Consider the following 53,694-nt stretch of genomic DNA (forward strand, 5'->3'; position numbering starts at 1 on the left):
CGGATGCAGCGGATACCGGCGGAGAACCGAACCGGCGACGCGAAACGGCGATACGCACGGGGGCTCGACGGCCTGCGGGCGCTCGCGGTCCTGATGGTGCTGGTCTACCACGGCAACGAGGAGTGGTTGCCGGGCGGATTCCTCGGCGTGGACGTGTTCTTCGTCATCAGCGGGTATCTGATCACGGATCAGCTGTGCGCCCAGTGGCAGCAGACGGGTGGTCTGGATCTGACGACGTTCTGGGTACGGCGGGTCCGCCGGCTCGTTCCGGCGGTGCTGGTGGTCCTAGCAGTCGCCACGGCGGCAGCAACGATTCTGAAACCCAGTCTGCTGTCCGGTATCGGCGGCGAGTTGCTGGCGGCGGTGACGTTCACCAGCAACTGGTGGGGCGTCGTCAGCGGGGCGTCGTACTTCTCCCAGTTCTCGGACCAGTCGCTGCTCCTGCACCTGTGGTCGCTCGCCGTGGAGGAACAGTTCTACCTGGTCTGGCCGCTGGTTCTGCTCGTGGTGCTGCGCCTGGTGCGCCGTCGGAGTGCGCGCGCCTGCATCGCGTTCGCCATGGCCTGTGCTTCCGCCATCGCGATGATCGTGCTGCACGATCCGGGAGCTGACGCGTCGCGCGTTTACTACGGGACCGACACGCATGCGTTCGGTCTTTTGCTGGGAGCCACGTTGGCGATCGCGATGCCGTCGCAGTGGTTGGCCGGGCTGAAACGACCCGGCGCCAGCGTGCTCAGCGTGCTCGGCTTGGCCGGAGCAGTGGCGCTGGCCTTCATGGCTGTACTGTTGAGCGGGTCGAGCGAGTTCCTGTATTCCGGCGGTTTCGGATTGGTCGCCGTCGTCGCCGGTGCGGTGGTGGCAGCGGCGATCCCGACGGCTGGTTGGCTCGGTCGCCTGCTCAGCTGGCAACCTCTCCGGTGGATCGGTTTGCGCTCCTACGGGATCTACCTCTGGCACATGCCCGCGGTCGTGCTGTTCTCGGCCAGCGGTCTCGCTGTTTCCGATGTCCTGGTCGTGGGTCTGGTCACGGCTGTTTCCCTCGCGGCTGCGGCGGTTTCCTACCGTTGGGTTGAGCAACCCTTCCGCCGCAACGGTATCCGCGCGACGATCCGTCGACTGGCCGCTCCATCGCGCACGGGCGATACCAGGACAGGGCCAGCCGTCCTCACCGGTAGCGTGGTGGTGCTGCTCCTGCTCGCAGTCACGGGCGTGGTGCTCGCGCCGCCGAAGAACGACCTCCAGTCCCAGATCGCTGCGGGCGAGGATGCGGCCGAGACCACTCCGCTGAACCCGTCACCCCCACCCCTGGTCGCTCCGTCGACGGAGGTGCCCGCCATCCAAGGAACTCAGGTACCCGCCATCGAAGAACGTCGTGTGCCGGGTACCGGGGTGACCGCTTTCGGCGACTCCGTCATGGCGGCAGCCGGCACCGCACTGCGGGAAAGGCTGCCGGGCGCGAACTTGGACGTGAAGATCGGCCGCCAGATGTGGGACCTTCCGGAGTTGATCGCGTCCGAACGCGACAGCGGCAGGTTGGGCTCGGTGGTCGTCGTCGGCTTGGGCACCAACGGAGACTTCAACACGAGCACCCTGGAACGGGTGATCTGGGAAGTCGGACCGCAGCGCGAGGTGGTGTTGATCAACATCAGCGTCCCCAAGGACTGGCAGGACCGGGTCAACGCGAAATTGGCGGACGCCGAGGCCAGGTGGCCGAACGTCACCGTGGTCGACTGGCGCACCGCGGCGCAGAACCACCCGGGTGTCTTCTGGGACGATGACACGCACCCGCGAAACCCGAACGGCACCGGCCTCTACGTTGACCTGGTAGTCGAGGCGCTCCCGCCCCAGGTCAAATGACCGCGTCACCGATTTGTCACGAATTGTGCACGGACTTGTGGGGCGGCCTAACTGTGCGATGAGGGGTGGTCGGCGTGTTCGAACCAAAAGGCGAAGCCGATACTGTGCGAGTGTCGCATGTGTTGTTGATCGAGGACGATCCCGCGGTGCGGGAGGGTCTGCAGCTGGGTCTGAGCCAACAGGCGCATGTGGTGCGGACCGCATCGACGGGGGAGGAGGGGCTCGCCGCTTTCCGGTCGCAGCCGCCGGACATCGTGGTGCTCGATCTGATGCTGCCGGGGATGGACGGCTTCGAGGTGTGCCGCCGAATCCGGGGCTCCGGTGAGGTTCCGATCATCATGCTGACCGCGCGAAGTGACGATCTGGACGTCGTCAGCGGTCTGGAGGCGGGCGCCGACGACTACGTGGTCAAGCCCGTCCGGCCCCGAGTTCTCGATGCTCGGATCAGGGCTGTGCTGCGTCGTGGTGCATCACCGCAGCTATCGGCCCAGACCCATGGGGACCTGGTGATCGACCGAGGCTCGTTGGTGGTGACCAAGGCGGGCATCCGGGTGGCGCTGGCGCCGACGGAGCTGCGGCTGCTACTCACCTTGTCCGCGACACCCGGCCAGGTGTTCAGCCGGCAGCAGCTGCTGCAGGCGGTGTGGGAACACGAGTACCTTGGGGACTCCCGGCTCGTCGACGCCTGCGTGCAGCGGTTGCGCTCCAAGATCGAGGACAGCCCGGCGAGCCCGGCCTACGTGCAAACCGTGTGGGGCTTCGGCTACCGCTTCGGACCGGTTTGATCAGCGAAAGAGGTCCGGTGAGGTCTCCCCGATTCCTGAGGGGGCTGCGGGTTCGGCTGATATTCGGTTTCCTGCTGGTGTCGATGGCGGGCGTGGCCGCGGCCACCGTAGCCGGTTATGCGACGGCACGTTCGTCCCTGCTGGCTGCGGACCAGAACTCGGCAGTCGCCGAGGTGCGCCAGCGCGTGACCGCGCTCGCTCCGGACCTGACGTACCCCCCGGACCAGCCATCGCTGGACGCGCTCGCAGCGCAGCTCCCCGTCGGCGCCACCGTCGTCTACCACGATCTGCGTTCTCCGGAAACGCCGCTGGACCCGGTGATCTCGCCTGAGCTGCAGGCAGCTGTGCGTACCCGTTCGCGGGTCGAGGCGCAGCAAGTCGGCACCTCCAAAGGGCCCGCGCTGGTAATCGGGATGCCTGTGCTGACCAGGCAGCTGAGCGGCACGAGTGTGCCTTCAGGTTTGGAGGTGTACGTCGTTCACGACCTGTCGGCCATCCAGCAGCAGATCAACGCGCAGGCCCGCATGGCGTGGCTGACGGGCGTGCTCGCGGTGCCGCTGGCCGTGCTGGTCGCGCTGTTGTCCGCCCGGGGAGTGCTGCGACCGGTGCGCGAGCTCCGCCGAGCAACGGTCCGGCTTTCCGACGGGGACCTCACCGCGCGGCTCCAGGTCCGCGGTAACGATGAGCTGGCCGAGCTCGCGAGCACCTTCAACAACAGCGCTGCGGAGCTGGAACGCATCGTTGCCGAACTCCGGCGCATGGAAGCCGACTCCCGCCGATTCGTCGCCGACGTCTCCCACGAACTGCGCACTCCGCTGAGCGCGATGATCGCGGTGACCGACATCCTCGAAGGGGAGGCTTCTCGCATGCCGGACAACGCGGCCAGGTCGGCCCGGCTCCTCGTGGGGGAAACTCGCCGGCTGACCCGACTGGTCGAAGACCTGATCGAGGTTTCGCGGTTCGACGCGGGATCGGCCCAGCTGGTGCAGGAGGACGTCGATGTCGGCGAAGCGGTGAGGGCAACACTCGACGCCCGGCGATGGACCGAGGCCGTGCAACTGGAGCTGCCGGACGGGCTGTTCGCCAGGCTGGACCGGCGCCGACTGGACATCATCGTCGCGAACCTGGTGGGCAACGCCCTGCGCCACGGCCGACCGCCGGTTTCTGCGGTGCTCCGGGACACCGAGAACTGGATCGAGCTGGAGGTCACCGACCACGGGCCTGGGCTGCGTCCCGAAGTGCTGCCGCACGTGTTCGACCGGTTCTACAAGGCGGACGCGGTGCGGACCCGCTCGGAGAGCAGCGGCCTCGGGCTCGCGATCGCCCAGGCCAACGCCCGACTGCACGGCGGCGACATCCAAGCCGGAAACCGGCCGGAAGGAGGGGCCAGGTTCGTGCTTCGCTTGCCTCGCCACAACGACACAAGCGGACCAATCGAGCTTTGATGCGCAGCCGCGCGGTGCGGCATTCCGTGAGCAGTGGATTCAGCTCATCGCTGGACAGGTGCGGTCGGCGATCCGATCACCTGTGATTCCTTTGTGCAGCAGGATGTCGACGGTCTTTTCCCGCATCGTTCCGCCGCGCGCTGCATCGACCGCGAGGGCCGTGCACACGACCTGGTCAACGGCCAGCGGTGACAGGTCGTAGGACGGGAGAACTACGGTGATCAAATGATCGGTCACGATGACGTTCACGTCCACCAGTGCCGCGCCGAGCTTGGGCACCTCGGTACGAAGCCCCTTGGTCTCCTCGAAACCACTGAGTCCTGCCCCGAGCATCAGGTACTGCACCGCCCCCCGCACGTCACCGAGCTTGCCGTAGGGCACGCCATCAACATCCCCGCCCGTTCGCACGATCACGGGTCGCAGGGCGTCGCCTTCCAGGTAATACAGCGTCGGGCCAATGGCGATGCCGCTTGGAGGATCCCCGGCATCGCTTACCTCGTTCGTCGCCGCGCCACCACATCCGGCGACCAGTGAGATTCCCGCCAGCACCGTCGCGAGTCGCCACCACAACGAGGCAGATCTTGGGCTCGAACGATGCACGCCACGATTGTCGCATGCTCTCCGTGACCGGCGAAGGCGGTTGCCAAGCATCATCGGGAATGGTTCGAGGGGTTCATTCCCGTCGAGAGCGAGAAGCATGCCCCGGCCCGGCGGCAGGCGCCGACCACACCGGCGGTGTAGAACTTCGAGTCCGCACGCACGATCCGCATCCCGGTGCAGCCGGCTTCGCTTGCCCTGGCGAGGGATTCAGCGACGAACCGAGGGGCGCTGTGCGAACGACCGCGGAAAGGTGCCCACAGTGGACGGACCCCAGTCGGTGATCCCATCCGTGCAGGTCGAGCGCCGCTGGGAGTGGATCAGGTGCCGCTGGTGGCGAAAGGGCGGGGGTATCTATCGGCTGACGGTCAGCGTGGTGCTCTGCGTCGGGCGAGGGAACTGACCGTGGCCGAGTTGTGGACGGTGAAGGAGACGGTTCCGGGGAGGAAGCGGTCCTCCGACCACAACAGGGGTGCGCCGGTGGGGTCGGTGGCCCGGCGGACTTCGCGGAGAAGACCGGTGCCCTCGGCGCAGCCCAGCAGGCGGGCGTCGGTCTCATCGGCAGCGACGATGTCGATGGTGTGCTCACTGTCTGCGAAGACGACGCCGGAGGCATCGAGGGCGCCGGTGTGCGAGGGCGAATCCGGCGCCAGGGTTTCGATGACCTCACCGACCCGTACCGGGTAGACGGTGCGTTCAAGCATGACCGGAACGCGTCCGAGGAACCTGAGGCGGAGCACTTCGGTGATGTCGTCCCCAGGATTGAGCTGCAGGCGCTCTCCTTCAGCCGCAGTCGCTGCGCGAACGCGAGCATGGATGGTCCGGGCGCCGGGTTCCTCGCCCAGGGAGCGTGCCCAGTTGGTGAAACTCAGCAGTTCATGGAAGCTCTGGGTACGCGCGGTCCCCAGGATCACCCGCCGGGTTCCCCTGCGGGAGGTGACCAGCCCATTAGCTCGAAGCAGCGCCAGGGCATTGCGAACGGTGCCGCGGGAGACCCCGTACTGTTCCGCGAGACTCTCCTCGCTGGGCAGGCGCCCGTCGTTGCCGAACCTTCCTGCCTCAATCGCGCGACGCATGTCGGCTGCCAACTTTTGATACCGAACGGCTCCTGCCCCGCTCCGCTTGCCGTTCCCTTCGGCTCTTTCGCTGACCATCCGCTCAAGATACCCCGTTGCGCCTCTTTGTCCTGCAGATGCACCTTTTTCCATCGACTGCCCGCCAACAGTTCCTCCTCTCGCGCCCATCCGTTCACCGGCATGACACCCGGCCCGGCGACAGTGATGGCCGCAAGTTGTATAGCCAACTTTAGGGGACTCGAATGAAAGCGACCCTCCGTCGCGTCAGCGCCATCGGTGCCGCGGCCCTGCTGCTGTCCGGGCTGGCCGCGTGTTCGTCCGGGAATGGTGCCTCCGACTCAACGGATGGCGCCACTGACTGGCGCACCGTGACCTCGGTCGAAGAAGGCGGCGGCATGGATGCCCTGATCGCCGCCGCGAAGAAGGAAGGGAAGCTGAACGCCATCGCGCTTCCGAAGGACTGGGCCAACTACGGCGAGGTCATCTCCACCTTCGAGAAGAAGTACGGCGTCAAGGTTGAGGTCGAGAACCCGGATGCCTCCAGCCAGGACGAGATCACCGCAGTGTCTTCCCGCAAGGGCCAGGAACGCTCGCCGGACGTCATCGACGTCGGGCACGATTTCGACGTCGCTGCCGCGAAACAAGGCCTGCTCGCCCCGTACAAGGTGACGTCCTTCGGCAAGATCCCGGACTCCCAGAAGGAGGCCACGGGGCTCTGGTACAACGACATGGGTGGCTATGTCTCCATCGGCTGCGACGCCGGTCGCGTGTCGAAGTGCCCCACCAAGTTCTCGGAGCTCCTGGACCCGCAGTACAAGGGCAAGGTCGCGCTCACGGGCAACCCGGTGGAGTCCGCTTCCGCTTTCGGTGCCGTGTTCGCCGCCGCTCTCGCGAACGGCGGGTCCTTCGACAACATCCAGCCCGGCATCGACTTCTTCGCGAAGCTGAAGCAGGCCGGCAACTTCAACCCCGTCGAGGCGACACCCGCGACGATGGAGAAGGGTGAGACGCCCATCGCCGTCGTCTGGGACTACCGCAACGCGGCTTACTCCGATGAGCTGAAGGCCAAGGGGATTGAGTGGAAGGTCACCATCCCCGAAGACGGAGTTTTCGCCCAGTACTACTCCCAGGCGATCGTCAAGTGGGCGCCGCACCCGGCCGCTGCTCGCCTGTGGCAGGAATTCCTCTACAGCACTGAAGGGCAGAATCTCTGGCTGAAGGGCTACGCCCGCCCCGTGCTGCTGCCCGTCATGGTCGCCGACGGCACGGTGGACAAGAGCTCGCTTGACCGCCTGCCTCAGGTCAATGAGGACAAGGTCGCCTTCCCGACGGAGGCTCAGGGCCAGGCGGCCAAGACCGCAGTATCCAATGACTGGGCGAAGGCCGTCTCCTGATGACGACTGCCACGCCCACCGTCATCGCCGATGCGCCCAGCGTGGCCCGGCGCCAGGAGCCCCAGGCGCCCCGGCGCCGGGGCCGCAGGTCTGCCACCGGCTGGCTCGGCGTCGCCCCTCTGATGGCCTTCGCCGTGATCGTGCTCGGCCTGCCCGTGATGGCCATGGCCGTCGGCTCGGTCACCATCACGACCGACACCGGCGCCACCGAGTTCACCGGGGCCAACTTCGCCGCCACCTTCGACGGTCCGTATCTGGAGAGCCTGCTGGGAAGCATAAAGCTCGCCGCGTTCTCCGCCTTCGTCGCGACCGTCGTCAGCCTGCCGATCGCCAATGCCATCGTCACCTCGCGTTTCCGCGGGTTGCGCGAGGCGGTGCTCTCGGCTTCCGGCGTGATCGCGAACTTCGGCGGCGTACCCCTCGCCTTCGCCTTCGTCGCCACCCTGGGCAATGCCGGCGTCCTCACCGGATTCTTCGGTCTCGCAGACAAAGGCTGGAGCCTGTACTCCTTCTGGGGGCTGGCGATCGTCTACCTGTACTTCCTCATCCCGCTCATGGTGCTCACCCTGACGCCGGCGCTGGACGGCCTCAAACCCCAATGGCGGGAGGCCGCGCAGAACAACCGCGCCACCGGCTTCCAGTACTGGCGGCATGTGGCCTTCCCCATCCTGTTCCCGACGCTGCTCAGCGGCTTCGTTCTGCTGTTCGGCAGCGCCTTCAGCGCCTACGCGACGGCTGCCGCCATGGTGGGGAGCTCCATCCCCCTGGTGACCGTGAAGATCGCCTCGGCATTGACGGGTGACGTCCTCGTGGACCAGGGCAATGTCGCCCTCGCACTCGGCATGAACATGATCATCGTGGCCGGGATCGTCATGGGCATCCAGCTCCTGCTGCAGCGAAGGAGTTCGAAATGGCTGTCCTGACCGGCTCTCGCCCGGCACCGACCAAGGAATCCCGACTCGGCTCCAACGTCGTACTCACCGCCGCTGCGGTCTACTTCCTGGTCCCCGTCCTCTGCGCACTGGCCTTCACCTTCGGGCTCGGTGACCCTCGCCAGACGCCCAGCCTGGACGCTTACACCGCGATCTTCACCACCGAAGGGCTCGCTGGAAGCCTCGGCCTGACACTGCTCCTGGCAGCCGCCACGATCCTGCTCGTCTTCGGCCTGCTGCTCCCGGCCCTGCTCGCCGTACGCCTTGCTGTCCGCCGCGCGAAAGCCGTGGTCGCAGTCGTCTGCATGCTCCCGCTCGTCGTCCCGGCGGTGGCTCTCGGTGCCGGAATCACCACGGTCCTGCGCTGGGGAACCGACTGGCTCTACGACACCCCGGGGTTCCCCGTGCTTGCCGCCCTCCAGCAGCCCGATTTCCCGCTGATCCTGGTGCTTGTCTACACGCTCATGGCCCTGCCCCTGGCCTATGCCACCCTGGAATCCGGCCTGAACGCGATCGACTTGAAGGTCCTGGTCGAGGCCGCGCGGTCCTGCCGGGCGTCCTGGCCCCGGGCCCTGTTCCTCGTGATCCTCCCGAACCTCCGGGAAGCCTTGCTGAACACCGCCTTCCTGACCATCGCCTTGGTCCTCGGGGAATACGCCGTCTCCGCACTGCTCGGCTTCCAGCCCTTCGCCGTCTGGACTGTTGCGATCAGCGGTGCCCACGCCCAGCTCTCCGTCGCCGTCTCCATGGTCGGCCTGATCGGCACCTGGCTCATCCTCCTTGCGGTCGCGAAGCTCGGCCGCTCCAAAGCGTCCAAGGGGACTTCATGACGCCCACCACCAGCTCCCGGCCCCCAGCTGCCACCTGCAGCGCGGGCCTGGAGTTCCGCGAACTGCGCCGGTCCTTCGGCGCCACCACGGCCCTCGACGGACTCAGCCTCACGATCAACCCCGGCGAGATGCTCGCCCTCCTCGGCCCGTCCGGCTGCGGGAAGACCACGGCGCTGCGCATGGTCGCCGGTTTCGAGCACCCTGACTCCGGCGAGGTCCTGGTGGACGGCAGCGACATCACGGGTCTTCCCGCACACCGCCGTGACGTCGGCATGGTGTTCCAGTCCTACAGCCTCTTCCCCCACCTCACCGTCGCCGACAACGTCGCTTTCGGAATGCGCATGCAAGGCGTCCCCAGTGCAAAGCGCCGGGCCCGGGCCCGCGAACTCCTCGAACTCGTCGGACTCCCCACCCAGGCCGGCCGCTACCCACGGCAACTCTCCGGCGGCCAGCAGCAACGAGTGGCCCTCGCCCGTGCCCTCGCCCTGGAGCCCCGGGTGCTGCTGCTGGACGAGCCACTCTCCGCCCTCGACGCGAAGGTTCGGCAGTCCCTGCGCGACGAGATTCGCCGCCTCCAGCTGGACTTGGGCATCACCACTCTGTTCGTCACCCACGACCAGGAAGAGGCACTGTCCATATCGGACCGCGTGGCCGTCATACGGGCAGGCAGCCTGGAACATTGCGCCACACCGGACGAGCTGTACAACGCACCTGCCACCCCCTTCGTCGCCGAGTTCGTCGGCACCATGAGCCGCCTGCCCGGCCGTCTCAACAGCGATGGCACCCAGGTGGACGTTCTGGGCCTCACCCGCCCTGTCCAGGCACACCTCCCCGCTCGCAGCGGCAGCGCGGCCACCGAGCACGACACCCGCGACATCGACGTCCTCGTCCGGCCCGAAGCCCTCGCTGTCAGCGCTGCACCGGAAAGCCGGTCACAAGTCGTGGCTGCGTCCTTCCTGGGAGCGACGACGCGCCTCACGGTGCGCCTGGACAGTGGCCAGGAAGCCCTCGCCGATGTCCCCACCGCCGTGGCGTCCACCGTTCCGGTCGGTTCACGTGTCCGGCTCAGCCTCCCGGAACGGCCCGTCCTGATCGACCAGGCCAGGGAGAGGGAGCCCGCCGCATGATGCCGCACCAGGACACCACCGCCCTGCCCGACGGCGCGCAGGCTCACACGGCACCGGAAAGCGCCGGAATGGCTCTGCCCGCAGCTGTGCTCTTCGACATGGACGGGACCCTCGTGGACACCGAACGGCTGTGGTGGGACGCCGTCGAAACGGTGGCCCGCAACCTAGGCAGGACGCTCGGGCCGGAGGACCGGCCTGATGTCGTGGGGCGCCCGTCCCAGCACACGGCCGCGTACCTTGCGTCCACGGCGGCCACCCCGTCTGCCAGCGCACTCGCCGCACGGCTCGACGAGACCTTCACAGCCCTCGTGGCCCAGGAGGTCGTGCCCCGGCGAGGAGCCCTGCAGCTCCTCCACCTCCTGGCGGGGCAGGGGATCCCAGCGGCCATCGTGTCGGCCTCGCCCCGCCGCGTGGTGCAGCTGGTCCGGGAACGGCTCGGCCGTGAGCTGTTCACGCTCATCGTGGCCTTCGAGGACACCGCCGTCTCGAAGCCTGCCCCTGATCCCTACCTGGAGGCCGCGCGACGGCTGGGAGCCCAGCCTGCCGAGTGCGTGGTGGTGGAGGACTCACCCGTTGGCCTCGCCGCAGCGGAGGCAGCCGGCTGCCCCGTCGTCGTCGTACCGTCCACCGTCCCGATCGACGCCGCCCCCGGCCGCACGATCATCACTTCCCTCGAAGAGGTCACGATCCCGCTCCTGGCACAGGCAAGAGGCTCCGAGCGATGACCACCCCGATCACGAAACCGGTGACGACAGTGAACACTCCCACCTGCCCGACGCCTCCTGCCGCCGGCCGGCCCCGGATCATCCTGCTGGGCATCGACGGGCTCCGCTGGGACCTCGCGGCGGATTCCCCGGCCGCCCCAGCATTGCGCGCCATGGCCGCCGAGGGCGAACTTCAGCCCATGGTGATGGAAGTGCCCACCATGTCCGGCCCGGGATGGTCCTCCATCCTCACGGGGACGACTCACGCCGAGCACGGGGTGAAGGACAATTCCTTCGTGGGGCACCGGCTCTTCAGCCATCCGGACCTGCTCTCCCGAGCCTTCTACCAGGACCTTTCGACCAGGACTTTCGCTGCCGCGGGCTGGCCGCCGCTCGTCTCCCCGGAAGGGCTGGGGCCGGTCATCCACCAGCGGCTCGAGCAGCAGAAGGCCGGGCTGCACACCGTCATCTGCCGCGACGGTGAAACCCACGGATTCGTCAGCATCGACGCCGAGATCACCGATTTCACCCTCGCGGCGCTCACGTCCCACCGCGTTCCCGATGTGGCCTTCGTGTACTTCTGCGATGTGGACGATGCCGGGCACGTCTACGGCGCCCGCAGCGAGCAGTACCAGGCGGCGCTGGCCCGGGTTGACCGGCACATCAGCCGCATCCGCCAGGCCGTGCAGGCCCGGGCGGATGAACACGCCGAGAACTGGCTCCTGGTGGTGGTGGCGGATCACGGGCATCTGGACGAGGGAGGGCACGGCGGGAGCACCCCCGAGGAACGGAACTCCTTCATCCTGCGCTGGCAGGCCGGCGGATCGCTCACCCCCTGGCCCAGGACGGTCTCGCCTCACGAACTGGTGGAACTCCTGCTGGACGAGAGCTCCCGGGAGCGGTAGCGCCCAGCATTGCACTCACGCACACGCGAAGACTCCCATCCAAGCCCATCCTGCTGGTTTCCTCGTCCTCGGCCAGGCCCCGGACCTGGCGGCGGTGCGCTACCAGACGCATTTCCATTTGACCAGGGTTGGTGGAGAAAGCTGCCCCTCGGTTACTTGGGCGCGGAACGGCGGTAGGAGCCGCTTGGGGTCCGTGCTCGCCGGATTCTTCAGTCCAACCAGGACGCTCATCCAGAACTTCGCGCCAGGCGGGCGCCGGTTCCACCCCCGCCCGGCAGGTCTGAGGCCGGAGGAAGCTGGAGCCACACCCGGTTGCCGCGATCAATGGCACAACTATCCGGGCCGATGTCAACGCTTTTCTCGCACTGGATGCAGGGCTTGTGGGCTGACCCGAGGGATGTCCGTGACTCATGGGTTCTGAGAGATGGATGTGGAATATGTAGACGAACCGAGGTGTATTCAAATCCAATTTTTCCTGCTTGCTTGGTGAGACTGCAGCGGCGCTGTGTGGAAGAATAAGTGTAAGCGCTTTCGTTCTTTCTGAGTGGCGGAGGGGTGGCATGGAGATCAGGCCTCAGGCGGTTGTCATTCCCAGGGAGACCGACAATTTGGAGCAGGGGAAGTATGGCCCCGTTTTTCCGAGGACTCCTGCGTGTTACGGGTTCACCATCATCGCGAACGTGAAGCCTGGCCGGGCCGAGGCGATCCGCGAGTACGGTTACACCTTGGCCAAGGCTTTGGAGGAGGATCCTTATCTTCTCGCTCCGTTGAAGTTGCACTACCTGCGCTGGGTTCTGTTCGACGACGACACGCGTTTCATGTACCAGGGGATCTTCGACACCGATTTCGACAAGTACACCGAAGATGCCATTGCGTTGTTCAGCAAGGCTGGGGTGAATACGGCTTTCGAGAATCTTGAGGGATTTCCGGAGGACTGGCGTACCAATCCGGAGGCGTTCGTCAGATTCGTGCGGGAACACCACTGCCCGAGTTTCATCGAGTACGGGGAGTATCCGTACGTCACGGCTGATGAGGTCAAAAAGGCTCTGCGGATCAAGGGCGCCTTGTCCGAAATGCTCGATCAGTTGCAGTGAGAACGGGATTCCGTCCGCCCGTCACGCTGCGGATCGGAGACGCCATGAGTGAGTCCACGACGGCCCGCACCTACAACCAGAACCATGTGTCCCGCCCCTACACCCAGGGTCGGAAACGGGTGAGCATCTACGTGGCGTGGAGCTATCCGGCCGAGGCCGGCCGGAACCCGGCTGAGCTGGACAACCGGTTCTCCACGATGACCGAGGTCCGGCGGGTGGCCTGGCCCGCTTACGAGGAACCGAGGTGGTCCGACCCGCTGCAGTTCCAGCAGGGCATCGCGGGTTCTCTGGAGTTGTTCTTCTGGGCCTGGGTGCCGTTCCAGTCGTTCGTGGAGGAGACCACTGGGCATGCTGTGCCGGTGTATCAACGCATCGATCAAGCCGGTTTCCGGACTTTGCTGGATGATCGGGTGCTGGCGGACACCGACACGTTGTTCGTCTTCGGCTTGGACCACATGATCACGGGGCAGGACGCCGAGCCAGAAGAGATCGATGCGTTGCGGGAATTCCTCCAGCGGGAGGGAACCTGCCTGGTCCTGGGGCCCCACCACGACGTGGGAGCCTCGGATGATCTGACCGTGCGGGAAATGGAGCACCACCATCACGGAGATCCGTTGGTTCCGCGCCAGCAGCGGTTCGCCAGGTACGTCCGGGGTCTGATGGACGGGCTGGGGGTGCCGGTGGAGAACCGCTACGGGTTGCGTCCTGCAGTGCGGGAACCGAACAAGATCGCCCCGTTGTCCGCGGCCAGGGATCTGGACACCAGAGGGTGGCTGGAGGGGGTGACCACCTTCAACTTCCACCAGCACTTGCCGCACTACGCCGTGACGACGGACGATCCGGATGGCATCCGTGTGCTGGCGCGGCAGCCGATCGACCGTTCCAGGCCGCACCCGTTCACCGAGGCCGGCAACACGGAGTTCAACAGTTTCCTGTGGATGCCCCCGACCGGTGATCGGGCCGGTGATGTGCTGCTGGCGGACTCCACGATCTTCAGCTCGTTGTTCGGCGGTGACGAAAGCCTGCGGAACTTCTGGAAGAACGTCGTCTCGAAGTAGTGTTGCAAGGAGACGGGACCATGAGCGGGCACGCGCCGGTCGCGCTGGAACTCGATGACATTCAGCGCGGGGTTCTCAGCCCCAGGCCGACCCCGTACGCGGCGACCTACCTCGTTTTCCGCATCGATGACCGGGCGCACGGGCGGGAGCTGATGCGGCGTGCGAGCGCCGTGGCCACCCCTGCTGCGGGCTCGCCCAGTCCCCTCGGAGAGACCTGGGTGAGCGTCGCGGTCACCTACCACGGCCTCAAGGCACTCGGTGTACCGCACGAATCGTTGGGCACCTTCGCCTGGGAGTTCCGGCAGGGGATGGCTGCCCGGGCCAAAGCGCTCGGCGACGTGGGTGAGAGCAGGCCCGAGAAATGGGAGGCGCCCCTGGGAACAGCCGACGTCCACGTGGCGTTCGCGGCTGTGGCACCGGATACCGAAAAGCTGGAGGCGGCCATCGATCGGGCCCGCACGGCGTACGACCGCCTGCCCGGCATCACCGCGATCTGGCGGCAGGACTGCTATGCGCTGCCTACCGAGACCGAGCATTTCGGCTACCGGGACGGCGTCAGCCACCCTGCTGTCGAGGGCAGTGGTATCGCCGGGTCGAACCTGCTGGAAATGCCGCTGAGAGCCGGTGAGTTCGTTCTCGGCTACCCCGACGAGTTAGGTGGCGTGCAGACCCCGCGGCCAGAGGTGTTGGGGCGAAACGGCAGTTACGCGGTCTTCCGCAAACTCCACCAACGGGTTGCCGCGTTCCGGCGCTACCTCAAGGACAACTCCACCAGCCGCGAGGACGAGGAACTGCTGGCAGCCAAGATCATGGGGCGCTGGCGCAGCGGCGCGCCGCTGGCGCTCAGCCCGCAGCACGATGACCCAGCCCTCGGCGCAGACCCGCATCGCCGCAACACCTTCCTCTACGCGCGCGACGACCCGGCGGGGTTCATCACCCCGGGAGGCTGCCACATCCGCCGCGCCAATCCCCGCGATTCGTCGGTGGCAGGGGAAGTGCGACTGCACCGCATGATCAGGCGCGGCGCCGTCTACGGTCCGCCGCTCGCCGACAGCGTGATGGAGGACGACGGTGTGGACCGCGGACTCATGTTCTCCTTCATCGGCGCCCACCTCGGGCGGCAGTTCGAGTTCGTCCAGTCCGAATGGCTGAACGACGGAGTCTTCTTCGGCTCAGGCAACACCAAGGACCCGGTAGCCGGAGCCCACGAGGGCCTCACCGATTTCATCATCCCCCGGCGGCCCGTGCGTCGGCGTCTGCCGCCGCTGCCGCGGTTCGTGGTCACACGCGGGGGCGAGTACTGCTTCCTGCCCGGACTGAGTGCCTTGCGCTGGCTGGGCGATCTCCAGGACTGACCCGCGATGGCGAGCACCGCGGCGCGCTTCAGCACGGGCGCCACCGGAGGTGGAATGGCCCATGGACACCTTGCATCTGCTGTTCAACGCCGTCACGGTGATCTTCATCGCCGCCACGATGTTCGCCGCCAGTCTGGGGACCACCATCTCGGCGTTGCAGGACATCTTCGCCGACCTTCCGCTGCTCCTGCTGGTGCTCCTTGGCAACCTGGTGGTCCTCCCGCTGCTGGGCTGGGGCATCGGTGCGCTGCTCGGCCTGCCCACTGCGGCGTTCATCGCGTTGATCCTGGTCGCCTCGTCACCCGGCGGGCCGTTCGGCGCGAAGCTGGCCATGGTGCAGAGCGGGGATGTGGTCGCGGGCGCGGCCATGCAGGTCCTGCTCGCCTCTGTCGGCAGCCTGACCTTCGGCCCGACCGCCAACGGCATCCTCACCATCGCCAAGGTCGGTCCAGGAGTGTCCTTCGACGTCGGCGCGTTGGTGCTGACCGTGGCGATCCTGCAGCTCATTCCGTTCGCCGTCGGCCTGCTGCTACGCCGATGCACGCCGGCAGTGGCGCGATCCTGGCACCCCGCCACAGCCAAGGTCTCGAACGTGACTTTCCTGATCGTGCTGGCAGGCATGCTGCTGGGCAACTGGCGCGACGTCGTCGCACTGCTCGGTTCGCTGACGCTCCTCGCCGGGTTCGCCCTCGCCACCGCGGCCTTCGTCGCCGGAACGCTGCTGGCAACAGGCCCGGCGGTGCGCCGCACCACGATGGGAAGCGTCGCAGCGGTGCGTAACGTGGGGCCTGCGCTAGCTGCCGTCGTTATCGCCTTCGGAGACGAGCCGGCGCTCCTCGGCGCGCTCGCCGCGGTACTGCTCGCCGGGTTGGCGGCAGCACTGCCAATCGCGGCGATCCTCGGCCTACGGCGCAGCAAAACCCGCAGCGACGGCAACCGCTGAACTGCTCGACACTGAGATCAAATGATCGGTCACGATGACCTTCACTCACCAGGGCAGGCCGACTCACCCGATCAAAGGTCCCCAACACGGCGTGCCGCTCGTAGGATTCGGGATGTGGCACCGTTGTCGCCCCGGATGCCGGAGATCGGCGCGCTCGAAGTTCTGCTCAGCGTTGCACGGCTGGGGAGCTTGAACCGTGCGGCCAGGGAACACGGCATCTCGCAGCCTGCCGTGAGTTCCCGGATCCGTTACATGGAGCGGCTGGTTGGTGTGCGGCTGCTGGAGCGTTCCACCTCCGGTTCGCGGTTGACTCCGGCCGGTGCGCTCGTCGCGGACTGGGCCCGCGACGTCGTGGAGTCCGCGGCGGTGCTGGATGCGGGGATCAGCGCGTTGCGGGAGAAACGTGCGCATGAACTGGGTGTCGCGGCGAGCATGACGGCGGCCGAGTACCTGGTGCCGGGCTGGCTGGTCGTGCTGCACGAACAGGCGCCGGAGTTGAAGGTGTCGTTGCGGCTGGCCAATTCGGCTGAGGTGGCCAGGTCGGTGCTCGGCGGTGAGGTGGAGCTCGGGTTCGTCGAGGGTCCGTCGGTGCCCGAGGGGCTGGACAGCCAGGACGTGGCTGCGGACCGGCTGGAGGTGGTGGTGGCGCCGAGCCACCCGTGGAGTCGTCGGCGCACTCCGATACCGGCGGCGGAGTTGGTGGCGACCCCGTTGATCCAGCGGGAACCGGGTTCCGGCACGCGGTACACGTTGGAGCGGGTGCTTGCCGCCTTCGGCCCGTTGGCCCCGCCGCTGCAGGAGGCTTCCTCGACGACTGCCGTGCGCTCTGCCGCCGTGGCGGGGGTGGCGCCGGCGGTGATCAGCTCGCTCGCGGTGGCCGGCGACCTGGTGGAGCGTCGGCTGGTCGCGGTCCCGGTTGAGGGGATCGACATGCGGCGGGTGATCCGCGCCGTGTGGCGGTCCGGTCATCAGCTGCTGGGACCGGTGCGGGACCTGGTCGGGGTGGCGACGCGGTCCCGGCACGCCACACGTCGCTCACACGACTGATAGTGGCAGCGGCACGCCCGCGAGGCCGCGCCGCACCACCGGCAGTTCCGCGGCGAGCTTCGCCATCGCCGTCGCGGACGGCGTATCGGGATCGCTCGCCACCACGGGAATCCCGGCGTCGCCCGCTTCGCGCATTGCGGTGTCCAGCGGAACCTGCGCGAGCAACGGCACGTCCAGTTCCACGGCGAGTCGTTGACCGCCGCCGGCGCCGAACAACGATGTGGCGGCACCGCACGACCCGCAAACCAGCGAGGACATGTTCTCCACGACCCCGGCGATCGGCATCCGCTGGTCGCGAGCCATTCGGCCGACGCGGGCGGCTACGTTCTGCGCTGCGGGCTGCGGTGTGGTCACCGCCAGCAGCGCGGCCTGCGGCACCAGTTCCAGCAGCGAAAGTGCCACGTCACCGGTGCCCGGGGGCAGGTCGAGCAGCAGCACGTCGAGATCGTCCCAGTGCACGTCCACCAGGAACTGCTCCAACGCCTTGTGCAGCATGGGGCCGCGCCACACCACGGGTTCGGCGTCGTCGACGAAGAATCCGACCGACATCAGCCGCACGCCGTGTGCTTCGACCGGCAACATGATCCCGTTCAACGCGATCGGGTTGCGCCGCACGCCGAAGAGGTGCGGGATCGAGTAGCCCCACACATCCGCGTCGAGCACACCGACACGTTGTCCGGACCGAGCCAGAGCAACCGCGAGGTTCGCCGTCACGCTGGACTTCCCGACGCCGCCCTTGCCACTGGCCACGGCGTAGACCCGGGTCCGCTCATCTAGCCCCCGCGGCCGCTCGTTTCGGATGTTGCTGGCCAGTTGCATGCGTTCCCGCTCCGACATGGTGCTGAAACCGACCTCGACCGAGGTGGCGCCGGCGTCGGTTGCGGCGGTGCTGATGGCTTCGCGGAGCGACTCGCGCAGCGGACACGCCGAGGTCGTCAGGGCGATCTCGATGCGCGCCCGACCCCGGCGGTCCACATTGACGTCGCGGAGCATGCCCAGCTCGGCGAGACCGCGGTGCAGCTCCGGGTCCTCCACGGCGCCGACAGCGGTGCGCACCAACCCGCTGTCGAGGCGGGGTCTTGTCCCGTGTTTCAACATCGGCATACCTCCGTGGGTCAGGCGCGGAAGGCGCGGCGCACCGGTGGCACCGGGCGCATCAGGAACTCCGGGCGTCGCTGGCCGTCGGGGCCGAGCGTGGCTCGGGTCTTGGCGAGCCATTCCCGGTACACCTCGCGGGAGCGCCGGGTGTCGACGTAGACGTCGCCGTAGCGGTCTTCCGAGTGGGCCGGGGCCAGACTGATCTTCTGCAGCCAGCAGTGCATGCCCGACCACGGGTCCGGATGCACCGCGAATGCGAGGTTCTGGTGCACGCCGGGGTCCTGCCAGTCGATGCGCGCGGAGTCCGGGTCATCGGAGTCGAACGGTGCGATTCCCGTCTTGTGCCGCAGCAGGAAGGTGTGCTGACCGTCCGGGTGGGACAGTTCGACCATGCCGGAGACCCACCTGCTGCCTTCGCCGGGGTGCAGTCGCCACCGTCCCATGTGGTGCGACAGTGCGCATACGCCCGGCCGGATCCCTTCGGTCACCCAGACGCGGCAGACGAAGTAGCCGATCTCGGTGCTGATGCGTACCAGGTCGCCGGTATCGACCCCGTGGTGCCTGGCGTCGGTGGAGTTCAACCACAGCGGGTGGGTGTTGCTGATCTCGTTCAGGTACTTGGCGTTCCCGGACCGGGTGTGGATCAGCGTCGGCAGCCGGAAGGTCGGCACCAGCACGAGTTCACCGGCGGCGGTGTCGATCTCGCTGTGGGCGACGTGCGACCGGATGTATCCCGGGGTGGCGTGCTCGGGCCAGCCCCAGTCGCGCATCGTCGTCGAGTACACCTCGAGCTTGCGCGACGGGGTGAGCCAGCCGGCGGTGATCGAACCGTCGTCGTGCCGCACGCCGACGGATCCGGCCTCGCCGACGACCGGTGGCGCGGACTCCAGCGTCACCGGCCGCCGGAACACCCCATCCGAATCTGCTTCCGCCCCCTCCAGCTCGGCCTCGGTGAGTTCCCGCTCGTCCTGGCGGTAGACGTCGTGGTCGATCTCCACGACGCCGTAGCGGCGCATGTACTCCAGCGGTGTCATTCCCTGCTCGGCCGCCTTCTCCGGCAGTCCCGGCACCTGGTTCTCGAACATCCAGCGGTAGTACTCGTCGACGGTGATCTTCTCGCCCGGGCGGTACGGCGACTCGAAGTGCTTGCGGATGCCCAGCGCGTTGTCCGGATCGATGCGCCAGGACAGCTCGAACCAGAACTCGTTCTCCTCCCACACCTCGCCGGGGTTGGTGTCGCGGGTGTCGGTGTAGTCGCGGCCGAGCCGGTCCATCGCGACTCGGCGCACCGGTTGGCGGAAGCCGAGCCACCGGCCCGCGTGGGTCTCGTAGGAGTGCGTGTCGTGACGTTCCGCGCCGTGGCCCATGGGCAGCACGTAGTCGGCGAATTCCGCGGTTTCCGACCAGGTGGGGGTCAGTGCGACGTGCAGGCCGACCTTTGCCGGGTCGGTGAGCTGCTGCATCCAGGTGAAGCCGTCCGGGTTGGTCCAGATCGGGTTGTAGACGCGGGAGAAGTAGATCTCCAGGCGGCCACGGCCCTCGGCCAGGAAGTGCGGCAGCAGGATGGACATCTCGTTGGTGGACAGCGGGTATTCCCGCGGCCAGGTCAGCTCGTTCCAGTGGTCGTGCGGCGCGGGCATCGCAGGCCCGTGCGGGATGAGCTTGTTCCAGCCGTTGGGGCTCGTGCCGCCCTTCGCGCCGATGCTGCCGGTCAGCGCGAGGACGAACCACAGCGCACGGGCGACCTGCCAGCCGCCGAGGTTGCCCGCGCACGCCGAACGCCAGACGTGTGAAGCCAGCCGGCCGCCGCACGCGGCCACGGTTTCGGCCACCTCGGCGATCTTGTTGGCCGGGACCCGTGCCTCCCGGGCGGCGAACTCGAAGGTGTACTCGGCGTAGTCGGATTCCAGGCGGTCGAGGAAGGTTCCGAAGTCCGACGGCGCGTCGGGGTGCAGTTCGCGCAGGTAGGTCTGCCAGTTGAACCAGCGCCGCAGGAAGGCCTCGTCGATCTGGCGGGTGCGCAGCAGGTGCGAGGCGATCGCCAGCAGGATGGCGGCCTCGCTGCCGGGCCAAGGCGCCAGCCAGGTGTCGGCGTGCGAGGCGGTGTTGGACATCCGCGGATCCAGCACGATCAGCTTCGCGCCGTCCTGCTTGCCCTCCATGATCCGCTGGGCGTGCGGGTTGAAGTAGTGCCCGGTTTCCAGGTGCGAAGACAGCAGCAGGATCACGTTGGCGTTGGCGTAGTCCGGCGATGGGCGGTCGTAGCCGGCCCACAACGTCATGCCGAACCGCGCGCCGGACGAGCAGATGTTGGTATGGCTGTTGTGCCCGTCGACGCCCCAGGCGTTCAGGAAGCGCTCAGCGAAACCGTCCTCGCCGGGGCGCCCGACGTGGTACATCACCTCTTCGTGGCGGTTCTCGACGATGGCCTGACGGATCCGGGCGGCGATGTCGTCAAGCGCCTCGTCCCAGCTGACCCGCTGCCACTGCCCGGCGCCGCGGTCGCCGGTGCGCTTGAGAGGGTGCAGGATCCGTTCCGGGTCGTTGAGCTGGTTGATCGTCGCCGGTCCCTTGGCGCAGTTGCGGCCCCGTGACCCCGGGTGCGCCGGGTTGCCCTCGAGCTTCTTGATGGACAGATCGTCCTTGTCGACGTAGGCGAGCAGTCCGCAGGCGCTCTCGCAGTTGAAGCAGGTGGTGGGCACCAGCGTGTACGAGCGGGGCACCTTCCGCGGATGCGCCTTGGCGTCGTACTCGACGTGGTCGTCCCAGGTGGACACGGGCGGGAAGTTGCGCAGGTGTTCGTGGTTCCGCGCGCCCGGCAGCGCCGGTTCGGGGCGTGGTTGCTCGTCGTGCATGGGCGTTTCCTCTCCCGATTCAGGACAGCGGAACGTCTTGGGCGGCGCGCACGAACACGCTCTCGTAGGCCAGCAGCGCGCCCTGGACGACGACCCCCGCCAGCACCGGGAGCACGACGGACGTGCCCTGCCACCCGGTTGCGGCCGCCACCGCGGCGACGCAGGCAGGCACGACGCCACCACCCCAGAACAGGCGCGCGTAACGGCCGTGGGTGACCATGTGCGCGGCGGCCTGGGAATTGCGGGTCGGGTGCCGGCCCAGGTACTCCAGGAGCAGCATCACCACGTGCAGGACGGTGCTGATCGCCAGACTGCGGGCGACGAGCGCGACCGCGTCGCCGGACGGGTCGGCGAACGCCGAAAGCGGCAGCATCGCACCGGCGCCGACCATCACGGCCTGCACCATGAGGTGCCAGAACAGCAGCGGGGACTGCCACAGGTCGCGGCCTTCGGCCTGGCCGAACAGGAATCCGGTGTACCCGGCGGTCAGCGCCGCTGCCGGCACCACCGCCCAGGCCAGCGCATCGAGAATCGCGTTGGCGGTGCTCGTGCCGACCACCCCTGCGGCGGCCAGCACTCCGGTGCACAGCCAGGCGGTCGCGATGGCGGCGAACACGCCCAACACCACCGCGCCCCAGACCAGCCACGACGTCGGGTTGGGCTTCAGCAGCAGATACAGGAAGCGCTTGGGCTGCTTCAAGTCCCAGACCAGCAGAACCCCGGTGGCAGCCACCCCGACGACACCGAGCGCCGGTGCGACGACCGTCCCCAGCGGACCGAGATCGACGCCCAGGAACCGCGCCAGCGCGGCGACCAGCAGTGCGCCGGCGCCGAACGCCTTCGTCCACAGGTAGGTCGTCACACGCCACCCCCACGGGCGCGGATGTGCCGTGTTCAGCGTGGTGCGCGCGCGGCTGACCGGGTCGACGGGAAGGTCCTTCGATGCCTCGCGGCGGTGCTCGTCGGGCTGCGCCCAGATGTAGGACTCGCCGGTCGGCGCCGCCAGCGGATCCAGGACGGCCCGGTCCGCGCCGAGGTAGAAGACGTTCGGCCCGGTGTTCTGCTCGGGTGCCCGCACCTGGACCGGATTCTCGTTGACCAGCTTGGCGATCCCGCTGCCGGGATCGTCGAGGTCTCCCACCCAGATCGAGTGGGTCGGGCACACCACAACGCACGCCGGCTCCAAGCCCTCGTCGACCCGGTGGGCGCAGAAGTTGCACTTGGCGGCAGTGCGGGTGTCGTCGTCGATGTAGATCGCGTCGTAGGGGCAGGCCTGCATGCAGCCCTTGCACCCGATGCACCGTTCCCGGTCGAAGTCGACGATGCCGTCGTCGCGCTTGAACAACGCCTTCGTCGGGCAGATCCGCACGCACGGCGCGTCCGTGCAGTGATTGCACCGCATCACGCCGAAATCCCTGGTAGCGGCGGGGAACTCACCCGATTCGACGTATTTGACCCAGGTCCGGAACTGGCCGACCGGCACCTCGTGCTCGGTCTTGCACGCAACGGTGCAGGCGTGGCAGCCGATGCAGGTCCGCTGGTCGATGGCGAAGCCGTAACGCACACCGTCCTCCTCGCCAATAGCAGGGGTGGAAGCCATTCGCGGTCGGGTCGAACGAGGTATGTTCGGCGCCCCATTTCCTCTGGGCGTCGAGGACCCGTCCGGATCAGACCGTAGATCGGTTCGCCTACATCGGCATCAAAGGCCGATGTAGAGGGGTATCAGGTGATCTTTGGCCTCCGGTGCGTTGGTGGGGAACGGCGAACGGAACCAATCAGCTGCCGGTCTGGTCGACCAGGTAGCGGGGGAGTTGCCGACACTGCGTGGTCATAGCCTTGCTGGTTGAACCGGTTGGAATCGGTCACCAGCAGGCGGCGTGGTCGACCAGGGCGGTACCGACCGGAACCACGGCTTCGCGCTGGGCGTGGGCGGGATCGGTACGGGCGGTGAGCTCGGCGCATGGGTTGCTTCGCCACGTCAATCCACGCGAGGGCCTCGATGCTGACCCCGATACCCAGCTTCTGGTTGAAGCATCGATGCAGCCGGAGGCTCTCGCGCTCCACAGCAGCGGCACGGCCCACATCTCCCTGTCGCAACAGAGCAATGCCGTGGTGGCTCAGAAGGTAAGACTTGTACCAGCGTTCACCGTGCGCATCGCAGAGCGAGAGGCATTCCTCGCGCGATGTTCGATCACGCGAACGCGCAGTCGCTGTGCGCCGGGTGTCACGATCGTAAGACCCGCGTCGAGAACGCCCAACGGCAACGAAAGCCGCGCGATGAACGCGGAGAAAGCCAAGCAGACCGCGTTTAGCGCGGTCTAGAGGTGCGGGAGAGGGCTCCCACCTTCCGGACTGGGCCGTCCTTTTCGCAGCCGGCGCACGAGCGTGGTCACTGCGAGGACTAGTAGCCACACGAACGCGATTCCGCAAAGCATTGCGCTGACGGGCGCTGCCCAGAGCAGGTAGCTATAACGATGATCCGCTGGGGTGGGCGTGGCCAGGCCGACGTCAGCGAATGCCGAGGTAGTCGGCACGGCCCTTGGGGTGGTCCAGGGCTTGTGGATTCCCACGGCCCGGCCCGTGATCGCGGTAACGGGGATGCTTCCCCGCCCTTGCTGGTCGCGATGAACTCGGGAGTCTGCGGAGTTTGCCCGCCAGTCACCGAGGACGAAGACCATGCCCTGGGGCACAGCTTCCGCAAACGGTAACCGCCCGACTTGGTCACCCCCAGGGTCGTCGTGGCGGACGTACTCTTCGGAGATCGACGTACCGTTCACCTGAATCCGGCCCTGCTGGTCGCAACAGGACACCGTGTCTCCGGCGATCGCGACGACCCTCTTGATGAACGGCTCGTCAAAGGACCAGGATGACCCGTCGAAAACGACGATGTCGCCTCGCTGCACGTCGTGATCATCGGCCACGGTGATGATCACATCGTCTCCGGGCTGCACGGTGTTGCTCATGTCGGGAGAAGAGACGGGGTAGATCTCGTAGTTGGCCCAGAACACGATCGATGCCCCGACGTAGACCAGCAGACCAACGGCCATGACCGTCGCAGCCAACGTCCACGAAACCCAGCGGGTGGTAGCGGACCTCATCGAGTGTCGATGGTCGTTTGGCTCGTCCGCCGCGGCCATGCTGACCCGCCTTCTCTCAAAGACGCCGCACTGGCCGGATCCTCGGCAACCCGACCGCCAGTCGTCGGAAGCACCACGAGAGTGCCCTGCCCTGGCGTGGATGACGAAGACGTGGTCTGCACCTGGCGTCTCTCGTGGCTGTGGAACGCCAGACTATCCAATGCCCTCTAGGCGCTTCCCTGCCACCGCACTGCCCCATAGGGGAGTTCAGATCACAGCGCTTCGCCGCCGTGGAGGGCGCCACCGGAGCCGCGCTTTCCGCGTCTCAAAATCCCGCGTCAAGGGGCGTGGCTGGTCTTGCCCGCCGCGGCTGCGCCTGCATTGGCGGCTCTAACTGTTCAGTGTCAGTCTTCGAGCTCACCGTAGATTGCCGTCGCCCAGTGCATACCGCGCGATAGGTGCGCGAGGTAGCGGGCGTCGCGCGCGGTAAGGGTGAACTCGACGTACGGGTAGCCGTCGAGGGTTTTGGGTGCCACGAAATCGTCGTCGTCGGCGTCCCAGAAGGGCGGCATGTTGTGCGGTTCGCCTACTTCAAAGGCGTTGATGATTCCGTAGGCGCGGTCGAGGAAGGCCTCGCCGTCGCGCTCGCCCTGGATGTACCACTCGCGGTTGCTCATCCGCCTCATGCGGAACTGCATCCCGTACTTCTCCGCGATGCGTAGACTCGCCTGCTCGTAGGCGTCCGCACCTTCGGCGTCAGCTGCTGAAAGCATCGCCCCGTCGCCCGGTTCGATGCGGACTTCCGCCCCTTCGTCAAGTGCCTGACACTCCTCGAACTCCTCCTTCATCTCATGCTCGGTCGCGATCGCGGCCGCCCGCTCGCGGGCATGGGCAGCCGGTCGTCTCCGAGGTGGTGGCCGGCGAAGAAGTACCCGTGCTTCATGCGGTGCCATGCGTCGATGATGATCCGCAGCGGGAAGTCGAGTTCTTCCGGGAAGAATCCCGCATCGGGATTGATCATGTGGATCCGGCCGCGCAGGGTGGCATCCGTCTTGTCGTCGATGGAGATCCGGTAGAGGTCGGTCACGCTGCTGGGCTCCGTCCTGATTGTTGGAAATCAACTCCTAGGACGCTGGGGATCCTGATCAGGTTTCGTCGATTCCGCGTCGATTTCGCCAGTCGCCTTGGCTGACCTCGAATCTTCCACGCGGATGCAGAAGCAGGGCTTCATCATTGACAACAAGGGGTACTGATGGGTAGACGGCGCAGCCCGCAGCGTTGAAGCTGCTCCACGGGCGCGGGAACGGCCGGGATTCGGGCGGCAGGAAGGTAGCCGCCGGCCCCGGTTTCCGCCGGATCTCCCCGGAGGCTCCCGAGTGGTTGTCGCCGGAGGCCGCCGCCGAGTGGGATCGGGTGGTGCCGGGCTTGCAGCGCCTTGACATCCTCAAGCCCGAGGATCGGGCGGTGCTGGCCGCGTTCTGCGAGACGTGGGCTCGGTTCGTTGAGTCGACCTGCGATGCGCAGGCCAACGGGCTGACGGTCGTGAACCGGTCGACTCGCAAGGACCACACCGAATCCGAGTGGATGACGACGAATCCGGCGGTGAGGATCGCGAAAGCGGCTGGGACGGAACTGTGGTCAAGCTTGCGGCTCCCGAAGAACCGTTGGTGTGCCGATTCAGCGCTGATGACTGCCGGATGGCGGTCACCGCCGAGGCGACCAGCGCACATCCGGTCGGGCCGAGCACCGCAACGTTGAGTTGGCGGGTGCTCACCGCGCTTGCGGACTCGGTGACCACCGAGGTTCTGCGGCCCGCACATCGCAGGCCGTTCGTGCGCATCGAGATGACCAAGGAGGTGGACACCGTAATACCAAGCCCGAAGCCGGCCGAGGTGAGTACGACGCGCTGTTCCCGCTATTCATCACACGCGCATCTGAGAGCTCGACGTCAGCCGAGGGAAGCTAGCGTCCTGGAGCTTTGACTGGGTGTTGCCTTCGATGTCCCCGCCGAGCTGCACCGAACTCGTCCTCGCAGCCCGCGTCCGCGAACTCCTCGACTCCGACCACACTGTTCTGTCCGCCGCCTGCCGTATCGCCGAAGTCGACAAACACGCCCCCAGCGCGCCGGTCCGCAAGAGATGTAACGAGGTGACCAGGGCCTCGTGCCACAGGTTGTACGCCCATAACCTCACCCGCGGCCTCGCCGAGTTCGCAACCATGTCTTTCGCCTCTGCAGCCGGCGCTCAAGACGATCGACGCTGTCGCGGCCTGCCCGCGTGGGTGGAAGGGCCACCAGCGGGCTGCTGCGGTTGGTTCGTCAGTCCACCGACATCGGACGACGCCCCGCCCCGCAGGCAGGCCCCGTGTGCGATCGCCGCGCGGTTTCTCCCGCTGCCACGGCCGGGTAGCCGAAAGCGAGTTCCTATACGTGTAGGGGAGGGATCGGTGATGGCGACCCGCCATGTGGATCCGCATCCGGACGGTGGCTGGTAGGTGACTGACCCGGCTGGGCGTGATTCGCCGGCGCGTACCACCACCCAAGACGAAGCGGTCTCGGCGGCGCACTCGCAATGTCCGCGACGGTGGCGGTGAACTGGTCATCCACGGTACCGACGGAACCATCCGCGACAAGCGCACCGTGCCGCCAGGTCACGACCCCTACCCGCCACCCGGCTGAGAACCCGATCCAGGGCAGTGATTCGGCGGTCCATCACACCGCGAAGGGTCTCCGGGGCCCGTCGGATGACGCGACTTCCTTCGGGCGATGGCACCGGTAGCTCGTTCGTACCAGGATGTGTCCGGCATATGCCGAGGGGGCACGCGTCATCCACCCGTCTTCAACGTTTCTGCCTCACCCACATCGGCGTGCGGCCTCAAGTAGGGGCGGCCTGTCTGCCGATGGGGACAGGTATGAGGCACGGCAGGCAACCACGCGGGACGGTGCCGGATCCGGAACTGCTGGCGCAGGTCCGCAACCTGGCGGAGGTGGCGGCCGGTCTCGCTCCGGCAGCGGCCGCGGCCGCGTTCGAGGTTCTGGTGAACGTTCATGGAAGGGCGGACGTCGAGGCGGCTGTGCGCCAGGTGGCCGGCCTCGAGCGCGCCGATCTGGCCCTGTCGCCTGGTGAGGTGGTGGAGGGCTGCGTCGTGGCCAGCACCGACATTTCCCGTGCCTCCGCTGCCCCTGGTCAGCAGCGTGTAGGCCGGTAAGCCCGGATGCGGAGCAGCGGCGGCATATCTCGACCCATCCTACTGCGCCGCCCAGGACCACTACGCCGAACTGCTGCACTGGTCTGGTTGGGTGCGGTCGTAGAACCGCTCGGTGGCAAACCGCTACTCGGGGACCTGGCGCTCCCCGAGTCGGTCCAGGGGCGGTGGTCCAGCCGTCCGGCGCACCGGTAATGTCCGCATGTCTACTGGCCTCTTCGGTCCTTTCCACGATGAGCCGTAGTGCCTCAGGCAGCGATTCCGTTGCTGTGATCGCGGCCCAGCGGGTGGTGCGGAACGGCGCGTCGTGGCGGCAGCTGTTCCTTCGGTGATACAACCCGTGTCATCGCAGGTTCGAGCCGTCGGCAGAGCAGTACGCAGGTGGGCCCCGGTGCTAGAAAGCGGAAAGCGATCTGGGTGTGATGGCAGCGCGGGCGTACAACTGTCCATAATGGACGGTACTGATCGGTGGGCTCGTTCCGGGGTGGCGTGCCAGCCTGGGTGTCATGGTGCGATTCGGATGCACGCTGTTGACCGAGCAGTCCGGTCCCCGGGAACTGGTAGCGCACTCCGCGGCAGCCGAGCGCGCGGGCTTCGACTTCGAGGTGATCAGCGACCACTACTTCCCCTGGCTGGACGAGCAGGGCCACTCGCCGTACGCCTGGAGCGTTCTCGGGGCGATCACGCAGGCCACCGAGCAGGTCGAGTTGATGACCTTCGTGACCGCGCCGATCATCCGCTACCACCCGGCGGTGGTCGCGCAGAAGAGCGCCACCGTCGGGTTGTTGTCCGACAACCGGTTCACGCTCGGCGTCGGCGCTGGGGAGAACCTCAACGAGCACATCGTCGGCCGCGGCTGGCCGCCGGCCAACGTGCGGCACGAGATGCTCGCCGAGGCGCTGCACATCATCGGCGCACTCTTCGACGGCGGTTACGTCAACCACGCCGGTGCGCATTACCGCGTCGATTCGGCCAAGTTGTGGGACCTACCGTCGCAGCGGGTTCCGGTGGCCACCGCGATCTCCGGATCGCAGTCGATCCAGCAGTTCGCGCCGCTGTCCGATGCGATGATCGCCGTCGAACCGAGCAGCCGGCTGTGCCAGGAGTGGGATTCCTCCGCGCCGGGCGGTGCCTCCCGCAAGATCGGGCAGATCCCGGTCGCGTGGGGGCCCGACCGCGATGCCGCCGTCACGCGCGCCTGGGAGCAGTTCCGCTGGTTCGCCGGCGGGTGGAAGGTCAACGCCGAGCTGCCCGGCCCGGCCGCGTTCGCCGCCGCCACCCAGTTCGTGCGCCCCGAGGACATCACGGCCAGCATCCCGTGCGGCCCAGAGGTCGACCCGATCGTCGAGTCCGCGGCGGCCTTCTGGGAGGCCGGTTTCACCGATATCGCGCTGGTCCAGATCGACATCGACGCGGACCCGTCCGGGTTCTTCGACTTCGCGCAGCGCCAACTCCTGCCCGCGCTGCGCGAAGCCGCGCCCTGAGCCCGGCGGCATCGACGGCCCAGTCCTCAGTGGATGTCCATCCTGTCGGGGTGAATGACGTCGTGCTTCCCGGGTACCCCGGTGCGGGCGACCCAGCCTGGCGCGCGCAGGCTAGGCCGGGCAGGGCAACACGTGCGAGGTGGGCGGCGTGAACGCGGCGTTCGAAGGTTTTGCATGGTGGGCGGTGCTGGGCGTTGTGTTCGCCATCGCCAGCGCGAGCGGCCGCGCAATCGCAGCCCTGGGGCGTTGATCGGGAAGTGTGCAGGCTTGCCCGAAAGCCGCGCAGAACGTCGGTTCGGAGATGAGGAGCTGAACGATGGAGCTGGTGACCTTGCGTCACGTGTACGAGTAGGAAGGGCCGGGCTATTCGCTGGGTGCCGCGCTGGTCACGGTGCCCACCGTCACGATGTCCCCGCAGGACCTCACGACCTGGGGGTGGCGGATCCCGTTCCTGGTGGCCGGTCCGCTCGGGATGATCGGGCTTTACCTGCGGTTCCGGCTGGAGGAGACGCCCGCGTACCGCAAGACCTCCGGCGATGAGCAGCCGCAGGCGGCGGCGACTTGGCGCAGCCTGCGCACCATCTTCGGTAGCCACTGGCGGTCGATGCTGAAGTGCATCGGGCTGGTGCTGGTGTTCAACGTGACCAACTACCTGCTCACCGCCTACATGCCGACGTACCTCTCGGCCGTGCTCGGCTTTCAGCACACCAGCTCCCTGGCCATGGTGCTGGTGGCGATGGTGCTGGTGATGGGCCTGATCGTGGCGCTGGGCCGGTTCTCCGACCGCATCGGCCGGCTGCCCATCGCCGGGTTCGGCAGCGTCGCGCTGATCGTGCTGTCGTTCCCGGCGTTCCTGCTGATCGGCCTGGGCAGCGTGGCGGCGGTGCTGGGCGGTCTGCTGATCATCGGCCTGACGCTGATCTGCTTCAGCAGCACGATGCCTTCGACGCTGCCGGCGCTGTTCCCGACCGAGATCCGCTACGGCGCCGTGTCGGTCGGGTTCAAATCTCGGTCGCGCTGTTCGGCGGCACCACGCCGCTGGTCGCCGAAGCGCTCGTAGCGGCGACCGGCATGAAGGTGGTTCCGGCGTTCCTGCTCGTCGCGGCCGGCGCGGTGGGCCTGGTCGCGGTGCTCTTCACGCGCGAACCCGCGGGTCGCACACTCCTCGGGGAACGGCCCGCCGCGACCGACCGCGCGGAGGCGCAGCAGCGCGTCGAGGAAGAGCGCGACCAGGAACGCGATTGACGCCGCAGCTGATCGGGAAGACAGCAGCTGCGGCGTCTCCGCCGGCCGCTCTACCCATTGGGTGAGATCGAGACGACCGCCCCCTGCGCTCAAATCGTCCCCGCCTCCCGCAGTAGGCCCGGTGAGCTTGCGGCCGTTGGGGTAGGCGGCGGGCTTGCTGCGGTCGAACCGTAGTACGTCGGGCAGCACCGTGCGCAGCGTTCGCTCCCGCGGTTTGCGCGTCCTAGCCGCCGGTGTGCTGGAGCACCGCGGTCCAGGGTTGCAGGTAGGGGTGCAGGGCGTCGCCCTCGCCGGCGAACGGATGAACATCCATGATCAGCACGGTTCGGTCGCCGGGCGCGCTGAACGCGAACAGGTCGGTCAGGTCCAAGCGCGGATCGTCCATGGGAGGCAGAAGATTCGGTCCGCTGAGGTGATGGGACATTTCACCAGGGTCAGCCAAGTTTGCCAGCATCGCCACGCTGACCTGGCCCCTGTGAACGGGTTTTGCCTTTGCGGCTGTTGGCTCGGCCGATCTCGGACTGCGGGTCGGTGTGTTACAAGGATGCTCCTGAGAACGGCGGCTCGCCGGCGTCCATCGCGGTCCAGCACCAGGTGGCGTCGGTGACGGCCGCCGCCACCTGGTCGCTGAGTCTGGATAGGTGCGCTTCCGGCGATCCGGAGTTCGTCGGCGGGGTGCTCGTTGATCGTGGCCCGCTGAAGCCCGTGTTCGTCGAAGCGCCCCACTTGATCGGCCAGCACCGCGCTGAGGCGCTCGAGTTGGGTGGGCGTGGCGACGATGGCCGAGCCGAAGCCGTGGAGCTCGTCCAGGGGCGGTTGCGGGGTCTTCTCGATGTTCAGGCTCGGGCGTGAGGGCTGTCTCCCTGCCCGGCGGCCACGCCCGGAGGCAAGCTCGGCGGCTGTCCCGTCATGGTGTGCGGGGTGAGCTGGACCAGGCTTCCGCAGTCGGTGGCGGTCATCCAGTCCTCGATGGTGGCCTCGGGTTCGGTCAGGCCGAGGTCGGCCAGGCTGCCGGCCACGCACAGGTCGGTCTCGGCGGCCCGGTCGGCGGGCACCAGCGCGTTCCACCACACGTGGTGGTTGGTCAACGCCGCGGCCACGACCAGGGCCCCGTGCCGGTCGTGCTGGCCCAGGACCCATTCCAGGGTGTCGCCGGGCACGCAGACGACCACGGGGACACCGCCCACCAGGCAGGGAGGCAGCGTCGCCAGTCGGGCCCGCAGACGCTGGTCGCTGAGGACTTCCATCAAGACCCGGGTGGCGTGTTCGCGTTCCAGGACCCGCTCGTCGAGGGCTTCGCGCACCCACAGGCCGTCGCCGGCGGCGTGCTCGGTGTGCTCGACCTGCCTGGACCGCTGCCCGTCGCCGACGGCGATAGCCGCCATCAGCTGCTGGGCCTGGCCCAGTGAAGGTGCGCGGACGTGGACGGGAATCTCGCCGTCGCTGGTCGCATAGCCACGCCACCGAACCTGGTGGTCCAGTTCGCACCGGTACACCACATGCCGCGCTGCCATCGCCTCTGCACCACCTTCCACCGTCCTGAGATCTCATGAGACGGCGTCACATATTGTGAATCAGCAGCCTTGCAAATCTGATGTGACAGCTTCAGAATAAGTGCTGCAGAGCTGTTGACAAGGGGTTCACCAGCAAAAACAGGGGAGGTGAGGCTGTCGGTCGCTTCTCCCTCGCGGAGCGCCGGGCCACGGGCCTCGCTCGCTCCCGGCGCTTCGCTGCCGATCGTGTGTGAGTCGATGAGCGTGTGAAAGGACGTGGTGGGTGATGACACAGGCGTTCGACCCGTTCTTCCGTGATCTCAACCGGCTGACCGCCGAGGTGTTCGGCAGCGCCCGGGCACCGCAGACCATGGCGATGGACGCCTACCGGGCGGGGGACAACTACGTGGTCGAGTTCGACTTGCCCGGCATCGACCCCGAGTCGCTGGAGGTCAACGCGGAGCACAACACCCTGACCGTGCGCGCCCAGCGCCGCGAGCGGCCGGCCGGTGGGGGCGATGCCGAGGTCAGCTACCTGACCGCCGAACGCCCCCGCGGCACCTTCTCCCGCCAGCTCTCGCTGGGTGGCGGCCTGGACGTGGACCGCATCAGCGCCGACTACACCGACGGGGTACTCACCGTGACCCTGCCGGTGGCCGAGCAGGCCAAGCCCCGGCGCATCGAAGTCGGTCACGGCGGCGGCCGCAAGGTCATCGAAGGCACCCCTCAATGACCCGTATGCCCGGGTCCGGCCCGCAGGGCGGGCCGGACCCGGGCGCATTCCGAGCTCCTGAGGCGGTTATGACCGATCAATCCCCGGCCGATCGCGCGGCCAGCGCCTTCGACGACGCCGACTACCCCGCCTACACCATGGGCCGCGCCGCCACGATGCTCGGCGTCACCCCGGAGTTCCTCCGCAGCCTCGACGCCGCCGGCCTGCTCACCCCCGACCGCTCCGCCGGCGGGCACCGCCGCTACAGCCGCACCGAACTCACCCTCGCCGCCCGCGTCCGCGAACTCCTCGACTCCGGACTCACTGTCCTGTCCGCCGCCTGCCGCATCGCCGAACTCGAACGCGATCTCGCCGCCACCCACCACGCCCGCGCCGCCGAACACGAATCAGCCGAAACACCCTGATCCCGACGCTCTCCCGTGACTGCGCTGTCAGCGCCCGGAGTGCTGGGGCACCGGCCTGGGCTGGGGCATCACCGGCACTCAGGAACGGGAAACGCGCCCCGTTGTGGCGAGAGAACGTCGAAGACGGGTGGGTGACGCGCCTCCTGGTCAGTTTCACGGTCACCCACCCGTCGCTGTCCCCGCCCGCGCTGGTTTGCCGGGGACAGGAGTGCCATGGTGCGGCTTCGACCGCGTGATTGGGGTATTCAGGACACATGCCGTACGAACGAGTTACCGCCGCCGTCGCCCGAACGAGCCCCTCGCAGTGAACGAGCCCCTCGCAGTGTGATGACCGCCGATTCACTGTCCTGGGGTCGGGTTCAGCCGGGTGGTGGATAGGGGTCGTGGCCGGGCGGTACGGTGCGTTTGTCGCGGATGGTGCCGTCAGTGCCGTGGATGACCAGTTCACCGCCGCCGTCGCGGACGAGTTGCTTGTGCGCCATTGAGACCGCTTCGTCTTGGGTGGTGGTCTGCGCCCGTGAGTCCCTGCCGACTGGGTCGGTCACCTGCCAGCCACCATCCGGATGCGGAGCCACGTGACGGGTCGCCATCACCGATCCCTCCCTTTCGCATGCGGAAACCCGTTTTTGGCTACCCGGTCGTGGCGGCGGGAGAAACGCGGGCCTGCCCGCGACACCGTGGTGGTCGCGCCGAGCTCGGCACCCATGTTGGCGATGACGTGCCGGTCCATCGCGGAGAGCCCCGCCAGCCCGGGGCCGTAGTACTCGATGATGCGGTTGACGCCGTCGGCGACCCCGTGCCGACGCAACATCTCCAGGATCACGTCCTTCGCCGATACCCATGGCGGCAGCTCCCCGGTCAGCCGCACGCCCCAGACCTCGGGCCATCCGGATCCGCAGCGGCTCGCCGGCGATCGCCAAAGCCACTTCCAGGCCCCGACGCCGATGGCGAGCATCCCCATCGAACCGGCAGCGCAGGTGTGGGAGTCGGAGCCGACCATCGCCTTCCCCCGGCACACCGAAGCGCTGCATGTGCGGGGGAGTGCGAAACTCCGTTGCCAGGCTTGGAGAACCAGAGGCCGTAGCGCCGGCTGGCGGACCGACGTCGCCCCGGTGGAGGTAGCAGGACCGGCCCTGTTCCCGCACGAGTTCGGCCGTGTGCTCGGCATCCTCGTCCTCCATCTCGTCGAGGTCCGAGATCGCGACATCCGCGCCTTCCTTCGCGAACGCGATCTCCACCGCGCGCCCGATCCCAGAATCACCGCCGGACGTGCCCGGGACATACTCGCGAAGTCCGGTTGCCGGTCGTTTCCGGGTGCGTTGACCGAGTGTGTGACGGGTACTTCTACGAGCAGGCCCGTGGCGACGTGGCGCATGACGTCGCCGCAGTACCGTGGAAGAAGCGATTTGCGAGGCGAAGGACATGGAAGGCACCCGGGAAGAAGCGGAGACCGACCGCGGCGAGCGCCTGCGCCCATTGGGCGGTTACGTCGTGCTGATGGCCGCTTTCGCCGGTCTGATCGCCGGAGCTGGAGGACTGGTGGCCGCGAGGGGAACCGGTTGCCTTCCGGCGTGCGGGTGCTCGACGTGCTTTTCTTGACGGTCGGCACGCACAAGCTGTCTCGCTTGATCTCCAAGGACGCGGTTCACGAGCCCTCTGCGCGTGCCGTTCACCCGCTACAAGGAGACGGGCGGGCCGGCGGAGGTCGAGGAGGAGGCGCGGCGGGGCAGCCAAACCCGGCACGCCATCGGGGAATTGATCACGTGCCCGTTCTGCATGGACCTGTGGATCGCCACCGGTTTCACCCTTGGGATGATCTTCGCGCTGCGCTTCACCCGGCTCATCGCCATGACGTTGTCCGTCCTGGCCGGCGCCGACTTCCTCCAGCTCGCCTATGCGAGGCTGCAGCAGTGAGCCGCTGGTGCGGCTGGCGAGGTCAGGACGTCACTTCCGGCACGGTGGTGGCCGCGTCGAGGAAGGCGACGAGCTCCGCGCGGTGCATGGGGCTCATGGCGGGTTGAGACCGGCGGCACAAGATCGAGACCTACCAAGGTTGACAGGCCTTCGCACCGACGCGCGGGCAGCGCAAGATCCCCACCTCCGCCCACTCGACGGCTGCCCAGGCGGCCGCCGGCGAAGCGGAGCCGTCATGCCTGCCCGTCGTGAAGCTGGCGTGACAACAGCCGAAGCAGGGAGAGCGGGCATCGGCAGCGGTCCGGCGCTCCTCGACTTGCTTCTTCGCCGCGGCGGATCGGCCCCACGTCCACCAGTGATCGAGCTCCTCTTGCGGACGTGCAGCCACGCCCAGGCGGAGGACATGGCTCGTCCCGGCTGTCCACTGCCGCCCGCGATGATCCGTTCGCGCGAGTTTGAGGCTTGCCAGCGCGGGGGAAGCCCAAGAACCCGACGAGAAACCGACATGTGGGAGCACGCGCCGTGGCTGAGAAGCCGAGCAGTCCTGTCAAGGACAAGAACTACAACCTGATCACCATTCTGCAGGAGTCGCTTCAGCACGCCTGGACGATGGAGACCTACATCAAGGACGCAGAAGAACAGGGAGACGAGGAATTGGCCAAGTGGTTCCGCAAGATCCAGCGCAACAACGTGAAAGCTGGTGAGCAGGCCAAGGAAATGCTGCAGAAGCGCCTAGCGTCTGAACAGTGATCCATTGGGATGTCGTGGCAGACGTGGCGTCGCTGCGTTTAGGGCCCGGCAGCGGGGGAAGGTAGAGCTGGGAGCAACGACCGACTTCTCATGGAAGGACTGGACGATGGAGCGCGAAACGAGGCATTCGGGCGACATGGTCGACGTGTTGGTGACCGATCATCGCGAGGTGGAGGAGGCGTTCGCCGACTACGAGCGCGGTGGTCTGTCCGACGAACAGCGTCGCGAACTCGTGGACCACATCATCACCGAACTCGTGCGGCATTCGGTGGCGGAGGAGCAGTACCTCTACCCCGCGGCGCGGGAAGCATTGCCGAACGGCGACGAGGTGGCCGACAAGGAGATCGCCGAGCACGCCGAGGCCGAAGAGGTGATGAAGCGGCTGGAGAGCATGAATGTCAGCGACGCCGGGTTCGACGACCTGGTGGGCCAGCTGATCCGCGACATCCGGCAGCACGTAGAGGAGGAGGAGGGAGACCTCTTCCCGCGCCTCGAGCAGGCTTGCAACGCCGACGAGCTGATGGACCTCGGGAAGAAGATCCAGGCTACGAAGAAGAGCGCTCCGACCAGGCCGCACCCTTCGATGCCGGACCGGCCACCGGCCAACATGATCCTGGATCCGGGCATCGGGCTCGTCGACCGCATGCGGGATGCCCTATCGGGGCGGAATCGTTGATCGCACTGCGAGGTGATCGTCGGCGGCGTTGACGCGCCATGGAAAGCACCGCAGGAGACTGATCTGCTTAGGCGGCGTTGGAGGTATCGACGTCCAAGGCTTCGCGGAGCCGGTCGCGGTGCAGGTCCGCCACCGGGGCCAGCAGGTCCGGGTGGCGCAGGAGGGTTGCAGCGCCCAACTCCCGGCCGCCCGGCTCGGTGAGGCGGCGGAACTGGGCCGGAGACGCGGAGCGGTGGTCGGTGATCAGCGCATCAACCGCCGTCGCTGCCAGCGCCGGGTCGCCGAGCAGGCACGCTGCCCAGCTGGCGACCACCTCGTCAACCCAGGTCCGCCACACCTGGACCTCGTCCTCGGGCGCCGTCGCGACGCCGCTGACCAGCGTGTCCAAGCGGCCCGACCCGCCGGGGCCGGCGATCAGGACGAGGTCGGCATCGACGGTGGTCGGATAGCGCAGCAGAGCGGCGGCAGTCACGGCCTGCGTGGCCTGGGCCTCCACAAGCGCGCGGCTGAAAGCGCCTCCGTTGGATGAGGGGTAGGCGGTCGTCAGCCAGCGGGCGGTGGCCGTGATCATGGGGGCAAGGGCCGAGGACAAGTCGGGGTCTCGCTTCCTCGCTGCTCGGGACGGCTCCCAGCACGGTATCCGGCTCGCGCGGTCGGCTGAAGACTCCGGACGCAGGTGAGGCGAAGCGCACGGCAGCAGTTGACCCGATCAGCACGATAGTCCGAAACTCACCAACCACTCGTGCTTGCGCCAGCGACAGGACTCGTGTTCGTTCAGTTGCCTGACAACTCCGGTGGGGCGTCGTCCCCGGCGGCTCGGCTTCGAGAGGCTCGTCGGCCCGCGTCGGATGCCCGCAGCGGGGAGAATGCCGCTTCCATCTCCTTCTTCGGTTCGTCGTCCTTTCCCGCCCCTGTTTGTCCGAGCCGCATCTCATGTTCAGCCTCCTAGCGTTCGCTTCTGTGCTCGAGGTGAGGTTCGGGCGGCGGAGCGGGACCCGCATCGCGAGGCGCGCACCCTGCTCGCGTTGACCGACGGGCTGACCGCGCACACGCTGGTCGGCCACCACACCCCCGCCGACGCGGAGACCGCACTGGAGGCACACCTGGCCCACCTCTTCGGCAGCTGAATGCACCGACTCTTGGAATCCGATCACCGAGTGCACGCGGAGAACATCGCCCGCCGCTTCGCGCCGCGACTGCCAACCGCCCCGCGCTGGTGCAGAGGAAGGGAAATCAGCCGCCGATGTAGGACATCTCGATCTTGCGGGCGCGGGTGCTTTCGGTCGTGCGAAGTTCGGAGTACCTGTCGGTGCGTCGTCCCCAGAGCGCCTGAATGTGGCTTTCCAGTTCGGCGTCGTCGGTCCCGCCGCGCAGCAACGCGCGCAGATCGTGGCCGCTGGACGCGAAGAGGCAGGTGAACAGCTCGCCCTGCGCGGACAGGCGGGCCCGGGTGCAGGTGCGGCAGAACGGCTCGGTCACCGAGGCGATGATGCCGACCTCGCCGCCGTCGAGGTAGCGGTAGCGCCGGGCCACTTCGCCGGTGTAGTCGGGGTCCGCGGGCTCGAGGGGCCACGCCGCGTGTAGACGGTCGACGATCTCGCGGGCGGGTACGACGTCGGTCATCCGCCAGCCGTTGGTGGTGCCCACATCCATGTACTCGATGAACCGCACGAAGTAACCGTGCTCGCGGCCGAACCCGGCCAACTCGAGGACGTCCGAGCCGTCGTTCATACCGCGCTTGACCACGGTGTTGACCTTGATCGGAGCCAGACCCGCCTCCTCGGCGGCGGCGATGCCGCGCAGTACCTGGGAAAGCGGCACCCGGGTGTCGCTGATCCGCGCGAACCGCTCCGCGTCCAGCGAATCTAGGCTGACCGTCACCCTCGACAGGCCCGCATCGCGCAGGCCTCGTGCCTGCGCCGCCAGCAACGAACCGTTCGTGGTCAGCGCGATGTCGTCGATGCCGTCGACCTCCGCCAGCATTCCGACGAGCTGGTCGAGCTGCCGACGCAGCAGCGGTTCCCCGCCGGTCAGCCGGATCTTGTGCACGCCCTGGCGGGCGAAGACGCGCGCCAGCCTGGTGATCTCCTCGAAGGTGAGCAGCTCCGAACGGTCCAGGAACAGGTGATCCGCCCCGAAGACCTCCCGGGGCATGCAGTACCGGCAGCGGAAGTTGCACCGATCCGTGACGGAGATCCGCAAGTCCCGCAGCCACCGGCCGAACCGGTCCGGCACCTGGCTGTTGGCGTCCCCGTTGCGCATCGCGCCTCCCGCGTGGTAGCTCCGCCCTTCGATGGTGCAACCGCTGCGGAGCTGGCGGCAACCGGCTCCCGTCCGGAGACGCGAGGGGACGGCGGTGCAGGCGGTGCGAAAGTGCCAGGGGTCCGCGGAACTTCTGGCGTACCCGCCATCAGGGGGATGTTCCGGAAGCGCTCGGATGACGAACGCGCCGATGCCTTGGCCGGTGGTCTCCGTGGTATGGCGGCTCGTACGTGCGATCTCGGCGGCCAGGAGTAGGCAGGATCTCTCGTAGCCCGCTGGTAGGTCAGTGCGCTGTGCCCGGCGTAGCGAATCCTTGCCAGGCCTGGAACATGTAGGAGGTTCACCAGTGACACGTCAGCTGAGCACCGAGATGCAGCAGTGCATCGACATATGCCACAAGTGCCATGACACCTGCGAGCAGATGTTGTCTCGTTGCATGGAAATGCGCAGCGAACAGTCGATGCAGCTAAGCATGATGATGATGTCCTGCGCGGACATGTGTCGCATGTGCGCGGACATGATGATGCGCTGTTCGAGCATGACGAAGGCCGGCGCGGACATGGTGCAGATGTGCGTGCGAATGTGCAGCATGTGCGCCGACATGAGTGAGATGTCCGTCGAGATGTGCAGGCAGGTAAACACTCCGGAGATGACCGAACTGGCGGACGTCATGGCGCGGTGCGCGGATATGTGCCGACAGATGACGCCGCAAGCGATGCAGCCTGCCTGATCGGAGCCGGACCACGTCCGTTGCCTGACATCCGCAGGAGCGGGGGACGTGGTCCGACGATCCTGCGCATCGATGTTGTGCCGCAGGCGGCGGATCTGCCGCTGCCCCTGTTCTGGCCCGTCGAAACCCGCAGGTTGGCTTATCTTTGTGGGTGTCCCGGAAAGCGCTGCTGGGGTTGTGCATACGCGGCGACAAGGAGCACCCATACCTCAACCGGACGAGGGCAGACCCGGCCCGGCGACCACCGCGACCGAGATCCCAAGTAGAAATCTCCCCGGCGTTCCCTACGCCGACCTTCCGGAAGTGCGGCCGTTGCGGAAGGTGCTTGGTCCGAGCGTGCTCCTGCTGGCGGGCGCGATCGGCTACGGAGAATACGTGCTGTGGCCGTACATCTCGTCCCAGGTCGGTCTCACCCTCGTGTGGCTGGCCCTAATCGGGATCCTCACCCAGTACTTCCTCAACATGGAGATCGAGCGCTACTCGTTGGCCACCGGGGAGACCGCGGTCACCGGGTTCAGCCGGCTGTGGTGACACTGGGGGTGGCTATTCGTCATCATGACCATCGTGCCCTGGGCATGGCCGGGTGGGCGACTGGCGGCACGACCACGTTGGCCTTCGCGTTCGGCTTCGCCGAGGACGCCGTTCCCTACGTCACCATCGGAGTGCTGCTGCTGATCGGCGTGGTGCTCACGGTCTCGCCGGTGGTCTACCGGACCGTCGAGAAGATCCAGTTCTTCCTAATCGGCTTGATCGTGCTATTCCTGATCTACGCCGCGCTGGTGCTGCTCGGGCTCGACGGCTGGCTGGCGATCGGCAAGGGCTTCGGGATCGGCAGCGAGGCTGAGGACTTCGAGTTCATCCGGCTGGTAGGGGACCGACTCAGTGGCGCGACGGGCACGATTTTCTTCCTCATCGGCGCGGTCGTGCTCTACTCGACCAACCTCGCCGTGCTGGACATGGTCGGCCGGGTGACCGCGGACATGCTCAAGACGGGGTCGCTGCGCAACAGCTGCGCCCTGAGCGAGAGCCGCATCTACTTCATCGTGGTGTGGGCGGAGATCGTCTTCGGCTCTGCGATCCTGTTATGCGGGCTCGACGAGCCGTTGATCCTGCTGATCATCGCGTCGTCGCTCAACGGCATCGTGATGTTCGTGTACGCGGTGCTGCTGATCAAGTTGAACCGGGGCGTCCTCCGCGGACGATCGGCCTCAAGGGCGTCCGACTCGTCGCGCTGTGTGAGGCCGTGCTGCTCTACGGAGGATTCTCGCTGTTCACGATCTACGACGAGTTCAGCCAGCTGTTCGGCTGAGCAGCTCGGCGAGAAGCGCAGCCGGACAGGAATGGGTGTCGCCGCAGCCGGACAGACCGCGAACGTTCGTGGCGTGGGCGCGCTCCCGGGGTGGGAACTGCTAGCCCACTCGACGCCTCGTCTGACGACCGAGCATGGCCGTGCCTACGAAAGTTCCAAGCCCTGAGACTGCAGCCGTTGTTGCGATGTTTCGAGCTCGAGAGGGGCGGTAGCCTCCTGCCCTTTCTAGTAGAGACACACCAACTGCAACACCAAAGAGCAGAGAGCCCAAGATTACGTCTGCTCCTCCGTCACCAACGCCTCCGTCCTCACCACCGTCCGCGCCGCCATTCGGGCCACCGTCCGGTGTCTCTCTGCCCCCGCCCCCGGAGCAGGCATCTGCGGTCCCATGGGCTAGCAGCATGCCTGCCAAAGTGCCCAGTGCGGTAACACCCGCAACCAGCAACCCCGGCGCTCCAGTCGCAAGAGCAATGGGGAGGCCCACGGCAAGGCCGCCACCCAAACCGCCGCCAGCCGTCGCTTCGCTGCAGCGCGCTTCGTCCTTGACATCCCTCATTTCTTCCCCCCTGAAAACCGACATGTCCAGGCAACAGCAGGGTGCCCACACCTGCAACTTCGTGCGAATCGCGGCCTCAGAATCCGCGGATTTAAGGTCGGAGGTGCCTGTGGCTCGGATCGCTCAGCCTGCGGCGTTGAAGCTGCTCAACGGGCGCGGCAATGGCCGGGACTCGGGCGGCCGGAAGGTGCAGACCGGGCCGGGATTCCGGCGGATCGCCCCGGAGCCGCCAGAGTGGCTGTCGGCCGAGGCCGCGGCGGAGTGGCATCGGGTGGCGCCGGGGTTGACCCGGCTCGACATCCTCAAGGAAGAGGATCGGGCGGTGCTGGCCGCGTACTGCGAGACATGGGCGCGGTTCGTGGAGTCGACCCGAGATGTGCACGTCAACGGGCTGACGATCATGAATCGGTCGACCCGCAAGGACGGCACCGAATCCGAGTGGACCACCACGAATCCGGCGGTGGGGATCGCGAAAGCGGCCGGGACGGAACTGCGTGCGTTCGCGGCGCATTTCGGCCTGACGGAAAGACCGGGGGCCGTTCCCTGGTCACCCGTCCGAATCTGAAAGCTCCAGTCCATGATTGAGTTCATTCTCGGCATCTGGACGCCGCTGAGCACGGCTGCAGGATTTCCCAGACGGTCGAAGGGGCCACTTTCACGCCCAGGACGAGCAATTCGCCGTGGAGTCGACGGTATCCCCAGCTGGGGTTCTCCTTGGCCAGGCGCAGCACCAAAGCCCGCACGGAGCGTACGGTGTGTGGCCGGCCAGGACGCTTCGGTTTGGAAGCGGTCGCATGGCGGCGTGCGTCGGTAGCCGATCGTGACGCGACTCGGGTGGTCGAAGCCGCAGCGGTGAGCCACTGCGGCAACGGTTGGGTATCCCCACGTGGTGGCGCCTTCAGCATTCGCCCCGCCGCTATCCGGCCTCGGTGTTGGCGGTGAAAGCAGTGATCAACGGACTGCGTTCCGGCACCAGTGCCGACTAGACCGCCACCCAGTTGCGCTGGAAGTCCGGGGAGATCGGTTGGGCAATGGGAGCGAGGGCCAGGCGCACGAGTTGCAGGGGGTTGTCGTCCCCGGCGATCCGGTTCGTGCCGAGGCGCTGGCAGCGTGCGCACTGGTGCAGGAGTGCCCATTCGCCGTCGTCGTGGGCGATGACGGCGATGGCGTCCATCCTTGCCCCGCATAGCGATCTGCGGTCGCCGGGGACGAGTTCGTCGACGTGCCTGCTGGCCAGGCATATGGGGCAGTGGTTGCGGTGGGCCGTCCCGGGGGCTGTCGCGGCGATGTCGAGGCGGCAGCCGACGCAGCGGAAGCTGCGCGGGGTCGTGTCGTGATGTGTGCGTTTGGCGCGCTGCGGTGCGCGGGCACGTGACGTTCTTCTTGGCATGTCGTCGAGGTGTGGTGTCCGGGTTGTTTTGTTCAGGCGGCACCGGAGGTCCGGCGTGGGTGGTTGTTCCGGCCGGAACGACCACCCACGAGGTTCCGCCACCGGGCCGTGCCTGCTCAGAGGTTGGCCAGATGTTCGAGGGGGAAGGGTGTTTTCGCCAGCGGCCGGGTCGCCAGCCGGATCAGCAGCAGTTGGTTGTCGTCCTCCGCGACCGGGTTGATGGACAGGGAATCGCAAACCACGCAGCGGTGGATGATTCGCCACTCCTCGTCGCGAGCGACCGTGATGCCGATCGGCCGCATGCGACCCTGGCAGTCCGCTTCCCGCGCGGCTTTCGTGTTCGTCGACATGTGCTTGCTGCTCAGGCAGTTCGGGCAGTGGTCGCGGAACCTCCGATCCGGAGCGTGCAAGGCCACCGAACGTCCACAATGCACGCATTCGAACAGGTCGAGGGGCCGGTAGCCGCCGCTGTTCCCGGTCGTGGTGGGCATGGGTTCTCCTGTCGGTCGTCGGGCTGTTGCTCGGCGAGGCGGTCATCGGTCGTGGCTCGGGGCCGCGACCGCGCGCCTCGGGTCCGGGTCGGCGTGCCCTCGGTCGCGTGTCACGGGTGCGGTCGTCACCGCCGGCTGCTCCTATACTCGGCCCAGCAGAGTTGAGCGTATGTTCAAGTTGGATGCGTGTTCAAATCTTTTTCCGAGCGGAGGGCAACGACACATGGCGTACCTGGCGCGTGACCGACGTCGTGAGGCGATCCTGAACGCGGCGGCCGAGATCATGGTTACCGAGGGGTTCCGCGCGGTGACCGCCCGCTCCGTCGCCGCCGGGATGGGCGCTTCCGCCGGCATCGTGCACCACCACTTCGCCTCGATCGCCGATCTCGTCCGCGCCGCCTGGCAGTACCACACCGAGGCGTTGATCGAGGAGTTCACCGAAGCCGCCGCCGGCCTCTCCGCCGAGGACTCCGTCGAGCTGTTCATGGAGGACCTGATCTCGCCGGGCCGCGAGTCGCACGTGCAGATCTGGTCCGACGGCTGGCACGAGGCGCAATTCGACCCCGAGTTCGCCGAGGTCTACGCGACGGTGTTCCGCGCCTGCCGCGACTGCCTCGCGGACGTGATCGCGGCAGGACGCGCTGCCGGTGCCTTCCGCGGCGACCGGGAGCCGGTCGCCAGCGCGCTGACCATCGTGACGATGGCGATGGCCGTCAGCGGGCTGAGCGCCGTGCGTGCGCCACTGGTCGACCAAGCGCAGGCGCGGACGATGCTGGCCGAACTCGTCGGGCAGGAACTGGGCTACCGACCACGATGGGCGTGGGGCCTCGGAGGTGGCAGCAGAACCGCTTGAGCAGGCAGGACTACATAACCTGCGGTGATGGCAAGGGCCGCCAATCTGACCTGGGGTGGCCCATCCGGAGGGTCACTACGCCCCGGACGGGGCGGATTCGGCGGCCAGGGTCTCCGGTGAAGCCGGGGTGGACAGCAGTGCAGTGCAGGAGTCGACCAACTGGGCGATGAGCAACCGGTGTTCGGCACCCTCGTCCGCGGTGGCGTCCTTCTGGAGCCGGCGTTCACGGTTGGCCAGGGGTGTGCACCAGCAGCCCGGCGAAGTGGTCCCAGCGGTCTTGGCGCAGCCGGGGCGGCAGATCGGCCAGGTGCTCCGCGATCCGGGCGTGCAGGGCGGCCTGGCCGCTGCTCCACTCGTTCGCGGTGAGGTCGAAGGGGGCGATGTCCTCGACGTACATGGCGTTGGCGACGAAGCGCAAGAACCACCCCGGTCGGCGCTCGCCCTCCAGGTTCTCGGCCGTGGTGCGGATCATCACCTCCACGAGGGCACGCAGGTCGTGCCCGCGACCTCGGGCGTCCAGGTCGGCGACGTGGGTCAGCAGTCGGTTGCTCGCAAGAAGTGCGCAGAACGACGAGTTCGACATCCGCGTGTCCACCGGGAACGCGTGCAGCAGCGCCAGCGGCGTTCCGGCTCCCGATTCGATGTAGTGCACGGGGACACCCTGCCGGACCGCTTCGGCGAACGCGTCTCAACAGCCCGGGCCGCCGGATGCAGCATGGGAACCTTCCTGTCACCTCACCCCGAGCTAGCCGTCGATCTAGCGCGAAATCGCCAGCCCTGTCCAGTGGCGCAAGATATGATCTTGTTCTGTTCGACAGCGAAAGACGGGATGCGTGCGATGCGGCTCGGGGCAGTGGCGCGGGAAGCCACGAGGCGGGAACTGGGCGAATGGTTGGCCGCTGGCGACCCCACCGACGCCGCCCGGGTGATCACTGGTTCGGCTGGCTGCGGGAAGACGCAGCTGGTCAGGTCTGTGGGTCGGGATTTCGACGCGGTCGTCGATGCCACCGGTGCCTCGGCAGCCGACCTCGCCGTCGCCGTGAACGAAGAGCTGGGGTTGGATCGCGGACCGCTCGCGGGCGAGGTCAGTCCCATCGGGGTCAGCAGGGCGGCTGGGGAGCGCGGGCGTCCGTTCCTGGTTGCCATCACCAACGTCGAGCATGCGGGAGGCATCCGGTGCTCGTCGGTTCCGGACGATGTGCTGACCGACCTGCTGTCAGATTTGTTGAGCAGCAACAAATACGCATCGGGACGTTACCGGCCCGGGCGGGAAGCGGATTTCCCTTCGGTGCGGCTGGTGGTCGAGCTGCCGAAGGAACAGGCCGCGGTCCTGGCACGCGAAGCGGGATTGCCCGCCGGGTCGGTCGTAGACCTGGACGACGCTCACCACGCCCCGGACCGCACGGAGTTCGAAGCGTGGATCACCCGCTTGCTCGCTGCTCCGGGAACCCCGTACGCGGAGGCACCGGTGGACGTGGTTCGCGCCATCGCCGCCGAGATCGCGGACCGCTCGTCGCTGAACTTCCTGCTGGCCGAGGCAACGACGATAGTGCTGCGAACCCGCGAGGCCCGCTGGTCACCGAGTGGAGCCGAGCAGCTGCCGGGCACGCTCGCCGAGGTCTGGGATCTTCTACTCGCCTCGCAACCAGTACCGAGATCGCGGCTGTCGGAACTGCTGGCACCAATCGCGCTCGCCGAAGGCACGCCAGGAATGCCGCAGGAGGTGTGGCAGGCAGCGGCGAGCAACCTGCTCGGCGAGCACGTTCCCGCGCGGCAATTGGAGGACGCAGCCGCACTTACCGGTGAACTGATCGAGCGAACCGCCGTCCCAACAGCCTCGGGCGAGGTGACGTGCTGGCGCATCCGGCACGAAGCGCTGGGACGCGCCGCCGCGGTCTCGCTCGGATCCGATACTCGGCTCCGCGTGCTGTCCACCATCGCGTCGTTCGTGCCCTCCGGTGCGCTCGAGGCCACTCGCACCGCGGCTGAGCGCTACGCCCTCGGCGCTGGCCCCGGCCACGCGGCCGGGGCGTTCGCTGTCGACAACTGGATCGCCGACCCACGGTGTGTGCTGCTGTCGCAGCAGCGCAACCTCGAAAACGCGGTGCGCGGGGCCGGGCACGCCGACACCGACGCGGCAGACCGACGCAGGCGCGTCGTCCTCGAAGCGAGCAGGACGTTCCGGGACCACCCGGAACGTTCGCTGGCCGAGCACGCCGCACGTCTGCAGTGGTCCGCAACGGTGTGCGGCGACGAGGTGCTCTGCCAATGGCTTGACGAATGCGGGCTGGCGCTGCCGTGGCGGACGCTGTGGGCGTCCTGGCGCCCGCTCGGCGAACTGGACACCGATCGGATCGATCCGCGATGGCCCGGGCCGGTTGCGCTGGCCGGTGGACAACTGGCCGACGGCGAGGAACAGGTCTGCCTGCGAAATTGGGTCGGGCGGGGTTTCCAGTGGTGGTCGCTGGCGGAAGGGGAACCGGTCGGGCCAGCCTTGTCCAGCGCTCCGGATGACGACTGGCCGCAGGAGCTGGCGGAGGAGAGCAGCGACCTCGAGGTCGAGCTGGACGAGGAGTCCGACCACGGCGCGATCGTGGCGCGGCTGAGCGCTGCTGGCATGGACTCCGCCGAGGAGTGGATGATCAACCCGGTCACCTGCGACACCGACGCGCACGTCCTGCCTGGACGGCGGGTCGTGCTGGCCGGGATCGGCGGGGTCGCGCTGCTCCAGATCGGCGCCGCACCGCAGCGGCGATTCCGCAGGCTGGCTGCCGATCGCGCGCCCGTTCAGCTGTCCCGCTGGCGGTTCCTCCCGGCCTGGCGCGGCGACGTTCCCTTGCAGCGAGCCGATCTCGAGATCCTGTACCGAGTTGGCGGTGGCCCCGTCACCGTAGCCGCACAACTGCTCGGGCCGTTGGCGGCCGATCACCAGACGGCACGGCTGCTCACCGAGGTCGGCTTGCCGGCCAACACCTTCTGGTTCACCGACATGGAAAAACTCCTTCCCATGCTCCAGACGGCCGAGGAGCATTTCGGCCCAGGACACGGCGGACACCTCCGCACACCGATCGTGCTGGGGCGCGTCCGCGACGGCTGGAACCAAGTTGTGTGCGTTGAATCCAACGGTGTGGTGACCGCCGCGAGTCCGGCCTCGAACCGGCCGGTGAACGCGTCCCTCGCGGAGTTCTTGCGCTGCCTCGCCGTTGCCACCTGGGGCCTTGGTTTCGCCACCACCCGCGACGACGAGGAATACGGGCAATTTCGGCGGACGATCCACGACATCTTCCGGTCGATCGCCCCCTCCGCCATCGACGGTGACTACGGCGACCGGATCTGGAACGGCCTGATCGGTGACGAAATGACCTACCGGCTGGAATAGTGCCGCCCCCGACTCGCCTGGCCAGAAGACCTGGGTGTCTTTGGACGCGAATTTCTGGCTTCGGCGGAGTGCGGCACGGGGTGGAGTAAGAGCTCGTTTCAGAATGATGTTGTGAGTTGGCGGTAGCAGATCAAGACGCATCCGAGTTGGAGGAGCCCGAGATGGATGTCGGCTCGTCGTTCGTGGCGGGTGCGGAGTCGTTTGAACTGGTGCAGCCAGGCGAAAGCGCGCTCCACGACCCACCGGACGGAGCCGAGGCCGGATCCGTGATCGGTGTTCTTGCGGACGATACGCTGGACGATTCCCCGTTCCCGCAAGGATTTTCGGTGGTGGTCGTAGTCGTAGCCGCGATCTCCGTAGAGCCAGCGCGGCCGCTGCCAGGGTCGACCGCGTTTGCCTCGGATCGTGGGCAGGGCTTCGACAAGCGGGATCAGCAGGGTGCTGTCATGACGGTTTCCGCCAGTCAGCGTGACCGCCAGCGGTATGCCGCCGCCTTCGGTGATCACATGGTGTTTCGAGCCGGGACGAACCCGATCGACGGGCGAGGGGCCCGTCGCCGCCCCCCTTTCAGCGCCCGCACATGCGAACCATCCACCACCGCGGTATCCAGATCGAGCCGATCCAGGGCCCGCAGCTGGTCCAGAAGCAACTCGTGCACCGTTTGGAAAGCCCCGGCCTCGGTCCAGTCCCGCAACCTCCGCCAACAGGTCACCCCGGAGCACCCGGCGACCTCGCGCGGCAACTCCCGCCACGTGATCCCGGTCTTGAGCACGAACACGATTCCGGCCAGCGCCGCTCGATCGTCGGCCGGCAACCGCCCCGGATGCCGACGGCGACGTGGCGGACGTGGTAGCAGCAACGGTTTCACGCGCTCCCACGAGCCCTCTGGCACCAACTCCTCGATCACCCGAACAACATGCCGAATGCTGATCAACCACAGACATCAGACACACCGATCATTCTGAAACGAGTTGTAAGCCCGTGAACGGAGCAAATCACTCCCGCCGGGCCGTCGAGATCACCAGCACACCCAGTGGCACAAATGGCTGCGAAGCTGTTGGTTGCGCTGCTCTTCGCTCATTAATGGTCCAGATCGGACCAAGGTGCATAGACGTGGCGCTAGGAAAGTGAGACTCCTAGTTCGTTTTCCATCGCGGAAGTGAGGATGCCTTCGACGCTTTGGCCTGGGAACTGGGCAGTGCGTACGGAGCGTTGGATGAGGGTTCCGTCCATGACGACCAGGATTCTCCACGCCGCGAGTTTCGGTTCGGGTGCGTTGAAGACGCCGGCGTGGTAGCCCCTTTGGATCAGATCTGCGAGTTTGCTGACGCTGCAAGCCGGGTACTTCATCGTCGCTGTGCGCGCCCTCGGTCTCGCGGCAGGGCCCATGGGCGGGTTCGACGCTGCCGGTGTTGATGCCGAGTTCTTCTCCGAGGAGCAGTGGCGATCGATCCTCGTGGTGAACATCGGCCATCCCGGCGAAAACCCGTGGTTCGATCGCCTGCCCCGCCTTGACTCCGCCGACATCGTCCGCTGGGCCTGAGATCCTTCTCGCCGCGCAGACGACGCTAGTCCCGCGGCATCGAAACCGCTACGAGGTGAAGATCAATGACTGACCTGCGGCATCACCGTGTCAGCGTCAACCGGATAAAGCTGCACTACGTCGAGGCAGGTGCAGGACCCGCAGTCGTTCTGTGCCACGGCTTTCCCGAACTCTGGTACAGCTGGCGCCATCAGCTCCACGCCTTGGCGCAGGCGGGCTATCGCGCCATTGCACTCGACATGCGTGGCCACGGCGAATCCGACGCACCCATCAAGATCGAGGACTACGACGTATGCCAAACGGTCGGCGATGTCATCGGCTTGATGGACCTTCTGAGCATCGACCGGGCCGCGCTGGTCGGGCACGATGCCGGCACGTCGACGGTCTACCACGCCGCCCTGATGCGGCCGGATCGGGTGCGCGGCGTCATGGGGCTCTCCGTGCCTTATGTTCCGCGTGGACCGCTGAGCGTTCTCGATGCGTTCGACAGCGCGGTACCGGACGGCTTCTACATGCATTACTTTCAGAAGCCCGGCGTTGCCGAACAGGATCTGGAACGCGACATCACCGAAAGCCTGCGCCGCCTCATCTACGCAACTCCGGCCAGAACGCACATGCTCCGTTCACCATGACGGTGCCAGAGGGGAGCACTCTTGTCGACGAACTGCCCGCGCCGGACGGCCCCATGCACTTCCTCTCCGAGGCCGATCTCGATGTCTATTCGACTGCGTACTCGCGCACCGGGTTTCGCGGTGGACTGCACGGTTACCGAGTGTTCCAACGCAACTGGGAGCTCACCGCCGCGTGGCACGATATGGCGTTGCCCGTGCCGGCTGCCTACGTCGGTGGGGCCTTGGACACCGTACTGCAGTTTCCGGGATTCCGTACCGCAGCAGAAGCCATGGGCCGAGCCACCTTCCTCGATGGTGCGGGGCACTGGGTTCAGGCGGAACGTCCTGACGAGGTAAACGAAGCGATGCTGTCGTTCCTGGATTCGTTGCCAACCTAGTGCTTTCGCTATTTCCTTTGCGTTAGTCATTCTTTCAGAATGAGGCGAGGTTCTGGGCGGAGCCGCAGAGTACAGCGGCTCACCTGGAACTGCGGCAGTGTCGCGATCTCTAGGCCGGGTCGGGGTCGAACGGCGTTCGCAATCGGCGCATCCCGGCATCGCTGTGGTCAGCGATTGGGTGATGCTGCTCGGGGATGGCCCGGGAGTGTTCGGGTTCGGCGAATTGGACCGGACTCACCGCGCTCGGGCCACGGGTGCACCCGCCGAAGGCCGGTTCCGGGTGGGAGACCCGGTCGGTGACCGGCAGATCGCGGCGCCGTCGGCGTGGGTGGTGCAGTGGTGTTGATGTGGTGATGGCATTCCTTCCTGTCCCGTGGCCGATCCAGTCCACCGCCTGGTGGCGGCAATGCGGATCGATGCGGGCAGTGTGCGGAGGGCGACGAGGCGGGGTGGTGCGCTCGCCGAAAGTCCGGTGGCTCCCCACCCGAGTGGGTGAGGAGCCACCGGAGAACAGAGAGGGTTGTCAGACCACGCGCACGAGGTCGGCCTGCGGGCCCTTGGGACCCTGGCTGACCTCGTAGGTCACCTGCTGGTCCTCCTCCAGGCTCCGGAACCCGCCGGCATCAATCGCCGAGTAGTGCACGAACACGTCCGGCCCGCCCTCGTTCGGAGCGATGAAGCCGAAGCCCTTTTCCGAGTTGAACCACTTCACGGTTCCGTTGGTCATGCGTGTCTCCTCCTGGGAGCTGGGGTATGACGGGCGACCACATCGTGCGGAGGCCCGGGCCGGGGGATCTCAGACGGCGGCTAACTCCAGCTGCGACCAAAGAAAGAAGCTCGCCCGCATCAACATCCTGCGAGCATGCACAAAAACACGAACCCAGAAACAACGGCCACCACCGACTCTACACGCCACTCGGCCGCCGTCAACCCAGACGCTGCGACGATCGCCAGCTGTGCGGCTCAGGGCCCGGCTTGGCGTGTTCGGCGAGTGGGTCTTCGAGTCTGGTGATCCGACACGCAGCGGCGCCCGGGGTGCCCTAGTCGACCCGTTGTCAGGCACGCTCTGGCCCGCCGCAGCTGACGGCGGGAAAACGGCGACGTCCGCCCTCCGAGCGCTGCGGGACGGTGCCAACGGTCGCATCGCTTCCATGGCATCTTCAGGGAGCACTGGACGTCTCGGCGCGCGCGAGATCACGTACGGGATGAAGGTCGTGGCCGCCCGTGCCTGACCGCGTTGATGGCAAAGGGGACAGGTCCTGCGCCGCTGACTTGGGGGCAGCGCTCGATGAGTAAAGGCAGCCGGACGACCATGCTTGGGTAGTCCTGGTGAATGGGCGTCCCGCTCGGCATGCATTGAGCTCTATCCGGGAATAGTGTTTCCCTGTCGCCCTGCCCTGAAGCATCTCAGACAGCTGAATTGAGGAGATTGCTCGGGGTGGGGCTTCATTCACGTTTTCCGCGTCGAAAGGCCACGCAGTGCGTGAAAGACTCACGATCACACTTTCGGTGACGATCACGACCGATCCTGTCGCTTGGTACCACGCGCACGGCGCGGACGCCGGTGTTGACCTTCCCGCCTACCTGCTCACCAGCCTGCGGGATCTTCCTCGGATCCGTGCCACCGGCAGCGGAGTCCGGCTGGCCCATCTCAGCCGGCGCGGGCGTGGTGCCGCACGCCAACTGCCTCAACACCGTTCGCCGGACCCACAGCCATTCCTCGGCGAGGTCAGCGCCATCAATCGGCACCGAGCAAGGCGGCACCGGCTCGACACAGAAGAACATTCGTCGCTGACTTGCCTGCTGTCGGACATCGCGAATCCTCTGCTGAGCCTGCTGCGAGGTGCCAACGCGCAAATCCCGCAGAACCCATCCGGGAAGTACCTGCGATCGGCTTGACAGCAGTCAAGCCTGATTGGGCGGTCTGATGGTCCAGCTATTCAGAGCGTCCCTGATACCGACCGCGGCGGTTCCGACGCTGGCGTCTGCGGGAGCTCCGCTTGATGGCCCCTCGGCCGCAGCACCTCGGTGGCTTCTGGCACCGCGGCATCAGTCGCGATGAATGGCTCGGGCCGAGCAACCTGGTCGAGTCAGACCGGTTTCGGTGCTCATGTGCTTCTTCTTTAGCCCCTTGTGGGTGATCATTACCGGGGGCGCCCGGCGAGCGTAACGCCGGTGGCGTGGTCTGCGATGGCTTAGCAAGATCATGTGTTCGGAAGTGGAAGGGGCAGCACGGCCATGGCTGTCGGGGGTGGGTACAGCGCGGTGTCATTGGTGGATCGGTTGCGTTTTGCCGGGCTGGTGTTGTGGGCGATCTCGCTGCCGGTACTACTTCCGCTAGTTGTCATGTGGTTGTTCGGCAACCCGTGACTCAGCTCGTCGCTTTCTCGTCGCGACCTCGGAGTTGCCGAACCCCACGGCTTCGTGGTTCGACGCTCGAGTTGATGCTCAGCGGGTTGGCTGTGGGCGCGTACCGCCCGTCCGCGGTCAACGCCCTGCGGGACATGACCTACGACTTCACTGGTGACGGTATGCGGTGGTGACTCCGGTGGTGGCTCCCTTCGATGTAGCCGCCTTGGAAGTCGGTTCGGCGTCCGGCGGGACCGGGTATTCGTTGCTGGTGGGGTAGCCCAGCCAGGATGTTTCCCAGCCGAGGGCGCTCCAGTGCTCCCGGATGGCTCTGTAGATGAGGTGGGCGTCGGTGGTGGGTGTCCAGTAGATGGAGGTGTTGCGGGTGAAGTGGTTGTAGCGACCAATACCGTCGGGCGTGCCCAGTTCGTCGGTGGTGGGGTAGACGCAGGATGCGGCCGGTGTGGTGAAGGTGGTCCTGCCGCCGATCGAGGCATGGGATTCCTCTGGTAGCGGCGACAAGGCGCCTGCGATGACCGGTGGCCGCTACGAGCTGAGCCAGGACGGACCACAGTGGATCCTCACCGTCGCGATCGATGAGAAGTGGCTACAAGCGCCGCAGCGGCAGTATCCGGTCTTCGTGGATCCGACGATGTCGTTCGGTGGCGTCGACTCGTGCGCTTACCGCTCGGATGGGGATGAGTGCGCGAACCGCGGGCTGCGGGTAGGCAACAGCCCAGGCGGCGGGTGCTACGTACAACCGCAGTGTGTTCAATGTGGACTATTCGCCGTTGTTCGGTAAGACGGTGGTCGGTTCGCGCCTGGATGTCTGGAAGGTGCCGGGCTACGTCGGGTCGGTGAAGTCGTGGAACACCGACCTCTACCACGCCCCCGGTTTCGACTTCAACAGCGTGGGCGGCTACGTCGCCAGCACCTACGTGGGGGGATACCGGCCAGTTCTCCGGGGAGGGCCTGGCCGGGTTCATCGGCTACCTGGTGGAGCGGGGAGACCCGACCGCGTGGTTCATGCTCATCGGCCACGAGCAGGCCGGAGTGTGGACCTACAAACACCTCGACGCGACACTGCTCGTTCACGTGGGATCGGCGGCCGCCGGCCGCGCCAATGGTCGCCCCGGCGGTCAACGCGACGGTGACGACCACAACACCGACCTTGCAGGTGGGGGCCGTGTCGGATGCCGATGGGGAGGCGGTGAAGTACTGCTTCCGCGTCGCCACCGGCCCGGACGCCAAGACCGGTGTGGTGGTCGAGCCCGGCTGCCTGGACACACCACAGTGGACCGTCCCACCGGGGTGTTGCAGGACGGTGTGGCCTACACCTGGCAGGTCACCACAGTGGCGAACCTGACCAGCACGACCTCGTCGAGGGTGGGGCATGTCAAGGTCGATCTGCGCATCGGTAACCACGGCCCGTCCCCGACCGATGACGTCGGGCCTGTCGAAGTGAACCTGGCCAACGGCAACATCTCCACTCAGGTGTCCTCGCCGTCCAAGGAGGCGCTCGTGCTGGAGTTCCTGAAGCAGCGCGATGCGCGGTGGCGGCGAGCGCTCGTCGACTACGCGGGAACAGCTGGTAGAGGCGCTTGAGCGACACCCCGGAGGCTTTGCGCACCGCATCCATCCCCACCACTCGCGCGGCGTGATCCACTCCGGTCGGGAAGACCTGACGCCGATCAAGCAGGAGCTCGCCGGGTTCACCAACTCCAGCGGGATCACCGGCGGG

57 protein-coding genes and 4 pseudogenes are annotated in these 53,694 nt (G+C 67.1%); 40 read left to right on the forward strand and 21 right to left on the reverse strand.

Going from position 1 to position 53,694, the window contains the following annotated elements:
* Positions 1 to 3 precede the first annotated feature (3 nt).
* The 3 genes from AB0H93_RS31120 to AB0H93_RS31130 all read left to right on the forward strand — a co-directional run bounded on the left by AB0H93_RS31120 (position 4) and on the right by AB0H93_RS31130 (position 4,087).
* Positions 4 to 1,857 carry an acyltransferase family protein gene (locus tag AB0H93_RS31120; protein ID WP_358577259.1) on the forward strand — a complete coding sequence of 618 codons (1,854 nt, stop codon included), beginning with the start codon at positions 4 to 6 and terminating at the stop codon, positions 1,855 to 1,857.
* Between the two features lie 110 nt (positions 1,858 to 1,967).
* A complete protein-coding gene (locus AB0H93_RS31125) occupies positions 1,968 to 2,642 on the forward strand; it encodes a response regulator transcription factor (RefSeq protein ID WP_358577261.1) in 675 nt (224 codons plus the stop codon).
* 17 nt (positions 2,643 to 2,659) lie between these two features.
* On the forward strand, positions 2,660 to 4,087 hold the full coding sequence (locus tag AB0H93_RS31130) for an ATP-binding protein (protein WP_358577263.1): 1,428 nt from the start codon (positions 2,660 to 2,662) through the stop codon (positions 4,085 to 4,087).
* Positions 4,088 to 4,126: 39 nt separating this feature from the next.
* On the opposite strand, the gene AB0H93_RS31135 is transcribed toward AB0H93_RS31130, so the two are convergent.
* Together AB0H93_RS31135 and AB0H93_RS31140 are read right to left on the reverse strand one after the other, a co-directional pair.
* Complete coding sequence (locus AB0H93_RS31135; RefSeq protein ID WP_358577264.1) at positions 4,127 to 4,657, reverse strand: hypothetical protein; 531 nt, start codon at positions 4,655 to 4,657, stop codon at positions 4,127 to 4,129.
* Positions 4,658 to 5,052: 395 nt separating this feature from the next.
* Positions 5,053 to 5,772, reverse strand: coding sequence for a GntR family transcriptional regulator (locus tag AB0H93_RS31140; protein WP_358577265.1), 720 nt, complete (start codon positions 5,770 to 5,772; stop codon positions 5,053 to 5,055).
* 230 nt (positions 5,773 to 6,002) lie between these two features.
* Between AB0H93_RS31140 and AB0H93_RS31145 the strand changes: the two genes are divergently transcribed.
* From AB0H93_RS31145 to AB0H93_RS31195, 11 genes are all read left to right on the forward strand, one after another.
* On the forward strand, positions 6,003 to 7,154 hold the full coding sequence (locus AB0H93_RS31145; RefSeq protein ID WP_358577268.1) for an extracellular solute-binding protein: 1,152 nt from the start codon (positions 6,003 to 6,005) through the stop codon (positions 7,152 to 7,154).
* On the forward strand, positions 7,154 to 8,077 hold the full coding sequence (locus AB0H93_RS31150) for an ABC transporter permease subunit (RefSeq protein WP_358577271.1): 924 nt from the start codon (positions 7,154 to 7,156) through the stop codon (positions 8,075 to 8,077). The genes AB0H93_RS31145 and AB0H93_RS31150 overlap by 1 nt, the downstream gene beginning before the upstream one ends.
* Positions 8,065 to 8,916 carry an ABC transporter permease subunit gene (locus AB0H93_RS31155; protein ID WP_358577274.1) on the forward strand — a complete coding sequence of 284 codons (852 nt, stop codon included), beginning with the start codon at positions 8,065 to 8,067 and terminating at the stop codon, positions 8,914 to 8,916. The genes AB0H93_RS31150 and AB0H93_RS31155 overlap by 13 nt, the downstream gene beginning before the upstream one ends.
* Positions 8,913 to 10,043, forward strand: coding sequence for an ABC transporter ATP-binding protein (locus AB0H93_RS31160; protein WP_358577276.1), 1,131 nt, complete (start codon positions 8,913 to 8,915; stop codon positions 10,041 to 10,043). The genes AB0H93_RS31155 and AB0H93_RS31160 overlap by 4 nt, the downstream gene beginning before the upstream one ends.
* Complete coding sequence (locus AB0H93_RS31165; RefSeq protein WP_358577278.1) at positions 10,040 to 10,768, forward strand: HAD family phosphatase; 729 nt, start codon at positions 10,040 to 10,042, stop codon at positions 10,766 to 10,768. The genes AB0H93_RS31160 and AB0H93_RS31165 overlap by 4 nt, the downstream gene beginning before the upstream one ends.
* Positions 10,765 to 11,652 (forward strand): alkaline phosphatase family protein, encoded by an 888-nt coding sequence (locus AB0H93_RS31170; RefSeq protein ID WP_358577280.1) that lies wholly within the window; start codon positions 10,765 to 10,767, stop codon positions 11,650 to 11,652. The genes AB0H93_RS31165 and AB0H93_RS31170 overlap by 4 nt, the downstream gene beginning before the upstream one ends.
* Before the next feature lie 560 nt (positions 11,653 to 12,212).
* Positions 12,213 to 12,746: a hypothetical protein gene (locus AB0H93_RS31175; protein WP_358577282.1), complete on the forward strand. Its 534-nt coding sequence runs from the start codon at positions 12,213 to 12,215 to the stop codon at positions 12,744 to 12,746.
* A gap of 44 nt (positions 12,747 to 12,790) precedes the next feature.
* The gene (locus AB0H93_RS31180; protein WP_358577284.1) at positions 12,791 to 13,804 is read left to right on the forward strand and encodes a hypothetical protein; all 1,014 of its coding nucleotides are present in this window, start codon (positions 12,791 to 12,793) and stop codon (positions 13,802 to 13,804) included.
* A gap of 20 nt (positions 13,805 to 13,824) precedes the next feature.
* The gene (locus AB0H93_RS31185; RefSeq protein WP_358577286.1) at positions 13,825 to 15,159 is read left to right on the forward strand and encodes a Dyp-type peroxidase; all 1,335 of its coding nucleotides are present in this window, start codon (positions 13,825 to 13,827) and stop codon (positions 15,157 to 15,159) included.
* Between the two features lie 97 nt (positions 15,160 to 15,256).
* Positions 15,257 to 16,102 carry a hypothetical protein gene (locus AB0H93_RS31190; RefSeq protein ID WP_358577289.1) on the forward strand — a complete coding sequence of 282 codons (846 nt, stop codon included), beginning with the start codon at positions 15,257 to 15,259 and terminating at the stop codon, positions 16,100 to 16,102.
* Positions 16,103 to 16,216: 114 nt separating this feature from the next.
* Positions 16,217 to 17,149: a LysR family transcriptional regulator gene (locus tag AB0H93_RS31195; RefSeq protein ID WP_358577291.1), complete on the forward strand. Its 933-nt coding sequence runs from the start codon at positions 16,217 to 16,219 to the stop codon at positions 17,147 to 17,149.
* Here the strand turns inward: AB0H93_RS31195 and AB0H93_RS31200 are convergent.
* Genes AB0H93_RS31200 through AB0H93_RS31210 form a run of 3 tightly spaced genes read right to left on the reverse strand, consistent with a single transcriptional unit; the run spans position 17,138 to position 22,666 of the window.
* Positions 17,138 to 18,205 (reverse strand): Mrp/NBP35 family ATP-binding protein, encoded by a 1,068-nt coding sequence (locus tag AB0H93_RS31200; RefSeq protein WP_358577294.1) that lies wholly within the window; start codon positions 18,203 to 18,205, stop codon positions 17,138 to 17,140. The genes AB0H93_RS31195 and AB0H93_RS31200 overlap by 12 nt on opposite strands.
* A gap of 59 nt (positions 18,206 to 18,264) precedes the next feature.
* The gene (locus AB0H93_RS31205; protein ID WP_358577297.1) at positions 18,265 to 21,102 is read right to left on the reverse strand and encodes a molybdopterin-dependent oxidoreductase; all 2,838 of its coding nucleotides are present in this window, start codon (positions 21,100 to 21,102) and stop codon (positions 18,265 to 18,267) included.
* A gap of 19 nt (positions 21,103 to 21,121) precedes the next feature.
* Entirely contained in the window at positions 21,122 to 22,666 is a 1,545-nt protein-coding gene (locus AB0H93_RS31210) for a 4Fe-4S dicluster domain-containing protein (protein WP_358577300.1), read from the reverse strand.
* Positions 22,667 to 22,926: 260 nt separating this feature from the next.
* Between AB0H93_RS31210 and AB0H93_RS31215 the strand changes: the two genes are divergently transcribed.
* Positions 22,927 to 23,424 carry a hypothetical protein gene (locus tag AB0H93_RS31215; RefSeq protein ID WP_358577303.1) on the forward strand — a complete coding sequence of 166 codons (498 nt, stop codon included), beginning with the start codon at positions 22,927 to 22,929 and terminating at the stop codon, positions 23,422 to 23,424.
* On the opposite strand, the gene lepB is transcribed toward AB0H93_RS31215, so the two are convergent.
* The 3 genes from lepB to AB0H93_RS31230 all read right to left on the reverse strand — a co-directional run bounded on the left by lepB (position 23,421) and on the right by AB0H93_RS31230 (position 25,266).
* Positions 23,421 to 24,239, reverse strand: coding sequence for a signal peptidase I (lepB, locus tag AB0H93_RS31220; RefSeq protein WP_358577305.1), 819 nt, complete (start codon positions 24,237 to 24,239; stop codon positions 23,421 to 23,423). The two genes, AB0H93_RS31215 and lepB, sit on opposite strands and share 4 nt — an antisense overlap.
* Before the next feature lie 344 nt (positions 24,240 to 24,583).
* A complete protein-coding gene (locus tag AB0H93_RS31225; RefSeq protein WP_358577307.1) occupies positions 24,584 to 25,027 on the reverse strand; it encodes a hypothetical protein in 444 nt (147 codons plus the stop codon).
* Positions 25,024 to 25,266 carry a hypothetical protein gene (locus tag AB0H93_RS31230; protein ID WP_358577309.1) on the reverse strand — a complete coding sequence of 81 codons (243 nt, stop codon included), beginning with the start codon at positions 25,264 to 25,266 and terminating at the stop codon, positions 25,024 to 25,026. The genes AB0H93_RS31225 and AB0H93_RS31230 overlap by 4 nt, the downstream gene beginning before the upstream one ends.
* A 329-nt stretch (positions 25,267 to 25,595) precedes the next feature.
* Here AB0H93_RS31230 and AB0H93_RS31235 point away from each other — a divergent pair.
* The 7 genes and pseudogenes from AB0H93_RS31235 to AB0H93_RS31265 form a co-directional block, all read left to right on the forward strand.
* Positions 25,596 to 25,751 (forward strand): annotated as a pseudogene (locus tag AB0H93_RS31235) (P27 family phage terminase small subunit); the annotation flags it as partial.
* Positions 25,752 to 25,759: 8 nt separating this feature from the next.
* Positions 25,760 to 26,161, forward strand: a complete 402-nt coding sequence (locus tag AB0H93_RS31240) for a hypothetical protein (RefSeq protein WP_358577399.1) — start codon at positions 25,760 to 25,762, stop codon at positions 26,159 to 26,161.
* Positions 26,162 to 26,691: 530 nt separating this feature from the next.
* Complete coding sequence (locus AB0H93_RS31245; protein ID WP_358577312.1) at positions 26,692 to 26,856, forward strand: DUF2188 domain-containing protein; 165 nt, start codon at positions 26,692 to 26,694, stop codon at positions 26,854 to 26,856.
* Positions 26,857 to 27,119: 263 nt separating this feature from the next.
* The gene (locus AB0H93_RS31250; RefSeq protein WP_358577315.1) at positions 27,120 to 27,386 is read left to right on the forward strand and encodes a hypothetical protein; all 267 of its coding nucleotides are present in this window, start codon (positions 27,120 to 27,122) and stop codon (positions 27,384 to 27,386) included.
* A 506-nt stretch (positions 27,387 to 27,892) separates the two neighbouring features.
* Positions 27,893 to 28,867: a TIGR03557 family F420-dependent LLM class oxidoreductase gene (locus AB0H93_RS31255; RefSeq protein WP_358577394.1), complete on the forward strand. Its 975-nt coding sequence runs from the start codon at positions 27,893 to 27,895 to the stop codon at positions 28,865 to 28,867.
* A gap of 391 nt (positions 28,868 to 29,258) precedes the next feature.
* Positions 29,259 to 29,927 carry an MFS transporter gene (locus tag AB0H93_RS31260; RefSeq protein WP_358577317.1) on the forward strand — a complete coding sequence of 223 codons (669 nt, stop codon included), beginning with the start codon at positions 29,259 to 29,261 and terminating at the stop codon, positions 29,925 to 29,927.
* A gap of 11 nt (positions 29,928 to 29,938) precedes the next feature.
* Positions 29,939 to 30,112, forward strand: coding sequence for a hypothetical protein (locus AB0H93_RS31265; RefSeq protein WP_358577320.1), 174 nt, complete (start codon positions 29,939 to 29,941; stop codon positions 30,110 to 30,112).
* A gap of 223 nt (positions 30,113 to 30,335) precedes the next feature.
* Here the strand turns inward: AB0H93_RS31265 and AB0H93_RS31270 are convergent, their stop codons facing one another.
* Positions 30,336 to 30,497 (reverse strand): hypothetical protein, encoded by a 162-nt coding sequence (locus tag AB0H93_RS31270; RefSeq protein WP_358577322.1) that lies wholly within the window; start codon positions 30,495 to 30,497, stop codon positions 30,336 to 30,338.
* A gap of 218 nt (positions 30,498 to 30,715) precedes the next feature.
* Between AB0H93_RS31270 and AB0H93_RS31275 the strand changes: the two genes are divergently transcribed.
* A complete protein-coding gene (locus AB0H93_RS31275) occupies positions 30,716 to 30,964 on the forward strand; it encodes a hypothetical protein (RefSeq protein WP_358577324.1) in 249 nt (82 codons plus the stop codon).
* Here the strand turns inward: AB0H93_RS31275 and AB0H93_RS31280 are convergent.
* Positions 30,949 to 31,626 carry a hypothetical protein gene (locus AB0H93_RS31280; protein WP_358577327.1) on the reverse strand — a complete coding sequence of 226 codons (678 nt, stop codon included), beginning with the start codon at positions 31,624 to 31,626 and terminating at the stop codon, positions 30,949 to 30,951. The genes AB0H93_RS31275 and AB0H93_RS31280 overlap by 16 nt on opposite strands.
* A 265-nt stretch (positions 31,627 to 31,891) precedes the next feature.
* Here AB0H93_RS31280 and AB0H93_RS31285 point away from each other — a divergent pair, with 265 nt between their 5' ends.
* Together AB0H93_RS31285 and AB0H93_RS31290 are read left to right on the forward strand one after the other, a co-directional pair.
* Positions 31,892 to 32,338, forward strand: coding sequence for an Hsp20/alpha crystallin family protein (locus tag AB0H93_RS31285; RefSeq protein WP_358577330.1), 447 nt, complete (start codon positions 31,892 to 31,894; stop codon positions 32,336 to 32,338).
* A 68-nt stretch (positions 32,339 to 32,406) separates the two neighbouring features.
* Positions 32,407 to 32,742, forward strand: a complete 336-nt coding sequence (locus tag AB0H93_RS31290; RefSeq protein ID WP_358577332.1) for a helix-turn-helix domain-containing protein — start codon at positions 32,407 to 32,409, stop codon at positions 32,740 to 32,742.
* A gap of 359 nt (positions 32,743 to 33,101) precedes the next feature.
* Here the strand turns inward: AB0H93_RS31290 and AB0H93_RS31295 are convergent, their stop codons facing one another.
* The 3 genes and pseudogenes from AB0H93_RS31295 to AB0H93_RS31305 all read right to left on the reverse strand — a co-directional run.
* Complete coding sequence (locus AB0H93_RS31295; protein ID WP_358577397.1) at positions 33,102 to 33,332, reverse strand: DUF2188 domain-containing protein; 231 nt, start codon at positions 33,330 to 33,332, stop codon at positions 33,102 to 33,104.
* Entirely contained in the window at positions 33,332 to 33,742 is a 411-nt protein-coding gene (locus AB0H93_RS31300; RefSeq protein ID WP_358577334.1) for an aconitase family protein, read from the reverse strand. The genes AB0H93_RS31295 and AB0H93_RS31300 overlap by 1 nt, the downstream gene beginning before the upstream one ends.
* A 100-nt stretch (positions 33,743 to 33,842) precedes the next feature.
* Positions 33,843 to 34,010 (reverse strand): annotated as a pseudogene (locus tag AB0H93_RS31305) (NAD(P)-dependent oxidoreductase); the annotation flags it as partial.
* Positions 34,011 to 34,404: 394 nt separating this feature from the next.
* Between AB0H93_RS31305 and AB0H93_RS31310 the strand changes: the two are divergent.
* The 3 genes from AB0H93_RS31310 (at position 34,405) to AB0H93_RS31320 (ending at position 36,082) form a co-directional block, all read left to right on the forward strand.
* Positions 34,405 to 34,656, forward strand: coding sequence for a DUF1360 domain-containing protein (locus tag AB0H93_RS31310; RefSeq protein ID WP_358577337.1), 252 nt, complete (start codon positions 34,405 to 34,407; stop codon positions 34,654 to 34,656).
* Positions 34,657 to 35,178: 522 nt separating this feature from the next.
* Complete coding sequence (locus tag AB0H93_RS31315; RefSeq protein WP_358577339.1) at positions 35,179 to 35,406, forward strand: hypothetical protein; 228 nt, start codon at positions 35,179 to 35,181, stop codon at positions 35,404 to 35,406.
* Positions 35,407 to 35,512: 106 nt separating this feature from the next.
* Positions 35,513 to 36,082 carry a hemerythrin domain-containing protein gene (locus AB0H93_RS31320; protein ID WP_358577342.1) on the forward strand — a complete coding sequence of 190 codons (570 nt, stop codon included), beginning with the start codon at positions 35,513 to 35,515 and terminating at the stop codon, positions 36,080 to 36,082.
* A gap of 67 nt (positions 36,083 to 36,149) precedes the next feature.
* Here AB0H93_RS31320 and AB0H93_RS31325 read toward each other — a convergent pair whose 3' ends face one another.
* Positions 36,150 to 36,653, reverse strand: coding sequence for a hypothetical protein (locus tag AB0H93_RS31325; protein ID WP_358577344.1), 504 nt, complete (start codon positions 36,651 to 36,653; stop codon positions 36,150 to 36,152).
* 295 nt (positions 36,654 to 36,948) lie between these two features.
* On the opposite strand from AB0H93_RS31325, the gene AB0H93_RS31330 reads away from it, so the two are divergent.
* On the forward strand, positions 36,949 to 37,209 hold the full coding sequence (locus tag AB0H93_RS31330; protein ID WP_358577346.1) for a TetR family transcriptional regulator C-terminal domain-containing protein: 261 nt from the start codon (positions 36,949 to 36,951) through the stop codon (positions 37,207 to 37,209).
* A gap of 106 nt (positions 37,210 to 37,315) precedes the next feature.
* Here AB0H93_RS31330 and moaA read toward each other — a convergent pair whose 3' ends face one another.
* Entirely contained in the window at positions 37,316 to 38,344 is a 1,029-nt protein-coding gene (gene moaA / locus AB0H93_RS31335; RefSeq protein ID WP_358577349.1) for a GTP 3',8-cyclase MoaA, read from the reverse strand.
* A gap of 346 nt (positions 38,345 to 38,690) precedes the next feature.
* Here moaA and AB0H93_RS31340 point away from each other — a divergent pair, with 346 nt between their 5' ends.
* The 4 genes from AB0H93_RS31340 to AB0H93_RS31355 all read left to right on the forward strand — a co-directional run bounded on the left by AB0H93_RS31340 (position 38,691) and on the right by AB0H93_RS31355 (position 41,504).
* Entirely contained in the window at positions 38,691 to 39,074 is a 384-nt protein-coding gene (locus AB0H93_RS31340; protein WP_358577351.1) for a hypothetical protein, read from the forward strand.
* A gap of 303 nt (positions 39,075 to 39,377) precedes the next feature.
* Positions 39,378 to 39,605, forward strand: coding sequence for an Nramp family divalent metal transporter (locus tag AB0H93_RS31345; RefSeq protein WP_358577353.1), 228 nt, complete (start codon positions 39,378 to 39,380; stop codon positions 39,603 to 39,605).
* A 44-nt stretch (positions 39,606 to 39,649) separates the two neighbouring features.
* Positions 39,650 to 40,549, forward strand: coding sequence for an Nramp family divalent metal transporter (locus AB0H93_RS31350; protein ID WP_358577355.1), 900 nt, complete (start codon positions 39,650 to 39,652; stop codon positions 40,547 to 40,549).
* A 376-nt stretch (positions 40,550 to 40,925) separates the two neighbouring features.
* Positions 40,926 to 41,504 (forward strand): phage terminase small subunit P27 family, encoded by a 579-nt coding sequence (locus AB0H93_RS31355; protein ID WP_358577357.1) that lies wholly within the window; start codon positions 40,926 to 40,928, stop codon positions 41,502 to 41,504.
* Positions 41,505 to 41,921: 417 nt separating this feature from the next.
* On the opposite strand, the gene AB0H93_RS31360 is transcribed toward AB0H93_RS31355, so the two are convergent.
* A complete protein-coding gene (locus AB0H93_RS31360; protein ID WP_358577360.1) occupies positions 41,922 to 42,329 on the reverse strand; it encodes an RNHCP domain-containing protein in 408 nt (135 codons plus the stop codon).
* Positions 42,330 to 42,445: 116 nt separating this feature from the next.
* Positions 42,446 to 42,820 (reverse strand): RNHCP domain-containing protein, encoded by a 375-nt coding sequence (locus AB0H93_RS31365; RefSeq protein ID WP_358577362.1) that lies wholly within the window; start codon positions 42,818 to 42,820, stop codon positions 42,446 to 42,448.
* 223 nt (positions 42,821 to 43,043) lie between these two features.
* On the opposite strand from AB0H93_RS31365, the gene AB0H93_RS31370 reads away from it, so the two are divergent.
* Positions 43,044 to 43,673 carry a TetR family transcriptional regulator gene (locus AB0H93_RS31370; protein WP_358577366.1) on the forward strand — a complete coding sequence of 210 codons (630 nt, stop codon included), beginning with the start codon at positions 43,044 to 43,046 and terminating at the stop codon, positions 43,671 to 43,673.
* A 223-nt stretch (positions 43,674 to 43,896) separates the two neighbouring features.
* Here AB0H93_RS31370 and AB0H93_RS31375 read toward each other — a convergent pair whose 3' ends face one another.
* Complete coding sequence (locus tag AB0H93_RS31375) at positions 43,897 to 44,325, reverse strand: hypothetical protein (RefSeq protein ID WP_358577369.1); 429 nt, start codon at positions 44,323 to 44,325, stop codon at positions 43,897 to 43,899.
* A 186-nt stretch (positions 44,326 to 44,511) separates the two neighbouring features.
* Here AB0H93_RS31375 and AB0H93_RS31380 point away from each other — a divergent pair, with 186 nt between their 5' ends.
* The gene (locus tag AB0H93_RS31380) at positions 44,512 to 47,052 is read left to right on the forward strand and encodes an SUKH-4 family immunity protein (protein ID WP_358577372.1); all 2,541 of its coding nucleotides are present in this window, start codon (positions 44,512 to 44,514) and stop codon (positions 47,050 to 47,052) included.
* Positions 47,053 to 47,150: 98 nt separating this feature from the next.
* Here AB0H93_RS31380 and AB0H93_RS31385 read toward each other — a convergent pair.
* Positions 47,151 to 47,959 (reverse strand): IS5 family transposase gene (locus AB0H93_RS31385; RefSeq protein WP_358577374.1). Its coding sequence is split into 2 segments (ribosomal slippage): positions 47,151 to 47,620 and positions 47,620 to 47,959, totalling 810 coding nucleotides; the frame shifts between segments, so codons are not numbered across the junction.
* 411 nt (positions 47,960 to 48,370) lie between these two features.
* Here AB0H93_RS31385 and AB0H93_RS31390 point away from each other — a divergent pair.
* The 3 genes and pseudogenes from AB0H93_RS31390 to AB0H93_RS31400 all read left to right on the forward strand — a co-directional run.
* Positions 48,371 to 48,595 (forward strand): annotated as a pseudogene (locus tag AB0H93_RS31390) (nitroreductase family protein); the annotation flags it as partial.
* A gap of 65 nt (positions 48,596 to 48,660) precedes the next feature.
* A complete protein-coding gene (locus AB0H93_RS31395; RefSeq protein WP_358577376.1) occupies positions 48,661 to 49,227 on the forward strand; it encodes an alpha/beta hydrolase in 567 nt (188 codons plus the stop codon).
* Complete coding sequence (locus AB0H93_RS31400) at positions 49,224 to 49,604, forward strand: hypothetical protein (protein ID WP_358577378.1); 381 nt, start codon at positions 49,224 to 49,226, stop codon at positions 49,602 to 49,604. The genes AB0H93_RS31395 and AB0H93_RS31400 overlap by 4 nt, the downstream gene beginning before the upstream one ends.
* Positions 49,605 to 50,127: 523 nt before the next feature.
* Here AB0H93_RS31400 and AB0H93_RS31405 read toward each other — a convergent pair.
* On the reverse strand, positions 50,128 to 50,331 hold the full coding sequence (locus AB0H93_RS31405; RefSeq protein ID WP_358577380.1) for a cold-shock protein: 204 nt from the start codon (positions 50,329 to 50,331) through the stop codon (positions 50,128 to 50,130).
* 782 nt (positions 50,332 to 51,113) lie between these two features.
* Between AB0H93_RS31405 and AB0H93_RS31410 the strand changes: the two genes are divergently transcribed.
* The gene (locus tag AB0H93_RS31410; RefSeq protein ID WP_358577382.1) at positions 51,114 to 51,503 is read left to right on the forward strand and encodes a hypothetical protein; all 390 of its coding nucleotides are present in this window, start codon (positions 51,114 to 51,116) and stop codon (positions 51,501 to 51,503) included.
* Between the two features lie 610 nt (positions 51,504 to 52,113).
* Here the strand turns inward: AB0H93_RS31410 and AB0H93_RS31415 are convergent.
* Positions 52,114 to 52,397, reverse strand: a pseudogene (locus AB0H93_RS31415) (hypothetical protein); the annotation flags it as partial.
* 849 nt (positions 52,398 to 53,246) lie between these two features.
* Here AB0H93_RS31415 and AB0H93_RS31420 point away from each other — a divergent pair.
* Positions 53,247 to 53,558 carry a hypothetical protein gene (locus AB0H93_RS31420; protein ID WP_358577384.1) on the forward strand — a complete coding sequence of 104 codons (312 nt, stop codon included), beginning with the start codon at positions 53,247 to 53,249 and terminating at the stop codon, positions 53,556 to 53,558.
* Positions 53,559 to 53,694: the final 136 nt, after the last annotated feature.

The organism is Saccharopolyspora sp. NPDC050642, assembly GCF_040654735.1.
GTDB classification, from domain to species: domain Bacteria; phylum Actinomycetota; class Actinomycetes; order Mycobacteriales; family Pseudonocardiaceae; genus Saccharopolyspora; species Saccharopolyspora elongata.

Bases quoted from the DNA above. Each gene is read 5' to 3' on its own strand.
- AB0H93_RS31120 (WP_358577259.1), top strand. From the start codon at position 4: ATGCAGCGGATACCGGCGGAGAACCGAACCGGCGACGCGAAACGGCGA.
- AB0H93_RS31145 (WP_358577268.1), top strand. From the start codon at position 6,003: ATGAAAGCGACCCTCCGTCGCGTCAGCGCCATCGGTGCCGCGGCCCTG.
- AB0H93_RS31150 (WP_358577271.1), top strand. From the start codon at position 7,154: ATGACGACTGCCACGCCCACCGTCATCGCCGATGCGCCCAGCGTGGCC.
- AB0H93_RS31155 (WP_358577274.1), top strand. From the start codon at position 8,065: ATGGCTGTCCTGACCGGCTCTCGCCCGGCACCGACCAAGGAATCCCGA.
- AB0H93_RS31160 (WP_358577276.1), top strand. From the start codon at position 8,913: ATGACGCCCACCACCAGCTCCCGGCCCCCAGCTGCCACCTGCAGCGCG.
- AB0H93_RS31165 (WP_358577278.1), top strand. From the start codon at position 10,040: ATGATGCCGCACCAGGACACCACCGCCCTGCCCGACGGCGCGCAGGCT.
- AB0H93_RS31170 (WP_358577280.1), top strand. From the start codon at position 10,765: ATGACCACCCCGATCACGAAACCGGTGACGACAGTGAACACTCCCACC.
- AB0H93_RS31175 (WP_358577282.1), top strand. From the start codon at position 12,213: ATGGAGATCAGGCCTCAGGCGGTTGTCATTCCCAGGGAGACCGACAAT.
- AB0H93_RS31180 (WP_358577284.1), top strand. From the start codon at position 12,791: ATGAGTGAGTCCACGACGGCCCGCACCTACAACCAGAACCATGTGTCC.
- AB0H93_RS31185 (WP_358577286.1), top strand. From the start codon at position 13,825: ATGAGCGGGCACGCGCCGGTCGCGCTGGAACTCGATGACATTCAGCGC.
- AB0H93_RS31205 (WP_358577297.1), bottom strand. From the start codon at position 21,102: ATGCACGACGAGCAACCACGCCCCGAACCGGCGCTGCCGGGCGCGCGG.
- lepB (WP_358577305.1), bottom strand. From the start codon at position 24,239: ATGGCCGCGGCGGACGAGCCAAACGACCATCGACACTCGATGAGGTCC.
- AB0H93_RS31225 (WP_358577307.1), bottom strand. From the start codon at position 25,027: ATGAAGGAGGAGTTCGAGGAGTGTCAGGCACTTGACGAAGGGGCGGAA.
- AB0H93_RS31265 (WP_358577320.1), top strand. From the start codon at position 29,939: ATGAAGGTGGTTCCGGCGTTCCTGCTCGTCGCGGCCGGCGCGGTGGGC.
- AB0H93_RS31270 (WP_358577322.1), bottom strand. From the start codon at position 30,497: ATGGACGATCCGCGCTTGGACCTGACCGACCTGTTCGCGTTCAGCGCG.
- AB0H93_RS31280 (WP_358577327.1), bottom strand. From the start codon at position 31,626: ATGGCAGCGCGGCATGTGGTGTACCGGTGCGAACTGGACCACCAGGTT.
- AB0H93_RS31285 (WP_358577330.1), top strand. From the start codon at position 31,892: ATGACACAGGCGTTCGACCCGTTCTTCCGTGATCTCAACCGGCTGACC.
- AB0H93_RS31290 (WP_358577332.1), top strand. From the start codon at position 32,407: ATGACCGATCAATCCCCGGCCGATCGCGCGGCCAGCGCCTTCGACGAC.
- AB0H93_RS31295 (WP_358577397.1), bottom strand. From the start codon at position 33,332: ATGGCGACCCGTCACGTGGCTCCGCATCCGGATGGTGGCTGGCAGGTG.
- AB0H93_RS31300 (WP_358577334.1), bottom strand. From the start codon at position 33,742: ATGGTCGGCTCCGACTCCCACACCTGCGCTGCCGGTTCGATGGGGATG.
- AB0H93_RS31320 (WP_358577342.1), top strand. From the start codon at position 35,513: ATGGAGCGCGAAACGAGGCATTCGGGCGACATGGTCGACGTGTTGGTG.
- AB0H93_RS31325 (WP_358577344.1), bottom strand. From the start codon at position 36,653: ATGATCACGGCCACCGCCCGCTGGCTGACGACCGCCTACCCCTCATCC.
- AB0H93_RS31330 (WP_358577346.1), top strand. From the start codon at position 36,949: ATGCCGCTTCCATCTCCTTCTTCGGTTCGTCGTCCTTTCCCGCCCCTG.
- moaA (WP_358577349.1), bottom strand. From the start codon at position 38,344: ATGCGCAACGGGGACGCCAACAGCCAGGTGCCGGACCGGTTCGGCCGG.
- AB0H93_RS31350 (WP_358577355.1), top strand. From the start codon at position 39,650: ATGGCCGGGTGGGCGACTGGCGGCACGACCACGTTGGCCTTCGCGTTC.
- AB0H93_RS31360 (WP_358577360.1), bottom strand. From the start codon at position 42,329: ATGCCAAGAAGAACGTCACGTGCCCGCGCACCGCAGCGCGCCAAACGC.
- AB0H93_RS31365 (WP_358577362.1), bottom strand. From the start codon at position 42,820: ATGCCCACCACGACCGGGAACAGCGGCGGCTACCGGCCCCTCGACCTG.
- AB0H93_RS31370 (WP_358577366.1), top strand. From the start codon at position 43,044: ATGGCGTACCTGGCGCGTGACCGACGTCGTGAGGCGATCCTGAACGCG.
- AB0H93_RS31380 (WP_358577372.1), top strand. From the start codon at position 44,512: ATGCGGCTCGGGGCAGTGGCGCGGGAAGCCACGAGGCGGGAACTGGGC.
- AB0H93_RS31395 (WP_358577376.1), top strand. From the start codon at position 48,661: ATGACTGACCTGCGGCATCACCGTGTCAGCGTCAACCGGATAAAGCTG.
- AB0H93_RS31400 (WP_358577378.1), top strand. From the start codon at position 49,224: ATGACGGTGCCAGAGGGGAGCACTCTTGTCGACGAACTGCCCGCGCCG.
- AB0H93_RS31405 (WP_358577380.1), bottom strand. From the start codon at position 50,331: ATGACCAACGGAACCGTGAAGTGGTTCAACTCGGAAAAGGGCTTCGGC.